Annotated in this window: 68 protein-coding genes and 1 other RNA gene (2 of these 69 cut by a window edge); 59 read left to right on the plus strand and 10 right to left on the minus strand. The window is 65.4% G+C overall.

Annotated elements, in window-relative coordinates; translation table 11 throughout:
• The 5 genes from atpD to AC4PTB_RS14390 all read right to left on the minus strand — a co-directional run.
• Positions 1 to 996 carry the 5' portion of a F0F1 ATP synthase subunit beta gene (gene atpD / locus AC4PTB_RS14370; RefSeq protein WP_492190558.1) on the minus strand. The gene continues 423 nt to the left of window position 1, outside the view, so only the first 996 of its 1,419 coding nucleotides appear in the window; its start codon is at positions 994 to 996; its stop codon lies beyond the left edge, outside the window.
• A gap of 21 nt (positions 997 to 1,017) precedes the next feature.
• Positions 1,018 to 1,890 (minus strand): F0F1 ATP synthase subunit gamma, encoded by an 873-nt coding sequence (locus AC4PTB_RS14375; RefSeq protein ID WP_492190559.1) that lies wholly within the window; start codon positions 1,888 to 1,890, stop codon positions 1,018 to 1,020.
• A gap of 20 nt (positions 1,891 to 1,910) precedes the next feature.
• Positions 1,911 to 3,440, minus strand: a complete 1,530-nt coding sequence (atpA, locus tag AC4PTB_RS14380; RefSeq protein ID WP_492190560.1) for a F0F1 ATP synthase subunit alpha — start codon at positions 3,438 to 3,440, stop codon at positions 1,911 to 1,913.
• Positions 3,441 to 4,001 carry a F0F1 ATP synthase subunit delta gene (locus tag AC4PTB_RS14385; protein WP_492190561.1) on the minus strand — a complete coding sequence of 187 codons (561 nt, stop codon included), beginning with the start codon at positions 3,999 to 4,001 and terminating at the stop codon, positions 3,441 to 3,443.
• Between the two features lie 312 nt (positions 4,002 to 4,313).
• Positions 4,314 to 5,072, minus strand: coding sequence for a methyltransferase domain-containing protein (locus tag AC4PTB_RS14390; RefSeq protein WP_492190562.1), 759 nt, complete (start codon positions 5,070 to 5,072; stop codon positions 4,314 to 4,316).
• A gap of 60 nt (positions 5,073 to 5,132) precedes the next feature.
• On the opposite strand from AC4PTB_RS14390, the gene gloB reads away from it, so the two are divergent.
• From gloB to rpsD, 4 genes are all read left to right on the plus strand, one after another.
• Entirely contained in the window at positions 5,133 to 5,903 is a 771-nt protein-coding gene (gloB, locus tag AC4PTB_RS14395) for a hydroxyacylglutathione hydrolase (RefSeq protein WP_492190563.1), read from the plus strand.
• A gap of 175 nt (positions 5,904 to 6,078) precedes the next feature.
• Positions 6,079 to 8,400 carry an ATP-dependent Clp protease ATP-binding subunit ClpA gene (clpA, locus tag AC4PTB_RS14400; RefSeq protein ID WP_492190564.1) on the plus strand — a complete coding sequence of 774 codons (2,322 nt, stop codon included), beginning with the start codon at positions 6,079 to 6,081 and terminating at the stop codon, positions 8,398 to 8,400.
• 163 nt (positions 8,401 to 8,563) lie between these two features.
• Positions 8,564 to 9,523: a M23 family metallopeptidase gene (locus tag AC4PTB_RS14405; RefSeq protein WP_492190565.1), complete on the plus strand. Its 960-nt coding sequence runs from the start codon at positions 8,564 to 8,566 to the stop codon at positions 9,521 to 9,523.
• Between the two features lie 189 nt (positions 9,524 to 9,712).
• Positions 9,713 to 10,333 (plus strand): 30S ribosomal protein S4, encoded by a 621-nt coding sequence (gene rpsD / locus AC4PTB_RS14410; RefSeq protein WP_492190566.1) that lies wholly within the window; start codon positions 9,713 to 9,715, stop codon positions 10,331 to 10,333.
• A 69-nt stretch (positions 10,334 to 10,402) separates the two neighbouring features.
• Here rpsD and AC4PTB_RS14415 read toward each other — a convergent pair whose 3' ends face one another.
• Complete coding sequence (locus AC4PTB_RS14415; protein ID WP_492190567.1) at positions 10,403 to 10,771, minus strand: hypothetical protein; 369 nt, start codon at positions 10,769 to 10,771, stop codon at positions 10,403 to 10,405.
• A gap of 256 nt (positions 10,772 to 11,027) precedes the next feature.
• Here AC4PTB_RS14415 and hisC point away from each other — a divergent pair, with 256 nt between their 5' ends.
• From hisC to AC4PTB_RS14430, 3 genes are read left to right on the plus strand one after another with little or no spacing between them, the layout of a single operon-like run.
• Positions 11,028 to 12,119, plus strand: coding sequence for a histidinol-phosphate transaminase (gene hisC / locus AC4PTB_RS14420; protein ID WP_492190568.1), 1,092 nt, complete (start codon positions 11,028 to 11,030; stop codon positions 12,117 to 12,119).
• Positions 12,116 to 13,045 (plus strand): prephenate/arogenate dehydrogenase family protein, encoded by a 930-nt coding sequence (locus AC4PTB_RS14425; RefSeq protein ID WP_492190569.1) that lies wholly within the window; start codon positions 12,116 to 12,118, stop codon positions 13,043 to 13,045. The genes hisC and AC4PTB_RS14425 overlap by 4 nt, the downstream gene beginning before the upstream one ends.
• Positions 13,045 to 14,217, plus strand: coding sequence for an extensin-like domain-containing protein (locus AC4PTB_RS14430; protein WP_492190570.1), 1,173 nt, complete (start codon positions 13,045 to 13,047; stop codon positions 14,215 to 14,217). Before AC4PTB_RS14425 ends, AC4PTB_RS14430 begins: the two co-directional genes overlap by 1 nt.
• Here the strand turns inward: AC4PTB_RS14430 and AC4PTB_RS14435 are convergent.
• Entirely contained in the window at positions 14,205 to 15,197 is a 993-nt protein-coding gene (locus tag AC4PTB_RS14435; protein WP_492190571.1) for a DUF2125 domain-containing protein, read from the minus strand. The two genes, AC4PTB_RS14430 and AC4PTB_RS14435, sit on opposite strands and share 13 nt — an antisense overlap.
• Positions 15,198 to 15,257: 60 nt before the next feature.
• On the opposite strand from AC4PTB_RS14435, the gene AC4PTB_RS14440 reads away from it, so the two are divergent.
• From AC4PTB_RS14440 to AC4PTB_RS14450, 3 genes are read left to right on the plus strand one after another with little or no spacing between them, the layout of a single operon-like run.
• Positions 15,258 to 15,791, plus strand: a complete 534-nt coding sequence (locus tag AC4PTB_RS14440; RefSeq protein WP_492190572.1) for a gamma-glutamylcyclotransferase — start codon at positions 15,258 to 15,260, stop codon at positions 15,789 to 15,791.
• Between the two features lie 59 nt (positions 15,792 to 15,850).
• A complete protein-coding gene (locus AC4PTB_RS14445) occupies positions 15,851 to 17,056 on the plus strand; it encodes a biopolymer transporter ExbB (protein ID WP_492190573.1) in 1,206 nt (401 codons plus the stop codon).
• Position 17,057: 1 nt separating this feature from the next.
• Positions 17,058 to 18,326 (plus strand): peptidoglycan -binding protein, encoded by a 1,269-nt coding sequence (locus tag AC4PTB_RS14450; protein ID WP_492190574.1) that lies wholly within the window; start codon positions 17,058 to 17,060, stop codon positions 18,324 to 18,326.
• Positions 18,327 to 18,335: 9 nt separating this feature from the next.
• Here the strand turns inward: AC4PTB_RS14450 and AC4PTB_RS14455 are convergent, their stop codons facing one another.
• The 3 genes from AC4PTB_RS14455 to AC4PTB_RS14465 form a co-directional block, all read right to left on the minus strand.
• A complete protein-coding gene (locus tag AC4PTB_RS14455) occupies positions 18,336 to 19,049 on the minus strand; it encodes a Hint domain-containing protein (protein ID WP_492190575.1) in 714 nt (237 codons plus the stop codon).
• Between the two features lie 484 nt (positions 19,050 to 19,533).
• Entirely contained in the window at positions 19,534 to 19,773 is a 240-nt protein-coding gene (locus AC4PTB_RS14460) for a hypothetical protein (RefSeq protein WP_492190576.1), read from the minus strand.
• An 87-nt stretch (positions 19,774 to 19,860) separates the two neighbouring features.
• Entirely contained in the window at positions 19,861 to 20,781 is a 921-nt protein-coding gene (locus tag AC4PTB_RS14465) for a S24 family peptidase (RefSeq protein WP_492190577.1), read from the minus strand.
• Positions 20,782 to 20,929: 148 nt separating this feature from the next.
• Between AC4PTB_RS14465 and AC4PTB_RS14470 the strand changes: the two genes are divergently transcribed.
• The 49 genes from AC4PTB_RS14470 to gpJ form a co-directional block, all read left to right on the plus strand.
• Positions 20,930 to 21,223: a helix-turn-helix domain-containing protein gene (locus AC4PTB_RS14470; RefSeq protein ID WP_492190578.1), complete on the plus strand. Its 294-nt coding sequence runs from the start codon at positions 20,930 to 20,932 to the stop codon at positions 21,221 to 21,223.
• A complete protein-coding gene (locus tag AC4PTB_RS14475; RefSeq protein ID WP_492190579.1) occupies positions 21,220 to 21,471 on the plus strand; it encodes a hypothetical protein in 252 nt (83 codons plus the stop codon). The genes AC4PTB_RS14470 and AC4PTB_RS14475 overlap by 4 nt, the downstream gene beginning before the upstream one ends.
• Complete coding sequence (locus AC4PTB_RS14480; RefSeq protein WP_492190580.1) at positions 21,461 to 21,595, plus strand: hypothetical protein; 135 nt, start codon at positions 21,461 to 21,463, stop codon at positions 21,593 to 21,595. Before AC4PTB_RS14475 ends, AC4PTB_RS14480 begins: the two co-directional genes overlap by 11 nt.
• Entirely contained in the window at positions 21,595 to 21,720 is a 126-nt protein-coding gene (locus AC4PTB_RS14485) for a hypothetical protein (RefSeq protein WP_492190581.1), read from the plus strand. Before AC4PTB_RS14480 ends, AC4PTB_RS14485 begins: the two co-directional genes overlap by 1 nt.
• Entirely contained in the window at positions 21,717 to 22,007 is a 291-nt protein-coding gene (locus AC4PTB_RS14490; protein ID WP_492190582.1) for a hypothetical protein, read from the plus strand. The genes AC4PTB_RS14485 and AC4PTB_RS14490 overlap by 4 nt, the downstream gene beginning before the upstream one ends.
• Entirely contained in the window at positions 22,007 to 22,129 is a 123-nt protein-coding gene (locus AC4PTB_RS14495) for a hypothetical protein (RefSeq protein WP_492190583.1), read from the plus strand. Before AC4PTB_RS14490 ends, AC4PTB_RS14495 begins: the two co-directional genes overlap by 1 nt.
• Positions 22,130 to 22,150: 21 nt before the next feature.
• Positions 22,151 to 22,990 (plus strand): ParB/RepB/Spo0J family partition protein, encoded by an 840-nt coding sequence (locus tag AC4PTB_RS14500; RefSeq protein ID WP_492190584.1) that lies wholly within the window; start codon positions 22,151 to 22,153, stop codon positions 22,988 to 22,990.
• Position 22,991: 1 nt separating this feature from the next.
• Positions 22,992 to 23,459, plus strand: a complete 468-nt coding sequence (locus AC4PTB_RS14505; RefSeq protein WP_492190585.1) for a hypothetical protein — start codon at positions 22,992 to 22,994, stop codon at positions 23,457 to 23,459.
• Positions 23,456 to 25,768: a Mu transposase C-terminal domain-containing protein gene (locus tag AC4PTB_RS14510; protein WP_492190586.1), complete on the plus strand. Its 2,313-nt coding sequence runs from the start codon at positions 23,456 to 23,458 to the stop codon at positions 25,766 to 25,768. The genes AC4PTB_RS14505 and AC4PTB_RS14510 overlap by 4 nt, the downstream gene beginning before the upstream one ends.
• 32 nt (positions 25,769 to 25,800) lie before the next feature.
• Complete coding sequence (locus AC4PTB_RS14515; RefSeq protein WP_013066743.1) at positions 25,801 to 26,574, plus strand: AAA family ATPase; 774 nt, start codon at positions 25,801 to 25,803, stop codon at positions 26,572 to 26,574.
• 29 nt (positions 26,575 to 26,603) lie between these two features.
• Positions 26,604 to 27,161 carry a hypothetical protein gene (locus AC4PTB_RS14520; RefSeq protein ID WP_492190587.1) on the plus strand — a complete coding sequence of 186 codons (558 nt, stop codon included), beginning with the start codon at positions 26,604 to 26,606 and terminating at the stop codon, positions 27,159 to 27,161.
• Positions 27,152 to 27,517, plus strand: coding sequence for a hypothetical protein (locus AC4PTB_RS14525; RefSeq protein ID WP_492190588.1), 366 nt, complete (start codon positions 27,152 to 27,154; stop codon positions 27,515 to 27,517). Before AC4PTB_RS14520 ends, AC4PTB_RS14525 begins: the two co-directional genes overlap by 10 nt.
• Positions 27,510 to 27,734 carry a hypothetical protein gene (locus tag AC4PTB_RS14530; protein ID WP_492190589.1) on the plus strand — a complete coding sequence of 75 codons (225 nt, stop codon included), beginning with the start codon at positions 27,510 to 27,512 and terminating at the stop codon, positions 27,732 to 27,734. Before AC4PTB_RS14525 ends, AC4PTB_RS14530 begins: the two co-directional genes overlap by 8 nt.
• The gene (locus AC4PTB_RS14535) at positions 27,727 to 27,915 is read left to right on the plus strand and encodes a hypothetical protein (RefSeq protein WP_492190590.1); all 189 of its coding nucleotides are present in this window, start codon (positions 27,727 to 27,729) and stop codon (positions 27,913 to 27,915) included. Before AC4PTB_RS14530 ends, AC4PTB_RS14535 begins: the two co-directional genes overlap by 8 nt.
• A complete protein-coding gene (locus AC4PTB_RS14540) occupies positions 27,908 to 28,558 on the plus strand; it encodes a DUF3164 family protein (RefSeq protein ID WP_492190591.1) in 651 nt (216 codons plus the stop codon). Before AC4PTB_RS14535 ends, AC4PTB_RS14540 begins: the two co-directional genes overlap by 8 nt.
• 88 nt (positions 28,559 to 28,646) lie before the next feature.
• The gene (locus AC4PTB_RS14545) at positions 28,647 to 28,928 is read left to right on the plus strand and encodes an HU family DNA-binding protein (RefSeq protein ID WP_492190592.1); all 282 of its coding nucleotides are present in this window, start codon (positions 28,647 to 28,649) and stop codon (positions 28,926 to 28,928) included.
• Positions 28,928 to 28,997, plus strand: an RNA gene (locus tag AC4PTB_RS14550) — hammerhead ribozyme type II. Before AC4PTB_RS14545 ends, AC4PTB_RS14550 begins: the two co-directional genes overlap by 1 nt.
• A 6-nt stretch (positions 28,998 to 29,003) precedes the next feature.
• Entirely contained in the window at positions 29,004 to 29,399 is a 396-nt protein-coding gene (locus AC4PTB_RS14555) for a hypothetical protein (RefSeq protein WP_492190593.1), read from the plus strand.
• Positions 29,399 to 29,683: a hypothetical protein gene (locus tag AC4PTB_RS14560; RefSeq protein ID WP_492190594.1), complete on the plus strand. Its 285-nt coding sequence runs from the start codon at positions 29,399 to 29,401 to the stop codon at positions 29,681 to 29,683. The genes AC4PTB_RS14555 and AC4PTB_RS14560 overlap by 1 nt, the downstream gene beginning before the upstream one ends.
• Before the next feature lie 8 nt (positions 29,684 to 29,691).
• On the plus strand, positions 29,692 to 29,937 hold the full coding sequence (locus AC4PTB_RS14565) for a hypothetical protein (protein ID WP_492190595.1): 246 nt from the start codon (positions 29,692 to 29,694) through the stop codon (positions 29,935 to 29,937).
• Positions 29,934 to 30,311, plus strand: a complete 378-nt coding sequence (locus AC4PTB_RS14570) for a hypothetical protein (RefSeq protein WP_492190596.1) — start codon at positions 29,934 to 29,936, stop codon at positions 30,309 to 30,311. The genes AC4PTB_RS14565 and AC4PTB_RS14570 overlap by 4 nt, the downstream gene beginning before the upstream one ends.
• Positions 30,308 to 30,754, plus strand: coding sequence for a regulatory protein GemA (locus AC4PTB_RS14575; RefSeq protein WP_492190597.1), 447 nt, complete (start codon positions 30,308 to 30,310; stop codon positions 30,752 to 30,754). The genes AC4PTB_RS14570 and AC4PTB_RS14575 overlap by 4 nt, the downstream gene beginning before the upstream one ends.
• 100 nt (positions 30,755 to 30,854) lie before the next feature.
• Positions 30,855 to 31,070, plus strand: coding sequence for a hypothetical protein (locus AC4PTB_RS14580; protein ID WP_492190598.1), 216 nt, complete (start codon positions 30,855 to 30,857; stop codon positions 31,068 to 31,070).
• Positions 31,071 to 31,203: 133 nt separating this feature from the next.
• The gene (locus AC4PTB_RS14585; protein ID WP_492190599.1) at positions 31,204 to 31,572 is read left to right on the plus strand and encodes a hypothetical protein; all 369 of its coding nucleotides are present in this window, start codon (positions 31,204 to 31,206) and stop codon (positions 31,570 to 31,572) included.
• A 73-nt stretch (positions 31,573 to 31,645) separates the two neighbouring features.
• Positions 31,646 to 32,575, plus strand: coding sequence for a lysozyme (locus AC4PTB_RS14590; protein WP_492190600.1), 930 nt, complete (start codon positions 31,646 to 31,648; stop codon positions 32,573 to 32,575).
• Positions 32,575 to 33,087 carry a 3TM-type holin gene (locus tag AC4PTB_RS14595; protein ID WP_492190601.1) on the plus strand — a complete coding sequence of 171 codons (513 nt, stop codon included), beginning with the start codon at positions 32,575 to 32,577 and terminating at the stop codon, positions 33,085 to 33,087. The genes AC4PTB_RS14590 and AC4PTB_RS14595 overlap by 1 nt, the downstream gene beginning before the upstream one ends.
• A complete protein-coding gene (locus AC4PTB_RS14600) occupies positions 33,084 to 33,350 on the plus strand; it encodes a hemolysin XhlA family protein (RefSeq protein ID WP_444460344.1) in 267 nt (88 codons plus the stop codon). The genes AC4PTB_RS14595 and AC4PTB_RS14600 overlap by 4 nt, the downstream gene beginning before the upstream one ends.
• Positions 33,337 to 33,840 carry a DUF1804 family protein gene (locus AC4PTB_RS14605; RefSeq protein ID WP_136907100.1) on the plus strand — a complete coding sequence of 168 codons (504 nt, stop codon included), beginning with the start codon at positions 33,337 to 33,339 and terminating at the stop codon, positions 33,838 to 33,840. Before AC4PTB_RS14600 ends, AC4PTB_RS14605 begins: the two co-directional genes overlap by 14 nt.
• Entirely contained in the window at positions 33,837 to 35,495 is a 1,659-nt protein-coding gene (terL, locus tag AC4PTB_RS14610) for a phage terminase large subunit (protein ID WP_492190602.1), read from the plus strand. The genes AC4PTB_RS14605 and terL overlap by 4 nt, the downstream gene beginning before the upstream one ends.
• Before the next feature lie 235 nt (positions 35,496 to 35,730).
• The gene (locus tag AC4PTB_RS14615; protein WP_492190603.1) at positions 35,731 to 35,955 is read left to right on the plus strand and encodes a hypothetical protein; all 225 of its coding nucleotides are present in this window, start codon (positions 35,731 to 35,733) and stop codon (positions 35,953 to 35,955) included.
• Positions 35,952 to 37,328, plus strand: a complete 1,377-nt coding sequence (locus AC4PTB_RS14620) for a DUF935 domain-containing protein (RefSeq protein ID WP_492190604.1) — start codon at positions 35,952 to 35,954, stop codon at positions 37,326 to 37,328. The genes AC4PTB_RS14615 and AC4PTB_RS14620 overlap by 4 nt, the downstream gene beginning before the upstream one ends.
• A gap of 95 nt (positions 37,329 to 37,423) precedes the next feature.
• On the plus strand, positions 37,424 to 38,905 hold the full coding sequence (locus tag AC4PTB_RS14625; RefSeq protein ID WP_492190605.1) for a PBECR2 nuclease fold domain-containing protein: 1,482 nt from the start codon (positions 37,424 to 37,426) through the stop codon (positions 38,903 to 38,905).
• A 92-nt stretch (positions 38,906 to 38,997) separates the two neighbouring features.
• Positions 38,998 to 39,552, plus strand: a complete 555-nt coding sequence (locus AC4PTB_RS14630; protein ID WP_492190606.1) for a phage virion morphogenesis protein — start codon at positions 38,998 to 39,000, stop codon at positions 39,550 to 39,552.
• A 267-nt stretch (positions 39,553 to 39,819) separates the two neighbouring features.
• A complete protein-coding gene (locus AC4PTB_RS14635; protein ID WP_492190607.1) occupies positions 39,820 to 40,935 on the plus strand; it encodes a hypothetical protein in 1,116 nt (371 codons plus the stop codon).
• A 12-nt stretch (positions 40,936 to 40,947) separates the two neighbouring features.
• A complete protein-coding gene (locus tag AC4PTB_RS14640) occupies positions 40,948 to 41,292 on the plus strand; it encodes a hypothetical protein (protein ID WP_492190608.1) in 345 nt (114 codons plus the stop codon).
• Positions 41,293 to 41,302: 10 nt separating this feature from the next.
• Positions 41,303 to 42,259 carry a major capsid protein gene (locus AC4PTB_RS14645; protein ID WP_492190609.1) on the plus strand — a complete coding sequence of 319 codons (957 nt, stop codon included), beginning with the start codon at positions 41,303 to 41,305 and terminating at the stop codon, positions 42,257 to 42,259.
• A gap of 64 nt (positions 42,260 to 42,323) precedes the next feature.
• Entirely contained in the window at positions 42,324 to 42,779 is a 456-nt protein-coding gene (locus tag AC4PTB_RS14650) for a hypothetical protein (protein ID WP_492190610.1), read from the plus strand.
• A 69-nt stretch (positions 42,780 to 42,848) separates the two neighbouring features.
• Positions 42,849 to 43,151 carry a Gp49 family protein gene (locus AC4PTB_RS14655; protein ID WP_492190611.1) on the plus strand — a complete coding sequence of 101 codons (303 nt, stop codon included), beginning with the start codon at positions 42,849 to 42,851 and terminating at the stop codon, positions 43,149 to 43,151.
• Entirely contained in the window at positions 43,151 to 43,576 is a 426-nt protein-coding gene (locus AC4PTB_RS14660; RefSeq protein WP_492190612.1) for a gp436 family protein, read from the plus strand. The genes AC4PTB_RS14655 and AC4PTB_RS14660 overlap by 1 nt, the downstream gene beginning before the upstream one ends.
• Complete coding sequence (locus AC4PTB_RS14665; protein WP_492190613.1) at positions 43,576 to 44,007, plus strand: phage tail terminator protein; 432 nt, start codon at positions 43,576 to 43,578, stop codon at positions 44,005 to 44,007. The genes AC4PTB_RS14660 and AC4PTB_RS14665 overlap by 1 nt, the downstream gene beginning before the upstream one ends.
• Before the next feature lie 2 nt (positions 44,008 to 44,009).
• A complete protein-coding gene (locus tag AC4PTB_RS14670) occupies positions 44,010 to 44,210 on the plus strand; it encodes a hypothetical protein (RefSeq protein WP_492190614.1) in 201 nt (66 codons plus the stop codon).
• Positions 44,211 to 44,212: 2 nt separating this feature from the next.
• A complete protein-coding gene (locus AC4PTB_RS14675) occupies positions 44,213 to 45,139 on the plus strand; it encodes a phage tail tube protein (protein ID WP_492190615.1) in 927 nt (308 codons plus the stop codon).
• Between the two features lie 10 nt (positions 45,140 to 45,149).
• Positions 45,150 to 45,527, plus strand: a complete 378-nt coding sequence (locus tag AC4PTB_RS14680; protein WP_492190616.1) for a hypothetical protein — start codon at positions 45,150 to 45,152, stop codon at positions 45,525 to 45,527.
• Positions 45,528 to 45,589: 62 nt separating this feature from the next.
• Positions 45,590 to 45,877, plus strand: a complete 288-nt coding sequence (locus AC4PTB_RS14685) for a DUF1799 domain-containing protein (protein ID WP_492190617.1) — start codon at positions 45,590 to 45,592, stop codon at positions 45,875 to 45,877.
• Between the two features lies 1 nt (position 45,878).
• A complete protein-coding gene (locus tag AC4PTB_RS14690) occupies positions 45,879 to 49,067 on the plus strand; it encodes a phage tail tip lysozyme (RefSeq protein WP_492190618.1) in 3,189 nt (1,062 codons plus the stop codon).
• The gene (locus AC4PTB_RS14695) at positions 49,064 to 49,486 is read left to right on the plus strand and encodes a hypothetical protein (protein ID WP_492190619.1); all 423 of its coding nucleotides are present in this window, start codon (positions 49,064 to 49,066) and stop codon (positions 49,484 to 49,486) included. Before AC4PTB_RS14690 ends, AC4PTB_RS14695 begins: the two co-directional genes overlap by 4 nt.
• Entirely contained in the window at positions 49,483 to 50,010 is a 528-nt protein-coding gene (locus tag AC4PTB_RS14700) for a hypothetical protein (protein WP_492190620.1), read from the plus strand. The genes AC4PTB_RS14695 and AC4PTB_RS14700 overlap by 4 nt, the downstream gene beginning before the upstream one ends.
• A gap of 2 nt (positions 50,011 to 50,012) precedes the next feature.
• On the plus strand, positions 50,013 to 50,453 hold the full coding sequence (locus AC4PTB_RS14705; protein WP_492190621.1) for an NlpC/P60 family protein: 441 nt from the start codon (positions 50,013 to 50,015) through the stop codon (positions 50,451 to 50,453).
• Positions 50,450 to 53,472, plus strand: the 5' portion of a protein-coding gene (gene gpJ, locus AC4PTB_RS14710; protein WP_492190622.1) for a TipJ family phage tail tip protein. The gene runs 319 nt beyond the window's last position; only the first 3,023 of its 3,342 coding nucleotides appear in the window; the start codon lies at positions 50,450 to 50,452; its stop codon lies off the right edge, out of view. The genes AC4PTB_RS14705 and gpJ overlap by 4 nt, the downstream gene beginning before the upstream one ends.

The following is a 53,472-nucleotide window of genomic DNA, read 5'->3' on the forward strand; positions in this document are numbered from 1 at the left end:
ACGCGACAGAACGGTCGTGGCGTCGAGGTGGGCAAACGACGTGGCCGGCGCGGGGTCGGTCAGGTCGTCGGCCGGAACGTAGATCGCCTGCACCGAGGTGATCGAACCGGCTTTGGTCGAGGTGATGCGTTCTTGCAGCGCGCCCATGTCGGTCGCCAGCGTCGGCTGGTAGCCCACGGCCGAGGGGATACGGCCAAGGAGCGCCGACACTTCCGAACCGGCTTGGGTGAAGCGGAAGATGTTGTCGACGAAGAACAGCACGTCGGTGCCCGACTGGTCGCGGAACTGTTCCGCAAGGGTCAGGCCGGTCAGCGCCACGCGGGCACGCGCCCCCGGGGGTTCGTTCATCTGGCCGTAGACCAGCGCCACTTTCGACTCTTCGAGCTTGTCGAGGTTGATAACGCCCGATTCGATCATCTCGTGGTAAAGGTCGTTGCCCTCACGGGTCCGTTCGCCAACGCCCGCGAACACCGAGAAGCCCGAGTGCACTTTCGCGATGTTGTTGATCAGTTCCATGATCAGAACGGTCTTGCCCACACCGGCGCCGCCGAACAGGCCGATCTTGCCGCCCTTGGAATAGGGGGCGAGCAGGTCGATCACCTTGATGCCGGTGACGAGGATCTGGCTTTCGGTCGATTGCGCCGCGAATTCCGGCGCGGGCTGGTGGATCGCCCGGGCTTCGACTTTCGACACTTCGCCGCGCTCGTCCACCGGCTCGCCGATGACGTTCAGGATGCGGCCCAGCGTGGCGTTGCCGACCGGAACGGTGATCGGGCCGCCGGTGTCGGACACCGCCGCGCCGCGCACGAGACCTTCGGTCGCGTCCATCGCGATGGTGCGGACGGTGTTCTCGCCCAGGTGCTGGGCGACTTCCAGAACGAGGCGCTTGCCGTTGTTGGTGGTTTCAAGGGCGTTCAGAATCGCCGGGAGGCCATCTTCGAACTGCACGTCGACGACGGCGCCGATGACCTGGGTCACTTTGCCTTTGCTTGCCATTCTCTTCTATCTCCGGTTCCGTCAGAGCGCCTCGGCGCCCGAGATGATTTCGATGAGCTCTTTGGTGATGGCGGCCTGCCGCGAGCGGTTATACTCGATCGTCAGTCGATCGATCATGTCCCCCGCATTGCGGGTCGCGTTGTCCATGGCCGACATCTGCGCCCCGTTGAAGGACGCGTTGTTTTCCAGCAGCGCGGCAAAGATCGCCGTGGCCACCGCACGCGGCAGCAGCGCGGTCAGGATCTCCTGATCGCCCGGTTCGTAGTCGTAAACCGCCGAGGCCGAAGCCGCATCGGTTTCGAACTGCGCCGGGATCACCTGCTTGGCGGTCGGCACCTGGCTGATCACGCTTTGGAAGACCGAGAAGAAGATCGTCGCCACATCGTATTCGCCCGCTTCGAAGCGGTCGAGGATGTTTTGCGCGATCTTCTGCGCCACCGGGTAGCTCAGCTTCTTCACGTCGCTCAGGTCGATGTGGTCGATGTAATACTGGCCCAGATCACGACGCAGCGCGTCGCGACCTTTCTTGCCGACGGTGAGGATCTTCACCGTCTTGCCCTGGGCGAGCAGTTCCATCGCCTTCACTTTCGCGAGTTTCGCGATATTGGCGTTGAAGCCACCGCAAAGCCCGCGCTCGCCCGTCATGATGACGAGGAGATGGACCTTGTCGGAGCCCGTGCCCGCAAGCAGGCGCGGCGCACCGTCGGTCGAGCCCACCGCAGCGGCAAGGCTCGACATCACGGCGTTCATCCGCTCGGCATAGGGCCGGGCAGCTTCAGCGCTTTCCTGGGCGCGGCGAAGTTTCGCCGCCGCGACCATCTGCATCGCTTTCGTGATCTTGCGAGTGTTCTTGACACTCACGATCCGGTTCTTGAGGTCCTTAAGGCTGGGCATCTCCCTGTCCTTTCAGGCCGTCAAGCGAAGGTCTTGGCGAACTCGGCGATCGCGTCTTTGAGCTTCTTCTCGGCGTCGCCCTTGATCTTGGGGTCTTCCTTGGTGAGCCACTCAAGCACGTCCTTGCGGGTCGAGCGCAGATAGGCCAGCAGGCCTTTCTCGAACCGGCCGACTTCTTTCACCGGAACGGCATCAAGGAAGCCGTTGGTGCCCGCAAAGATCACCGCCACGATTTCGGCGTTGGTCAGCGGCGAATATTGCGGCTGTTTCATCAGCTCGGTCAGACGGGCACCGCGGTTCAGCAGCTTTTGCGTCGCGGCGTCGAGGTCCGAGCCGAACTGCGCAAAGGCGGCCATTTCGCGATACTGCGCAAGCTCCAGTTTCACCGGACCAGCGACCGACTTCATCGAGTTGGTCTGGGCCGAGGAACCGACGCGCGACACCGACAGACCGGTGTTCACGGCCGGGCGGATGCCCTGGTAGAACAGTTCGGTTTCCAGGAAGATCTGACCGTCGGTGATCGAGATCACGTTGGTCGGGATGAAGGCCGACACGTCGCCGCCTTGCGTTTCGATGACCGGCAGCGCGGTCAGCGAGCCCGAGCCGAAGTCCTCGTTCAGCTTGGCCGAACGTTCCAGCAGGCGCGAGTGCAGATAGAACACGTCGCCCGGATAGGCTTCACGCCCCGGCGGACGGCGCAGCAGCAGCGACATCTGACGATAGGCCACGGCTTGCTTCGACAGGTCATCATAGATGATCAGCGCGTGCATGCCGTTGTCGCGGAAATATTCCGCCATCGCGGTCGCCGAATAGGGCGCAAGGAACTGCATCGGCGCCGGGTCCGAAGCGGTCGCGGCGACGACGGTAGTGTATTCCATCGCGCCGGATTCTTCGAGCTTCTTCACCAGCTGCGCCACGGTCGAGCGCTTTTGCCCGATGGCGACGTAGAAGCAGTGCAGCTTGTTGTTCGGGTTGGCGTCGTTGTACGACTTCTGGTTCAGGATCGTGTCGAGCGCGATCGCGGTCTTGCCGGTCTGACGGTCGCCGATGATCAGCTCGCGCTGGCCGCGGCCGATCGGGATCATCGCGTCCACCGACTTGAGGCCGGTCGCCATCGGCTCATGCACCGATTTCCGCGGAATGATGCCGGGGGCTTTCACGTCGGCGATGCGACGCTCTTTCGCCACGATCGGGCCCTTGCCGTCGATCGGGTTGCCAAGGCCGTCCACGACGCGGCCCAGCAGGCCTTCGCCCGCCGGAACGTCCACGATGGCGTTGGTGCGCTTGACGGTGTCGCCTTCCTTGATGTCGCGGTCCGACCCGAAGATCACGATACCGACGTTGTCGACTTCAAGGTTCAGCGCCATCCCGCGGACGCCGCCGGGGAATTCGACCATCTCGCCCGCCTGGACGTTGTCGAGCCCGTGAACGCGCGCGATACCGTCACCGACCGAGAGCACGCGGCCCACTTCGGCGACCTGGGCATCCTGCCCGAAGTTCTTGATCTGCTCCTTGAGGATCGCAGAAATCTCAGCTGCTTGGATGCCCATTTATCCGACCTCTTTCATGGCGTTCTGAAGGGAAGCGAGTTTGGCTTTGACCGTGGTGTCGATCATGCGCGAACCCAGCTTGACGATCATGCCACCGATGAGGCTCTCATCGACGGCGACGTTCAGTTTGACGGTCTTGCCCGTCTGTTTCGCCAGCGTCGCCGCCAGCTTCTCGGCCTGCGCCGTGCTCAGCGCGGTGGCCGAGGTGACATCCGCAGTCATCTCGCCCTTGGCATCGGCGATCGCGGCGGCAAGGCCCTTGAGCAGCTGCGGCAGCGCGAACAGACGGCGCTTCGTCGCCATCAGTTTCAGACCATTGGCCAGCGGCGCCGACAGGCCCATCTTCGCGGCCACCGCGGCAATCGCGGCCCCCTGTTCGTCGCGGGTGTAGACCGGCGAGGAAATCAGGTCACGCAGCTCGGCCGAACCGGCCAGAGCGGCGCTCAGCGCATCCACGTCGGCCGAGAGCGCGTCGATGCCCTTGGCCTCCTGCGCGAGGTCAAAGATGGCCGTGGCATAGCGCCCGGCAATGGCTGCGGAAATCGAAGCTGGTTCGGACACGTCCACCCTTCCGATGCTTTTGCCTCCGCACGCGGACGACAGGAACAAAATATCCCGTCACCGATTCAGAGGCCCCCCTCGGCGCCCAAAGTGATCTCGCGCGCCGCATTCGGGGTTGCGTCTAGCAGAGCATCAAGACCCTCGCAACCATATTGGCGGCAGGAATCCGCATCAGGCTGGCACATTTTCTGCACCGGCACGGAGTGTTAGCGCAAAGGGTCGAAACCCGCCCCGCTGCGTCCCCCCACCGCAGGGCGAAGTGCCGCGGAAACCGGTTTTTCCGGCCGGGCGATTCTTGCGGCGGCGGCGGTCTCAGATCCGCCCGACCACCGGCTTTGGCGCCCCTTCGAGGATCGAAAGCGGCTTGCGCACCGCCGCGCCAAGCCCGGTGCGGCGCACCGAATGCACCTGCTTGATCACCTCAAGCATCACCACCCCCGCCGCCAGATAGCCCGCCGCCCGTGTGCCCAGCCGCTCCCACATCTCGGACGAGCGCAGCCAGAACCGCCGCTGCGAGGGCGGAATGTACAGCGCCGCCGCCTGACGCTCGGGGGCGAACCCCACCCGTCGTGCCTGCGCCTCAAGCTGGCCCATCGTATAGGGGCGACCAAAGCCGAAGGGCGTGGTTTCGCGCGGCGCCCAAAGCCCGACCCGGTTCGGCACGATGAAGAGCGCCCGCCCGCCCGGACCAAGCGTGCGCCAGCATTCCCCCATCAGCGCATCGGGGTCGTCGGACACCTCGAGCCCGTGCAGCACGACGAGCCGGTCGATCATCCCGGTCTCCAGCGGCCAGCTGGTTTCGGCACAAAGCACCGAGACATTGGGCTCTCCGGCGGGCCAGGGCATCACGCCCTGCTGCGCGGGCATCAGCCCGATCACCCGGCGCGCCCGGCCCAGATAGGGGCGCAGAAGCGGCACCGCGAAGCCATAGCCCGCCACCGTCAGCCCGGCCATGCCGGACTGGGTGTCCGGCCAGAGTTCGACCACCTTGTCGCGGATCGCCTTTTGCGCCGTGCGCCCCAGCTGGGTGCGGTAGTAGAAATCACGCAGGTCGAGCACGTCGAGATGCATTGCAGGTTGGCCTTCCTTGGGCGAAGCTGGGTCAGGATAGCGAAAGATGCGCAAAAGGCCATGACCCTCGAACTGACCCCGATCCCCTGCCTGACCGACAATTACGCCTGGCTCTGGCACGACACCGCCACCGATACCGTGGTGGTCGTCGATGTCCCCGAGGCGGCGCCGGTGCTGAAGGTGCTGTCCGACCGGCGCTGGCAGCTGCACCACATCCTGATCACCCATCACCACGCCGATCACATCGGAGGCGTCGAGGCGCTGGCGCTGGCGACCGGGGCGAAGGTGGCGGGGGCCGCAGCCGATGCGCACCGGCTGCCGCCGCTCGATCATCCTGTGGCGCCGGGCGACATGCTGCCTCTGGGGATGGAGACGGCGCAGGTTCTGGCGGCGGATGGCCATACGCTGGGCCATATCGCCTGGTATCTGCCCGGGGCGGGGCTGCTCTTTTCCGGCGACAGCCTGATGAGCTGGGGCTGCGGGCGGCTGTTCGAGGGCACGCCCGCGCAGATGTTCGACACGCTGACCCGTCTGGCCGCGCTGCCGCCCGAAACGCGGGTCTGTTCGGGGCATGAATACACCGAGGCAAACGGCCGGTTCGCACTCAGCCTGGAGCCGGGGAACGCGCGGCTGCAGGCCCGGATGGACCGGGTGACGGCGCTGCGGCAGGCCGGGGCCCCCAGTTTGCCGGTGACCTTGGCCGAGGAACGGGCGACGAATCCCTTTTTGCGCACCGATGACGCTGCGTTGCGCGCCGCGCTCGGCCTGCCCGGGGATGCCGCGCCGCTCGCCGTCTTCACCGCGGCGCGGGCGCACAAGGACCGGTTCTGAAAGCACTTTCGCGCGCCGCCTGCGGATCGGGCGCCCGCCGCCCGCGCTGGTCAGTTTTGCAACACAGCCGGACGCGGTGGAAAAAACACGCGCCCGGGCCTTGAAGCGCGGCGAAATCCACCGAAACTTAACTCCATGACGCCAGTATCGGGAGACCCGAGGAAAGGAGCGCCGCATGCCTTCGTTTTCGACCACGCTCGAGCAAGCAATCCACGCCGCACTGGCGCTGGCCAACACGCGCAAGCATGAACTGGCGACGCTCGAACATCTTCTGCTCGCGCTGATCGACGAGCCCGATGCCAGCCGCGTGATGCGCGCCTGCGGCGTCGATCTTGGCGAGCTGCGCACGACGCTGACCGAGTTCATCGACGATGATCTTTCGACCCTGATCACCGAGGTCGAAGGCTCGGAAGCCGTGCCCACCGCCGCCTTCCAGCGGGTGATTCAGCGCGCCGCGATCCATGTGCAAAGCTCGGGCCGGACCGAGGTGACGGGGGCGAATGTCCTTGTCGCGATCTTTGCGGAACGGGAATCGAACGCCGCCTTCTTCCTGCAGGAACAGGACATGACCCGTTACGACGCGGTCAATTTCATCGCCCATGGCGTGGCCAAGGACCCGGCCTTCGGCGAAAGCCGTCCGGTCGTCGGCGCCGAGGAAGAGACCACCAAGGCCGAGGCCGCGCAACCGGGCGAGGCGAAGGAATCCGCGCTGGGCAAATATTGCGTGAACCTGAACCAGAAGTCGCAAAAGGGCGACATCGACCCGCTGATCGGCCGCGCCGAAGAGGTCGAGCGCTGCATTCAGGTGCTCTGCCGCCGCCGCAAGAACAACCCGCTGCTGGTGGGCGATCCGGGTGTCGGCAAGACCGCCATCGCCGAGGGGCTGGCGCTGAAGATCACCCGCGGCGAAACGCCCGACATTCTGGCGCGCTCGACGATCTATTCGCTCGACATGGGGGCGCTTCTGGCCGGCACCCGCTATCGCGGCGATTTCGAGGAACGGCTGAAAGCGGTGATGAAGGAGCTCGAGGACCATCCCGATGCGATCCTCTTCATCGACGAGATCCATACGGTGATCGGGGCGGGCGCGACCTCGGGCGGGGCGATGGATGCCTCGAACCTGCTCAAGCCCGCGCTGCAGGGCGGCAAGCTGCGCTGCATGGGCTCGACCACCTACAAGGAATTCCGCCAGCACTTCGAAAAGGACCGCGCGCTGAGCCGCCGGTTCCAGAAGATCGACGTGAACGAACCCTCGGTCGGCGACAGCATCAAGATCCTGATGGGGCTGAAACCCTATTTCGAGGAACATCACGACGTGCGCTACACCAATGACGCGATCAAGTCGGCGGTGGAACTGGCGGCGCGTTACATCCATGACCGCAAGCTGCCCGACAAGGCGATCGACGTGATCGACGAGGCGGGGGCGGCGCAGCACCTGCTGCCCGACAGCAAGAAGCGCAAGACTTTGGGCGCCAAGGAGATCGAGGCCGTGGTGGCGAAGATCGCCCGCATTCCGCCGAAAAGCGTGTCGAAGGACGATGCCGCGATCCTGCGCGATCTGGAAAAGACACTCAAGCGCGTGGTCTTCGGTCAGGACAAGGCGATCGAGACGCTGGCCTCGGCGATCAAGCTGGCCCGGGCCGGTCTGCGCGAACCGGAAAAGCCGATCGGCAACTATCTGTTTGCGGGTCCGACCGGCGTCGGCAAGACCGAGGTGGCGAAACAGCTGGCCAATACGCTGGGGGTGGAGCTGCTGCGCTTCGACATGTCGGAATATATGGAGAAACACGCGGTCTCGCGGCTCATCGGCGCCCCTCCGGGCTATGTCGGCTTCGATCAGGGCGGGCTTCTGACCGATGGCGTCGACCAGCATCCGCATTGCGTGCTGCTGCTCGATGAAATCGAAAAGGCGCATTCGGACGTGTTCAACATCCTGCTGCAGGTGATGGACCACGGCAAGCTGACCGATCACAACGGCCGTCAGGTCGATTTCCGCAACGTGATCCTGATCATGACCTCGAACGCGGGGGCGGCGGAGCAGGCGAAATCGGCGATCGGCTTTGGCCGCGAACGCCGCGAGGGCGAGGATACGGCGGCGATCGAACGCACCTTCACGCCGGAATTCCGCAACCGTCTGGATGCGGTGGTCAGCTTCGCACCCTTGCCGCGCGAGACGATCCTGCAGGTGGTGGACAAGTTCGTGCTGCAACTGGAAGCGCAGCTGATCGACCGCAACGTCCATATCGAGCTGACGCCCGAAGCCGCCGAATGGCTGGCGGTCAAGGGCTATGACGACAAGATGGGCGCGCGGCCGCTGGGCCGGGTCATTCAGGAGCATATCAAGAAGCCTCTGGCCGAGGAGCTTCTGTTCGGTCGGCTGATGAAAGGCGGCGTGGTCCGGGTGACGGTGCGCGACGATGCGATCGCGCTCGATGTCGAGGAACCGGGCAAGCCGCGTCTGGCGGGGGCGAAACCGCGCCTGCTGCCCGCAGGCTGACCGGCGGCGGGGCCGCCTCCGATCCGGCACCCGGATCATGCGTGACCCCGACGATATCGCTGTGCTAGGCTTTTCAGGCGCTCCCTCGGGGGCGCCTGATCTTTTGGGGGATGTGTCGATGCCTCTGTTTCGCCCCCGGCGGAGCGACCTCCGTGCTGTCCTGTTGGCGCTGGCGCTCGGTATTGCCGCCCTGCCCGGCGCCGTCCGGGCGCAGGATATCCTGCTGAAACTGCCGATCGCCTGCACCCTGGGCGAGAGCTGCTACATCCAGCATTATCTCGACCACGCCGCGGGGCCGGAGGTGCGCGATTTCGGCTGCGGAACCGCGAGCTATCAGGGCCACGACGGCACCGATTTCGCCCTGCCGACGCTGGCCGCGATGGCGGCGGGCGTCGATGTTCTGGCGGCGGCGCCGGGCCGTGTCCGGGCGGTCCGCGATGGCGAGGCCGATGGCGCCTTTGCTGCCGGGGCCGATGTCGACGGGAAAGAATGCGGCAATGGCGTCGTGATCGACCATGGCGGCGGCTGGCAGACGCAATATTGCCACCTGAAGAATGGCTCGGTCGCGGTAAAACCCGGCACCAAGGTTGGTGCGGGCACAAAGCTTGGCCAGGTCGGCCTGTCGGGCAAGGCGGAGTTCCCGCATCTGCATCTGGCCCTGCGCCATGACGGCGTCGATATCGATCCGTTCCAGCCCGATCCCGCCGCCGCCTGCACGCCCGCGCCCGCCCGCACGCTCTGGCAGGACCCGCCCGCCTATGTCGGCGGCGGCCTGTTGCAAGCGGCGCTGAGCGATGCCCCGCCCGATTTCGAGGCGGTCAAAGCGGGCCTGCCCGCACAGGATACGCTTCCGACCAATGCCCCGGCGCTTGTGCTCTGGGCTTACGGCTACGACAGCCGCAAGGGCGACGGGATCAAGGTGACGATCACCGGCCCCGGCGGCTTTGCCTTTGCGCAGGATGTGGTGCTCGACAAACCGCAGGCGCTGTTCCTGCGTTATGCGGGCAAGCGCGCCCCGTCCGGGGGCTTCGCCCCGGGCCGCTACGAGGCGACGGTCACCCAAAGCCGCGACGGCACCGAAATCAGCCGCAAACAGGCCGTCGTCACCCTTGCGGCCCCCTGAACGGCGCCCGCCCGCCTTTGGCCGTTGACTCTGCCCGCGGCCTCTGTATAAGCCCCCCCATCCCGGCAGCGGCGACGCTTGCCGGGGCTTTCATTGGTGTTGGTGGACCCCGCAAGGGGAAGCCTGTCGCCCAAGGCCCAAAGCCGCGGGAAAGGACAACGCCCTTCACAATCAGGAAGGAGATCAGCGATGACCAAACGGACCGCTGCCAAGTACAAAATCGACCGCCGCATGGGCGAAAACATCTGGGGCCGCGCCAAGTCGCCGCTGAACAAGCGTGACTACGGTCCGGGCCAGCACGGCCAGCGCCGCAAGAACAAGCTGTCGGACTTCGGCACCCAGCTGCGCGCCAAGCAGAAGCTCAAGGGCTACTACGGCGATCTGACCGAAAAGCAATTCCGCAAGATCTACGGCGAAGCCGAACGGGTCAAGGGCGACACCGGTGAAAACCTGATCGGCCTGCTCGAGCGCCGTCTGGACGCCATCGTCTACCGCGCCAAATTCGTGCCGACGATCTTCGCCGCGCGTCAATTCGTGAACCACGGCCACGTCACCGTGAACGGCGCCCGCGTCAACATCGCGTCGTACCGCGTCAAGGAAGGCGATGTGATCGCCGTCCGTGACCGTTCGAAGCAACTCGCCATCGTCCTCGAAGCCGTCCAGTCGGGCGAGCGCGACGTGCCGGATTACCTCGAAGTCGACCATTCGAAAATGACCGCGACCTTCGTGCGCACCCCGGGCCTCAGCGACGTGCCCTATCCGGTGCAAATGGAACCGAACCTGGTCGTCGAATTCTACGCGAAGAACTGATCCGGTTCTTTGCGCTCCAAACGAAAGGCCGCCCTTTTGGGGCGGCCTTTTGCGTTGCGGGCGTCGGGGTCAGCCGCCCAGCTCGATCCGGCGCCAAAGCGCACCACCGCCCGAAAAATCGCCGCGGCGCAGATAGGCGCTGTAAGATCCCTCGGCCAGCGCCTCGAGATAGCTTTTCATCGCCGGGGTGCTGCTCAGTTTCGGCCGGATGCGCGAGCCGGAATTCAGCGCAATCGTATCGACCGAGCGCAGCACGGCGCGTTCGGTCGCGGCACTCCAGTCGCCATCGGGATCGGCAAGATAGAGATCGACCGCGGCAAGTTCGGCCTGCACCGCAACGCGGGTATCGACCGGCAGGGCATGAAAGGCGGCGCCAAGATCGCCGGCAAGCGCGGCGGTTCCGAACGGCACGCCCGGCAGGCACAGGGCAGCAAGCAACAGGGCAGGGAGAGAGGGGTGTTTCATCTGGACCTTCCAATGTTTACCGACTGGCATCCTTTTGGCCCGAATTGTGGCACGGGTCGGCGAATGAGACGGCAATATGGGGCTGATAGTCTAAAAATTTGCTAAAATTTGATCGGGGACCTGAGGTCTGGCAGCATCACTGCCGCTTTCGAGCGTCCTTGCGGTTGAAACAGCGCTTCCCATGCGGCCTTGCCCCGGCTATTGAGGCATCCAGGACAAGGACCTCATCATGACAGACCCGATCCGCCCCCAGCCCGGCATCCTCGACATCGCCCTTTACGAGGGCGGCGCTTCGCATGTGGCCGGCATCAGCGATGCGATCAAGCTCAGCTCGAACGAGAACCCGCATGGTGCCTCGGACCGCGCCAAGGAGGCGTTCTCGCGCACGGTGCACAAGCTGCACCGCTACCCTTCCACCGACCATGCCGCGCTGCGTCAGGCGATTGGCGACGTGCACGGGCTTGACCCCGCGCGGATCATCTGCGGCGTCGGCTCGGATGAAATCATCCGCATGATCGTCAACGCCTATGCCGGGCCGAAGGACGAGGTGGTGCACAGCGAACACGGCTTCCTGATGTATCGCATCGCCGCGCTGGGCGCGGGGGCGACGCCGGTTTCGGTGCCCGAACGCGAACGCACGCTGGATGTGGACGCGATCCTGAAGGCCTGCGGGAAAAAGACGAAGCTCGTTTTCATCGCCAATCCGAACAACCCGACCGGCACGATGGTCGGTCTGGCGGAACTGGAACGGCTCGCCATGGGCATCCCGAAACAGGCGATGCTGGTGATCGACAGCGCCTATGCGGAATATGTCGAAGGCTATGACGGCGGCGCCGAGCTTGCCTCGCGGCTGCCCAACGTGATGATGACGCGCACTTTTTCCAAGATCTACGGTCTTGGCGGGCTGCGCATCGGCTGGGGCTATGGCCCCAAGGACATCATCGACGTGCTCAACCGCATCCGCGATCCGTTCAACCTCTCGACCTCGCAGCTGGAAACCGCCGAGGCCGCGGTGCGCGATCAGGACTGGGTGGCGCAATCGCGGTCGGAAAACGCCCGGCTGCGGCACTGGCTGTCCGAGGCCCTGGCCGAGCGTGGCGTGCCCAATGACACCTCGATGGCGAATTTCGTGCTGGCGCGGTTCGGCTCGGAAGCCGAAGCGGAGGCCTGCGACGAGTTCCTGAAAAAGGACGGGCTGATCGTGCGGCGCGTCGCCAGCTACGGGCTGCCGCACTGCCTGCGCATCACCGTGGGCGACGAGCCCTCGTGCCGGCGCGTGGCGCATATGATCGGGCTGTTCAAGGCGGGCGCCTCGGCATGACACACTACAAGCGCGTCGCCCTGATCGGGCTGGGGCTGATTGCCTCCTCGATGGCGCATGCGATGCGCGAAAAGGGTCTGGCGAGCGAGATCATCGGCCATGCGAAATCCGCCGAGACCCGGGCGACGGCGCTGGAAATCGGTCTGTGCGACCGGGTTTTCGACACCGCCGCCGAAGCGGTCGAAGGCGCCGATCTGGTGGTGCTGTGCGTGCCGGTGGGGGCGATGGCGGCGATTGCCGCGGAAATCGCGCCGCATCTGGCGGCGGGCGCCACCGTCACCGATGTCGGATCGGTGAAACATGCGGTGATCGAGGCCGTGGCGCCGCATATGCCCGGCCATGTGCAGTTCATCCCCGGCCACCCGCTGGCCGGGACCGAACATTCCGGGCCGCGCTCGGGCTTTGCGACGCTTTTCGTCAACCGCTGGTGGCTGCTGACGCCGCTTGAGGGCAACGACCCGGCGGCGGTGGCGCGACTGAAAGCGTTTCTGACCGCGCTGGGCGCCAATGTCGACGAGATGGAGGTGGCCCGGCACGATCTGGTGCTGGCGCTCGTCTCGCATACGCCGCATCTCATCGCCTATACGATGGTGGGCGTGGCCGACCACCTGCGCCGGGTGACGCAGGAAGAGGTGATCAAATATTCCGCCTCGGGCTTTCGCGATTTCACCCGGATCGCGGCCTCGGACCCGACGATGTGGCGCGACGTGTTCCTGACCAACAAGGACGCGACGCTCGACATTCTGGGCCGCTTCACCGAGGAACTGTTCATGCTGCAACGCGCCATCCGCATGGGCGACGGGCAGATGCTGTTCGACTATTTCACCGAGACCCGTGCGATCCGCCGCGGCATCATCGAGGCCGGTCAGGACACCGCCGCCCCCGATTTCGGCCGCGTGCCGCCGCCGAAGGCGGAGACGCGCTGATGTCCGGCCTTCGCAGCCTTGCGCTGGCGCTGATCGCGGCGCTGGCGTTTGCTCCTGTCGCTGCCGAAAGCCTGAAAACCTCGCCGCTGCCGCCCCCCCGTCCGTCCGCCATCGCGCCCCTGTCTGCGGCGCCAAAAGCCACCCCGGGCGGGGTGGCGCTGCCCGCAAGCGCCGGGCAATCGCCGATCGGCAAGCCGCGCCCCGCCGCGGCGGAGGGTGCCGCCGATCCTGCGGTTTCGGGCCGTCGCCCGCTGCCACGGCCCGCCGCGATCACCACCACCGCCCCGGCAGAGAGCCTGCTGCCCCCGGCCGATCCGCGCCTTGCCGGGGCGCATCCGAAACCGCGCCCCGCGGGGCTGGTGACGGACCCGCCCGCAGAAACCGACGCCGCTCCGGCACCGAAAGCCGATCCGCGGCTGGCGGGGTATCGCCCGAAACCGCGCCCCGCCTCCCTTGCCTCCCTGCCCCCCGCCTCGCTGCCCTCCGCCGCCGCGCCGCAGGAAACCGCCGCGATCGCCCCCCCGGCCCAGCCCGCGGCGCAGAAGCCGCCGCCGGGCGGTGTGCTGTCGCGGCTCTTCGGCGGGCCGCGCAAGCGCAACGCGCCCCCCCCCGAGGCCCCGGCCCCCGCAGTCGCCGCGCCCGGCCTGCGCGGCTCGGTCTGCGGCGTGCCCGGGCTGATCGGACAGGAGGTGGCGCCGATCGGCAATGGCGGGCGCGGCTCGGGCTGCGGCATCGCCGCGCCGGTGCAGATCACCGCCGTCTCGGGGATCCGGCTGACGCAGCCGATGACCGTCGATTGCACCACCGCCACCGCCTTCAAGCGCTGGGTCGACCGCGGCATCGTTCCGGCGGTGGGCCGCAAGGGCGGCGGCGTCGCGAAACTGGATGTCGGCCCCGGCTATGTCTGCCGTCCGCGCAACAACCAGCGCGGCGCGAAAATGTCGGAACATGGCCGCGGCAAGGCGATCGACCTGATGGGGCTGGTGCTGAAGAACGGCCAGAGCCTGGATGTCGAGCGGGGCTGGAAAAGCCAGCCGCGGATCTTCAAAGCGATCCATGCCTCGGCCTGCGGGGTCTTCGGCACGGTGCTGGGGCCGAAAGCCGACCGCTTCCACCTCAACCACATCCATGTGGACACGATCCACTACCGCTCGGGCACCTACTGCCGCTGAACCAGCCGCGGCGCCGGACCCAGCGGGATTGCCGCAAGGCTCATCCGGCCGTTCGCAAAGGACAGCGGCAGAAGCACCGAGCCGTCCGGGCTTTGCCGCGCCAGATAATCGCCCATCGCCGCCAGCATCGGCTTGCGCTCGGGCGGCACCAACCCCGCGGCAAGGCCCAGATCGAGCCAGACCGGAAAATCGCTGAGCGCGATCATCAGCGTGCCCTCGGGCGTGCCGTCGGGACGGAGGGTCAGAGGGCCGGAAACGCTGATCCGATGCCCGCCCCAGACCAGCTCGGCCCGGCGCAGATCGAGGGCGGTCAGCACGGCGGGCGCCGGGGACAGCAGCGCCAGAGGCTGCGCCAGCACCACCCCCGCATCAAGCGACAGCTGCTCAAGCCGATCCGGCACCGGCCGGGCCAGCCCGGCCTGACGGCTGAGGTGCGCGGCAAGACCGGGCGGCAGGGCGGCCCCGACGATCTCGCCCGCCAGACTGTAACTGCGCGGCTCCCCGGTCGGTCGCAGCGCCAGATCGACGCTTTCGGCGGCCAGCGAGGGGGCCTTTGCCGCCGCAAGCCGCAGCGCCGGGCGGTCGATGTCAAGCGCGATCCCGGCCAGCGGCAGATCAAGGCCGGGGGCCAGATCAAGCTGCAGCGCCGCCCGCGTTCCCGTCGCCTCAAAGGGCAGGCCCTGCAGGGTGATCCGTTGCGGCAGGGGCAAATCAAGCCGCCAGGAGAGCGGGTTCCAGACCGGCGCGGTGATCCCGGCCCGCTCCAGCGCCAGAACCGTCCGGCCCGCCTCGGTCAGATGCGGCGCCTGCAGCTGCACGCCGATCCGGGTTGGAAAGCCGGTCGCCGTGACCTGCGCCGCTCCGGCCGCCCCGGACCCGTCCAGCGCCCCGCGCAGCCAGGCCGCCAGCCCCTGCCCCGCGCCCCAATCCGCCAGCACCAGCCCGCCCGCCAGAACCACGCCCCAGACCCAGACCCGCATCGCACCCTCTTTCCAAACCCCGGCCTTCCTTTTATCCCCCGGACCGAGGGAGGGCCAGACATGCCCGAAGCGCTTTGGATATTCGGCTACGGATCGCTGATCTGGGACCCCGGCTTCACCCCGGCCGAAGCCTGCCCGGCGCGGCTTGACGGCTGGCATCGCAGCTTTTGCATGCATTCGATCCATTTCCGCGGCACACCCGCGGCGCCGGGTCTGGTGCTGGCGCTCGATGCCGCCGAGGGCGCGCAGTGCCGCGGCCTGGCGCTGCGCGCCCCCGCGGCCGAGGCCGCCCGCATCCTGGCCGAGATCCGCGCCCGCGAGCTGGTCACCGACGCCTATCTGGAACGCGCGCTGCCGGTGACGCTTTCGGACGGGCGGCAGGTGACGGCGATCACCTATGTCATCGACCGCGCCGGGCCGCAGTATTGCGCGCTCGATTTCGAGACCCAGGCGCAAACCATCGCCCATGCCGTCGGCACCCGGGGGCCGAACCGGGACTACCTGTTCAACACCGCCGCGCATCTGGCCAGCCTCGGCCTTGCCGATCCCGATCTCGAGGCGCTGGCCGCAAGGGTGCGTGAGCTTCTGGCTTGAGGCTTGGCAGGGGGGGCCGCGCGGCATATCCTTCCCGCAACGAGCACAAGAGGCAGAGCATGCGCGCACCGGTCCGGGTCCAACCCCCGCAGTTTTCGCAACCCGTCCGACAGATCGTCTCGATGCTGGCGGTGCTGGGGTTGGTCGGCCTGGGCGGGTTCTTCGCCTATGCCCGCATCTATCCGATCTTCCAGACCAATCCGCTGCTCAACGGGCTGATCGGCGGGGTCTTCGTGCTGGGCGTGCTGGGCTGTTTCTGGCAGGTGGTGCAGCTGGTGAAAGCGGTCAGCTGGATCGAGAGCTTCGCCGCCGACCGCCCCGGCCGGCCGATGTATCGCCCGCCGCAGATGCTGGTGCCCTTGGCCGCCCTTCTCGGCCGCGGCGGGGCAAGCCGCACCATCGCCACCACCGCTGCCCGCTCGATCCTCGATTCGGTGGCGGCGCGGATCGACGAGGCCCGCGACATCACCCGCTATCTTTCGAACCTGTTGATTTTCCTTGGCCTTCTGGGCACGTTCTACGGTCTGGCCACCACCGTTCCGGGCGTTGTCGACACGATCCGCGCGCTGGCGCCGCAACAGGGCGAGCCCGCCACTGCGGTCTTTGGCCGGCTGATGACCGGGCTTGAAGGCCAGTTGGGCGGCATGGGCACGGCCTTTTCCTCCTCGCTGCTGGGCCTGGCCGGATCGCTTGTCGTGGGTCTGCTCGAACTTTTCGCCACGCATGGGCAGAACCGCTTTTACGGCGAGCTGGAGGACTGGATTTCCTCGATCACCCGGCTGAGCTTCGCCTCGGCCGAGACCGAGGGCGCGGGCGAGGCCTCGGCGGTGGCGGGGGTGCTCGACCACATGGCCGAGCAGATGGACGCGCTGCAGACGCTGTTCATCCGCGCCGAACAGGCGCGCAGCCAGACCGAGACGCGGCTGGCGCAGCTGACGCAGGGCTTTGGCGATCTGGCGCAGAAACTGGGGGCCGAGGTCGAGAGCCGCGCCGGGCAGGCCGAGGCTTTGGCGCGGATGGCCGAGGGGCAGGAGCGGCTGATCGCGGCGCTGGACCGGCTGGCAGAGCAGGCGGCGGCGGACCGCGATGCCGAGATGGATGTGGATGCGGAAATGCGGATGCGGCTGCGCTCGATCGATCTGCAGATGTCGCGGATGCTGGAGGAAATCTCTGCCGGGCGGCAGGAAAGCATGGCAGATATCCGCAATGATTTCGCGGCCTTGACGCGGGCGCTGCTGGTGCGCGCCCGCGGTGGGGAGGGCTGAGATGGCGCTCTCGGGCCGCCGCGGGCAGCGCTTTGCCACCACCAATGTCTGGCCCGGTTTCGTCGATGCGATGGGCGCGCTGCTGATGGTGCTGATCTTCGTTTTGTCGATCTTCATGATCGTGCAATCGATGCTGCGCGACACGATCACCACCAAGGATCACGAGCTGGACGCGCTGTCGGCGCAGGTCGCGGGGCTGGCGCAGGCGCTGTCGCTGGAACAGGCGAAAACCGAGGCGCTGACCGGGCGGCTTGATGCGGCGGGGGCGCGGATCACCGCGTTTGAGGCGCAGGTGGCGGGGCTTCTGGCCGAGAAGACGGCGCAGCAGGCGGTGATTTCGGACCTTCAGGGCGATCTGAAAACCTCGGATGCGGCTTTGGCCACGGCGCGGCTGCAGCTTGATGCGGCGCGCAAACAGGCCGAGGAAACGCTGACGCTGCTCGCCGCGGCGCAGGCGGCACAAAAGGCGCTGCAGGGTCGGCTGGACCTGCAACTGAGCGAGGCCGAGAAACAGGCGGCGCTGCAGGCCGTGGCGGAAAAGACCCTGGCCGAGACGCGGGCGGAAAGCGATCGCAAGGCGGAACAGGTGGCGCTGCTCAATCAGCAGGTGGCGGCTTTGCGCGGGCAGCTGGCGGATCTGCAGGCGGTTCTGGACGAGGCCAAGGCGAGGGATGCCGACGCCAAAGTGCAGGTCGAGGCGCTGGGAAGCCAGCTCAATTCGGCGCTGGCGCAGGTGGCGGCGGAACAGAAACGCCGCGCCGCGCTGGAGGAAGAGGCGCGCAAGAAAGCCGAGGCCGAGGCCAAGGATCTGGCGCGGTATCGGTCGGAATTCTTTGGCCGGATGTCGCAACTGCTGGAGGGCCGCGCGGGCGTGCGGGTGGTGGGTGACCGCTTCGTCTTCTCGTCCGAGGTGCTGTTTCAGCCCGGCTCGGCCGATCTGTCGCCCGAGGGAAAGGCGCAGATTTCGCGCGTGGCCGAGACCTTCCGCGAATTGGCCTCCGAGATCCCGCCCGAGATCGACTGGCTGCTGGAGGTGGACGGCTTCACCGATGACACGCCGCTCTCGGGTCAGGGCGCGTTCAAGGACAACTGGGAGCTGTCGCAGGCGCGCGCGCTGTCGGTGGTGAAATATCTGATCGAGGCGCAGGGCTTTGCGCCGAAACGGCTGGCAGCGGCGGGCTTTGGCGAATTCCGCCCGGTGGCGGCGGGCAAAAGCCCCGAGGCCCGGGCGCAGAACCGCCGCATCGAGCTGAAGCTGACGGAACGGTGACCGCGCGGATCAGGCCGCCAGATCGTGGCGCAGGATCGCCGCTTCCGAGGCGCTCAGCACGCGGCGCGCGAAAGGCCCGTAGGTCATCGGATCGGCCGCGATCCCGGGGCACAGCCGCAACAACGCCTGTCGTTGATCCTCGGCGAGGCTCTCGACCTCGGTCGCGGCGGGGTGGAAGCTTTCGGTCTCGACCCCGTTCGCCCGGATCACCTGATGGCGCGCGAACAGCAGATGCAGATAGGTGACCTCGGGCAGCCGGGTCGCAACCCGCACCGCGGCGTCATCGACCAGATCGCAGGCCTGCACCAGCACCTCGGGCTCGTTGAACAGCGCCCGCGCCGCGGCACCGCGCACCAGCAGCCGATGCTGCGGCGAGACCAGAAGATCGGCCGCGGGGCGCAGCAGGCCGAAAGCCCCCGCCCGCAGCCGCACCGCCCCAAGTCGCACCGGGCGCAGATGCGGCAGCGCGTAAAGCCGGGCCCCGCTCATCCGCCGCGATCCGATCCAGAGCAGCTCCTGCGCGCCGTCATCGCGGGTCAGCACCCGGTCGCCGGGCCGCAAGGCCTCGACCGGGCGCGGTCCCGCGGGGGTGTCGATCAACGTGCCCGGCGTGAAACAGATCACCCCCGGTTCGGGCAGGCGCAGCCCCGCCGGGCGCGGATCGACGCGGCTTTCGACCAGCCACAGATCGGTGTCGCGCGGCGGCAGACCGCCCGCGAACATCAGCAGACTGTAGGGGGGGACTACCTTTGGCAGTAGCAGGGAAAGAACGTCGGGCACACCGTAACACGCGGAAAACGTTGATGCTTGTGACGTTTTAGGGCACGTCGAGGCCGCGCTGCGGAATGCAAGTTGATGTCGAAAGTGGCGGGAAAAATCGACATTGGCACCGCAAATCCTGTCAAATGTCGAGCAGGATGCAGACACCAAAGCGCATGAGATAACACGTTGCAGGATAAGGGAGTTCTTCGCATCGGCCACGCAGCATGGGCTATCAGAAAGCGGCGAGCGTGATTGAGACAAGCGGTCTAGGTCCGAAATCAGTTCGGACCTCTGATGACGTCGCGACGTAATGTTGCAAGTATCTGTTTAGATTGCAAAATACACCAAGAAAGACGGCAATGAAGCGCCGAACGAGGTCCGAACTGAGTTTTGTTCGAAATGCGTCAGGAAAAGCCGGATCTAGCAGTTCCTGACGCTCGCGATCTCACCGAACCCGGATGTTGGTCGTGCTACCTGCGTACTGGTGGCAATCTTCGCCACGCTTCTTCAGTTCGTTGAGGTATTCGTTATAGCGCACATAAGCCGGGGAAAGATCGAACACGGTCTTGCACAGGATCGGCGTCGGCATGGCCGCCGCCTCTTGGGCGCCTCCGGCACAGCCGGACAAAGCAGCTGCTGAACATGTTGCAAGGACGAAGCTAAGAACTACAGGCTTCACCGTCATCTCCTATGTTTGCGGCAAAATCATCATTCGGAAGCAGCCAGTCTGGGTAATAGCCAATAATGGCTGCCAAATCGGTCGGCTGATCGCTCACGGTGTCCTCCCGAAGTACACAACCCTGCCGACGACGCGCAGCTGGTCCACGGAATCGGCGCCAAAAGTCTCGACCGGATAGCCCTCGTCGGCATTGTCTGAGACGAGTTCGAGGCGGCCGTCGAGGCGCCAGCGGGCGCGTTTGACCAAGAGCCGGTCAGAGACGTTGAAGACGTAGATGCAACCGTTCTCTACCTCGCGCTGGCTGTGATCGACGACGAGAAGCGCGCCGTCCGGGATGGTCGGCTTCATCGAGGTTCCGCGCGCCCAGATGACCGAGCAGTGATCCGGCCTGGCGCCCTGGTTCGCAAGGAATTGGCGGGTGAAGGCGACCACGCCGTCGGCCTGTTCTGAGGCGGGCACCATGCCCGGCCCGGCCGAGGCATGCACATCGTTGTAAGCGGGCAATCTGACGAAATCCGGTTGGTTGAAATCCGTGATCGGCTGGACGGTGACGTGCTCTGCGCCGACATTGTTGCCTTTAGACACAGGCTGTTCGTCGCGTAACTTCATTAGTTTTCGATTTGAAGAAAGTAGATCTGTCACAGTTTCAATCTCGCGGCCCAAGTCGAGCGCAGCTGCACTGGACAGATTTGTCCTATCGACACTGCGAAGAGCTTTGAGCTCGCGCTCATAGAATGCTTCTACATAGCGACTATCGCCGTCCGACACAGCCCTTCCTGACGCGAGCCATTCGTAACTGGCGCCGGATATCGCGACTACATCACGAAGCACGCTGAACGGTGGCTCTGCACCGTGGAAGTACCTCTTTAACTGCTTGGTAGATTTGCCAGTTTTCTCGGCGAGAGCTTCAATTCCGACAATGTCAGACACTGCAGCCAGCCGAGCCCCGAGATCAGCTTCGCGGGTCGCCTCTGGCGGCGTGTTGTCATCTGACTGTGGGTTCAAGAAGAACATCCGAAACGCCGGACAAATCTGTCCTTTACAAGGGACAGATTTGTCCTTACTCCTTCCTTATGTCGGCGGCGTGAGCCGCAGACGATTGCAACGAACGAAACCGAAAAAAGCCGATGCGCCAACATCGACGTTCCCCAGGAGGTCCCAGATGAGCAAAATCTGGACGAAAGCCCAGATCAAGTGCGCCCTTGAGGAGAAAGGCATGACCCTGACGGGCCTTGCCATCCTCAACGACTTGAGCCCGAGCCAGATGCGGTCCGTTTGGAGCCGCCCCGTCCGCCCTGCCGAGAAGGTCCTTGCCGACTTCCTCGGCGTGACCCCGGCGGAGCTTTTCCCGACTCGTTATCCTCAGCGGAAATCCTCGCTTCTTTCTGCCGAGAATGAAGCCCGGATCGCAAGGAAAAAAGCGGGTCTCGATCCTGACAAGGGAGTCGCAGCATGAGCCCGATTTCGTCAAAATCCGCGCCCGTTCTTGACGGGTCAGCGGCCGGTTTTCGGCGTGCGGCCGGTGATCTTGGCGAGGCGATCGCCGTTCTGTCGGGTGGTGTGCCGCCCGACCAGTGGACGCGGTCGCGCCTTGCCCAGGCGTTGCGCGAGATCCAATCGTTCCTGGTGGCGTCGCTGATGACGCATCCGGTGAGCGTGGCGATGCCGGTGGCCGTGATGACGGAGGCCGGTCATGGGCGGTGAGGATCGCTTCGGGCTGATCGAGATGATCGAGGACGTGATCGGCGCGGCGTCGATCCTGCTGACGATCTGGGTCGGGTGCTTTCTGGCCGGGGGGCTCGGCGGCATCGCCGGGGTGGCGCCGTGATGTCGCGCCGCCAGCGTCTGGATGATCTCCTGCAGCTGCTGACGGTGCTGATCGTCATCGTGGCCCTGCCGATCGGGACGGCACTTTGGGGGTTGGGCCTCTATGCGATGGTGGTGCGGCAATGACCCAGCATCGCCCGCATATCGTGAGCACCTCGGCTGGGTTTTCTGTCGCCGGTGTCGGCGGCAAGGCCCCGAAGTTTGACAGCCGGAAGAAGGCCGAGGCTTGGCTTGATGGTCACTTCGAGACCATCCCCGAAAAGAAACGGCCGCAAAGCCGTGCCTGCATGTGTTGCGGCAAGGAATTCCTGTCGCTGGGGTTCCACAACCGCCTGTGCGACCGATGCCGCGCGACTGGCGGCGCGCTGAGCGAAGAGGTGCGCCCGCAGCTGCCGAAAGGCCGGGGGCGGTGATGGTGGGGATCGTGACTGCCCCCGTGGCGGCGGCAACACCGGAAACCAAAAACATCGGCCTGCAGCTGAAACTGGCTGCAGGCATGGCACGCACGAAGCGGCGCGCAGCCGCCGTGTGCTGAGAAACTCAGATGGATACAGGCATGACGACCGAAGTTTTCACTGACATCGCGCTGGATGCGATCCGTGTTCCTGAGGATCGGGCGCGGTCGTTCGATCCGCTCGGCGCTGCGGCGCTGGCGGGGCTGATCGAGGCGCAGGGGTTGATGCACCCGATCACCGTGAAGCCGCATTTTGCAAGCACAGAGGACGATCCGGCCTATGTGCTGATCGCTGGTCTGCACCGGCTGCGCGCCTTCGAGCTGCTGGGGCGCGCGGCGATCCCGGCGCGGGTTCTGTCCGAGCGGTCGAGCGACGAGGCGCGGATGGATGAGGTTCTGGAGAACCTCGGCCGTAACGAGCTGACGGCGCTGGACCGGGCGCAACACCTGTACGAGTTGAAGATGGTCTGGGATCGGATGCACCCTGACTTCGCAAATGGCGGTGGGAAAACTTTTCCCACCGGTGATGAGAAGGTGCAGATCTTCGGTTTTGCGACGGAAGTGGCCGAAAAAATCGGCATGTCGAAGCGCTCGATCAACATCGCCGTCAAGATCTGGACCGGTCTGACGCCCGACAGCCGCCGTCGTCTGGTGGGCACCAAGACCGCCTCGAACCAGTCGGAAATCAAGGCTCTGTCTGAGCAAAGCCCGGCCCGACAAGAGCGGATCATGGACATGCTGCTGAGCGATCCGCCGGTCGCGACCAGCGTGGCCGATGCGCTGGTGCTGATCGAGCGCGGGGTGCGGCTCAACGATGTCGAGAAGCTCTATCAAGCCGCCGATCGGATGATCGGATCGCTGGATGATTTCACGCTCGGTCGGGTGCTTCTGGCCCATGAGGAGCGCGTGATCGCCCTGCTGCGTCAGCAGGGAAAGATCTGACATGCCCCCCCGTCACCGCGATCCTCTGACGAAAGACCTGTTCGAATGGAAGCCGGAGAAGGTTGCCATCGGTTACAGTGCCGACGTCATCGGACGCGGGCGGCTCGACAGCAAGATCGCTCGGATCATCACCCATGCGCTGCGTGATGCACGCGATAGTGGTCAGTCGAGGGCGCAAATCGCGCGCGACATGGCCGAGTTTCTTGGCCGCCCGGTGTCGGAGGCGATCCTGAACAAATGGTGCTCCGAGGGATCTGAGGAGCACCGCATCCCGCTCGACGCCTTCATCGCACTCGTCAAGGTCACTGGGGCGCGGGACCTGCTTGGTTTCGTGCCGGGCGAGTTCGGTCTGACGGTGATCGAGGATGAGTATGCCGCGCTTATCGAAGAGCGGCTGCTCGAAGAGCACATCGAAGAAATGCAGGCACGTCGGTCGGCTCTGGCCGCTCGTCGGAGGGTGAACCGTTGAAAGACCTCGTAACGACTTCCACAACCCAGACCTTCTTCACGGCGCGCGAGCTGGCGGAGATCGCCAAGAAGAAGGGGCTGACGTGCTTTCCGCAAACTGAGCGTGGCGTTCAGGTCTTGATCGGGCGTAACGGCTGGAACGGCCTTGGTCAAAATCTGGCCCGAAAGCGCCGCGGAACGGTCGGCGGTGGCGGGATGGAATACCACATCAGCCTGATGCCGGAGCCGCTGCGGCTGGCCTATGAGGGTAGCCTGAAAACAACTGGTCTTGTCGCCCGTCTGGAGGCCGAGCACTCGGCGGATGATCGTCGCATCGCAGCCCTGAAGGCCAGCACGCTGCCCGCCCGCGCCCGCAAGGTGATGGAGGCCCGTGCCGAGATCCTGAAGGCGATCGAGGGCTATGCGATTTCGCAGGGGATGAGCCGCGCCTGGGGCGTGGCACAGTTTCTGGAGGCGCAGGCCGCGATGGTTGCGCGTCAGGAAATCGAGGCGCGGCGGGATTGCGGGGAAATCCTGACGGATCGCGAGATCGCCAGCCTGGCGCGTCCGCTGGTGTTGAAAACCGGGTTCATGATCGACCCGGAGCGGATCGCGGCAGCGAACGACCGCCGCGGCAAAGCTGGCGAGATCGCAACGACCTCCGAGCGGACCCTGTGGCGTTGGTTCAAGACCCGCGACGAAAAGGGCGTCGTGGCGCTGGCCCCCGCGGCGACGAAAGAGGAAATGCCGATCCCGCCCGCTTTCGCTGACTTCCTGCGGCACTATGCGAAGCCCAGCAAGCCGTCGATCGCCGATGCCTATGGCGAATATCTCAAGGAAGCTGCGGCGAAAGACGGTGTGCAGCTGATGACGCTGACGCAGTCGCAGGTCGAATACATTCTGCGGGTGCGGATGAACAACATCGAGAAGCACGTCGGTCGCGAAGGCATGCTGACGCTGCGCTCGCGGCTTCCCTATGTCACCCGCACCACCGACGACATGTGGCCGACCACGGTTTACACCGCCGACGGCAAGACTTTCGACGCCGAGATCGAGGACCCGGTCAGCCATAACGCGATCCGGCCGGAAATCACCACCGTCATGGATCTCGTGACGCGCAAGGTTGTCGGCATCTCGCTTGGCAGGTCGGAAAACCAGAAGTCTGTGGCCGAGGCGCTGCGGCGGTCCTGCGTCTCGCACGGGATCTGCGCCATCTTCTATGTGGACCGCGGCCCGGGCTATCGCAACGAGGCGATGGATGCCGATGTGTCCGGCCTTATGGGGCGGCTTGGCATCACGAAGGCCCATGCCGCCCCCTATGGGTCGCAGGCCAAGGGGCGCATCGAGCGCATCCAGCACACGATCTGGGACCGGCTTGCCAAGCGCCTGCCGACCTACATCGGCACCGACATGGACAAGGAGGCGGGTGACAAGATCCACAAGCTGACCCGTCGCGAGATCCGCGAATACGGCCGGTCGCGCAACCTGCCGACCTGGGCGGAGTTCGTGAAGCTGTGCGAGGACATGGTCGCCGAATACAACGCCAAAGAGCATACCAGCCTGCCGCAGATCCGTGATCCGAAGACGGGCAAGCTGCGTCACATGTCGCCCAACGAATGCTGGGAGGCCCATGTGGTGCGCGGCTTCGAGCCGGTGACGGTCGATCCGGCCGAGGCGGATGATCTGTTCCGCCCCTACGAGATCCGCACCACCCGGCGCGGCGAGGTGCTCTGGAACACCAACAAGTATTTCGACCACGCGCTTGCCCCCTATCACGAGACGAAGGTGATGGTCGGTTACGACTATCACCAGGCGGATCGGGTCTGGGTGCGAGAGTTCGACAAGGAAACCGCGCAGCCCGGCAAACTGATCTGCGTTGCCCGCTTCATGGCGAACGCCGAGCGCTATTTCCCGGTCAGCTATGAGCAGCAGGCTATCGAAAACCGCGCCAAGGGTCAGCTGAGGCGGCTGGAGCGCAAGATCGAGGCCGTCGAGGCGGAGCGCGCGGGGCAGCAGCTGGTCGATCTGCGGGCGCAGAATATCCCGGCCGGGATGTTCGATGCGCCTGCAGCCGAGATGGTGACGATCACCGCGCCGGGCACCGTCAGCATTGCGCCGATCGAAGGGGCGTCGGCACCTGCCGCGAAGAGACGGACCTTCGCCTCTGATGAGGAGCTCGCCGCCTGGGCGCTGGAGCATCCGACCGAACTGAAACCAAACCAGATCGCCGTTTTGCGGGGCTGCCTGAACAGCTCGACCGCGCGGGAGCTGTTTCGAATGTCAGGCATCGACCTGGAGGCGCTGCGAAACCTCCTGCGCGCCGTTGCCTGACGAACTTCACTGGGAAGATGAGGGAGCATAACATGAGAAACGTCTTTGTCGAGACGAGCAACGTCCGCGAATTCTACGCCTCGCTGAAGAAGCTCAACGAACGCGGTGCCGAAGAGGCCTGCATGGTTGTCGTGGATGGCAAGCCGGGCCTGGGAAAGACCACCACGCTCAATCGCTGGGTCACCCAGACGGGCAGCGTCTATCTGCGGGCGCAGAAGGGCTGGGATTACGGCTGGTTCATCCAGGAGCTTCTGGCGGAACTGTCGGTTGACCCGAAGAGCATCCGCGGCAAGCGTGATCGGTTCGCGCGGGTTCTTAGCGAGCTGCAAGATCGGGCCGATCGGGCTGCGCTGCGCGACCGGACCTTCGGCATCGTGATCGACGAATGCGACCTCGTGTCGTCGCGCGGCGAGATCATGGAGGCGATCCGCGGAATTTCCGATCTGAAGTTCCTGCCGACGATCCTGGTTGGCATGGGCACCTTGCGCGACAACCTGCGCCGCTTTCCCCAGATCGAGAGCCGGGCGCCGAACAAAGTCGCCTTCACCCCCGCCACGATCGACGACGCGCGGGCGATCATTCGCGAGCGCTGCGAGGTGCCGGTGGCCGAGGAGCTGATCCAGTACGTTTGGCGGGCCTCGAAGGGCTTCAACCGCGAAATTCTCGATGCCATCGCGCATATTGAGCGGTTCGGCCTGCGCGCCGAGATCGACGATGACGGTGTGACGCTGGCCGACATGGCCGGTCAGCCGATCATGACCGACCGCACGAACGGCAAGGAAATCATCGTGACGGTGGCGGCGTGATGGCAAGTTTCGGCCCCGGAGAACTGCAGATGGCCGTGCTGCAGCACATCGCGGTGCCGCTGACGGCATCGACGATCCAGATCGCCCTCGCGCTTGAGATGTCCCAGAGGCAGGTGTCGAAAGCGGCGTCGTCGCTGGTGGATCGCGGCTATATCTCCCGCAAGCGGCCCGGGATCTACGAGATCACGTTGTGCGGGTTGCAGGCCATCGCCGATGGCAAGATCATCACCAGCGGACCGATCGATGCCTCTGGCAATGTGCTGGCGCGCCCCGAAACGAACGGGTTTTGCGACCGTGTCTGGCGCTCGATGCGACTGCGCGGGACCTTCACGATCTCGGATGTGGTCTGCGATGCCGTAGACGGCGAGCGAGACGCGATGAGCTGCGCGCGGCGCTACATTCGCGTCTTGAAATCCGCCGGGTATGTGGCCGAGTTGCCTGGGCGTCGGAAGGGCACGAAGCCCGGGTCGAATGGGCTGAAGCGGTTTCGCCTGGATCGCAACACCGGACCCCGGGCGCCGCTGCATCGTGAAAAACTGGGTATCGTGCACGATTTCAACACCGGGGAGGATTTCCCGTGTCGCTGATCGACCTGCCGAACCCGGAATGGATCGAGCTGCTGAAGGCAGAAGCGGCCAAGGGCAAGCCGATTGCGCAGATCGCGCGCGAGGTGGGCATGGCGCGGCCCTCCGTCTCGATGCTGATCAACGGCACCTATCCGGCGAAGAGCCTCGATCTGGTGACGCGCAAGCATTGCCAGGCCGTGATGCAGCGCTACCGCGACCAGATGATGTGCCCGCACCTGCGCCGCGGCATCTCGGCCGAGGACTGCCGGGCTTTTGCCACCGCGCCGATGTCCACCTCGAACCCGGAAAAGCTGAAGCACTGGGGCGCCTGCCGGGCCTGCTCCATCAACCCGTTGAGAGGAGACGCAGATGCCTGACCGTCTGACCCCGGAAGAGATGGTGAGCCGGGCCGCGACGGCGCTCGGAAAGATCGATCTCTACGGCGCGCGCGGCGTCACGATGGTCAGCTTCGAAGAGATCGAGGCGATGGCCTGCCTGCTCGCCGATCAGGGCCTTGCTCCGGCCTATCCGGGGGTTCCGGCGCCGAAAATCACCTTCACCACATGCAACATTCAGGAGCCGGATCATGGCTAAGGAACTCACCATCTCGATCGACGGAGGAACCCTCATCCTCGTTGCTCAGATCCTGCAAGACGAGCGCGGCATCGACGACATCAATCTCGAAGATGCAGCGGCTGCGATCACCAAAGCCGCTCAGCGCCTCACGAAACGTAACCGCAAAACCACCACCGACAAGGAACCCAAGAATGTCTGACTTCACCCCCGCAGCCGTGCCCACGGGCATTATCGACGTCAACGGCAAGGCGTACATGGAAGACGCGAAAGGCGCGCTTATGCCGGTCGAACTGATCAAGGCGCAGCATGTCCTTGAGGATGAGACCGTGCGCAAGATCATGGGTTTCGCGCTTGCGCTTTCGGCGCAGGTAACCCGGTTCAAGGAGCACACCTATGAGGATCTCGGGGCGTTCGACGCGATCCTTGAGCAGGAATACGGCCTGACCAGGGGCGGTCCGAAAGGCAACCGGACCTATCAGACCTTCGACGGGCTGATGAAAATCGAGGTCCGCGTGAACGATCTTCTCGACATCGGACCCGAGCTGCAGATCGGCAAGGGGATCCTGGATGAGTGCCTCACCGAATGGGCCGAGGATAGCCGTCCCGAGGTCCGCGCGCTGATCACCAAGACCTTCGCCACCGACAAGGAAGGTCAGGTGAACCGGTCGCTTCTGTTCACGCTGCTCAGCCTCGATGTCAAAGATGAGCGCTGGAACCGCGCCATGGAAGCGATCCGCGCGGCGATCAGGGTTGTTGGCTCGAAAACCTACTACCGCATCCAGATGCGCGACGCGCCTGATGCACCGTGGAACTCGGTGACGATCGACCTCGCCAAGGCCTGACGCCTTTACCGGCCGCCCACCCGGCCGGTCCTACCCCGCCACTCGCGGACCAACCCAGAAGACCAATCGAAACGAACAGGAGACCCATATGGGCAAGACACCGACTTTCTCGAAATCCGACCTGATCGACCAGGTCGCTGCCAAGACCGGCTTTGCCAAGACCAACGTCAAGGACATGATCGACGCCACGCTCGCGGAAATCACCGCCCAGACCGAAGCCGGGTCGAAGGTGACCCTGATGGGCTTCGGCTCCTTCGAACAGCGTCAGAAAAAGGCGCGCATGGGCCGCAACCCGGCCACCGGCGAGACGGTCGAGATCCCGGCCAGCGCGCATCTCGCGTTCAAACCCGCGAAGCCGAAGAAATCCTGACGCGAAACGACCCCGGGCAACCGGGGCGTCGTTCCGGCGTGGTGGCCGGGGCCTGATGAGCAGCCGGAGGATGGCATGGGATACGTTCACTTCGACTTCGCCGAAATCGAAAGGCAGATGCGGCACATGCGCGACGAGGGTCATGCAAGGGTGATGGCCTCGGCCACTAGCGACCTCCAGCGGCAGGGCTACGAGGCGCAGAACCGGTTCTTCGAGTCGATGCTCTCGGCACAGATCGAAATGCTCCGACTGGTTGCAGACGGCCGCGCGCCAGCGTTTATCGGCCGGGTTATCGGCGCGCATGTCGGCAACATCATGATCAACGCGATCTCGGCCTCGACCGATCCGCGCGCCTTGGGCGATGCGATGTACGACGCCATGGGAAAGGCGATCCGGTCGCTTGCGGGCGAGGTCGAAGGGTTTCACTCGACCATGATCGAGGTCACCGGTGAAGCCGGAGGGCGGGCGTGATGCTTATCATCACTCCCAAGGACGAGGGCACGCGCCTGAAGTCCTATTCCGCCACCACCAAGGGCACGGTCTCGATCGTCAAGATCGAGGTCGAATGCACCGACCTCTGGGAGTTCAACCATCTGTTGCACTCCCTCAGGGAGCTCGACACCGAGACGAAGGCGGTGCGCGCGGCCAAGGCGGCGGCTGCCAAGCAGAAATCGCGCAAAGCCGAAGCCCAGGCACGTTTGGCACTGCCCGCCCCCGTCAGGGGGCTGCCGCCCCCGAAAGGCGGTGCGGTATGAACGCGCCAGTGCTCCGCAAAACCATTTTGCACCATTTGGCCGGATATGACCGTTTTTTGGCCCATACCACCTATGTCGCCGATGCAGTGCGCCGCGCCCATGGGGAGATCAGCACGCACCGTGTGAACGCGGCCCTCAAATCAGCCGAGAGCGATGGGCTGGTGACGCGGTCTTGTGTCCCGAATGGTTTTTACGGCTACCGCTGGACCTTGACGCCAGCCGGGGCCGAAGCAGCGAAAGGCGGTGAGGTGTGAACGTCATCGTCCGCAAGGCCTGTGCGCCGCTTCGCAGCGAGCCGACGATCGGCGCCGAGCGTCAGTATTGGGAAAGTTACGAGGGCTGGCTGCGTCGGCGTGACGATCGAGCGGCAGACCCAGCTGCTGCAGGTTCTGCGCGCCCGGGCCGGTCTCCTGTGATGATCTCGACCGACTTCGGGGTGCATATCAACCCGCAGTTCGTCGCGGCGATGGAGTGGGTCTGCGGACCCACTTCCCAGTCCAGCGGCTTTCGGGCGCTGAAGGTGACGATGTGCACGGGCGCCGTGTTTCACATCGAGGCGGCTCCGATGAACTTCGGGGCCGAAGAGATCGAGCTGACGATCCTTAAAGCGCATGCGGGGCTGTCATGAATCTGAATGCCGTGATCAATATCGCCAAGGGCAAGCTGGACATGGCCGAGGACGATTACCGGGCCATGCTGGAGCGCGTGACAGGTCAGGCCTCGCTGAAGCTGATGACAGACCGTCAGAAAACCGCCGTTCTTGACGAGCTGAAGCGCATGGGTTTCCAGAAGACCGGCGGCAAGCGCGCCCCCGCCGCCCGCCGCGATGTCCGGTACTGCCATGTCCTTTGGGGCCTGTTGCACAAGGCAGGCGTGGCCAAGGTGGCGGGCGCGAAGGGGCTGAACGCCTTCATCCGGTCGCGCTACGGCGCCGCCTGGGGCGCGGTGCCGATCGACATAGACCGGATGACCGACGCCAAGCAGATCAGCAACGTGATCGAGGCCCTGCAGGCCTGGTGCAAGCGCCACAACATCCCCACCGAATTGCCCAGAGAGGGAGATCAGAAATGAAGACCTTCGTGCTCGACTATCTGCGCGATCATTACTGGCTCACCGTCGCCGCGCCAGGCGCGATGATCGTGGTCACCGCCGTTGCGTTCTGGGGGCTGAAATGACCGCGAAGATTGATGTTCCGCTGGTTGGAGACGCCGACATCGAAAATATGAGCTGCGCCGAGCATGCTGACGAAGCGATAAAGCTTCTCACTGTGGCGCTGATCTACGTCGAAGATGGTGCCCCGTCCACTGCGCTGGTGAGAACGGAAAAAGCCGTCGAGCACTTGAAAAAGATGGTTGCCATCCGCGCGGCTTCATTGGGGAAGCTCTGATGTGGCCGGGGAGAACGTCGAGCTTTCGCGCGGTGTCTCCGGAGCGAAAAATTGCCTCTCACTCTCTGTCAGGGAACCGGACTAAAATAGTCCTGCCCCTGACGCTTCCCCCTCACGCGCCCCGGAGATTGCCATGACCATCGCCCCTGACGTGCCAGAGTCGCTTGTCGATGTCGCCGAAACCTTTGGGCTTGGCGTTGCCCTCAGTCTCATGCAACATTTCGGGGGGCAGGAAGTTGAGTTTCCGCGCCGCAAGCCCTCGGCCGAGCTGGTGAAGGTCCTGGGCGAGGGTGTCGCGGCGAAGCTGTGCCATTTCCTGTCCGGGCAACGGCTCTATGTGCCTCACGGCCGCAGCCGCATGCGCCGTCTTGATGTGCAGCGGCTGGCGGATACCGGGCGCGGGCGACGCGAGATCGCCGCCACGCTGGGCATCTCGCAGCGCCATGTCAGGCGGCTGGCGAACAGGCCACCTGATCAGCTGCCCCTTTTCCCCGACGATTGACCGCCCCCGGACCTGTGTCCGGGGGTTTTGCTTTCGCGCGCGTGGCAAGGCTGGGAAAACGCGCGAGGCAGCCATGAAAACCAGCGAAAAAGGCATCGAGACGCTTGAGCTCGAGGAAGGTAATGTCCTGCAGGCCTATCGGTGCCCCGCGGGGAAATGGAGCATCGGCCCCGGCCTGACTGCCGCCTCGGGCGTCGTAAATCCGAAAGCTGGCATGGTGATCACGGCCCAGCAATCGCGCGATCTGACCCGCAAGGCCCTCACTGCCAAATACGAGCCCCGTGTCGCCCTGGTGATGACCGGGGCCAGGCAGCACGAATTCGATGCGGGCGTGCTGTTTGACTGGAATACCGGCGCCATTGGCCGGGCGACCTGGGTGCCGCTCTGGGCGCGCAAGGCCGCGCGGTCGGCGATCGAGACGAAATACAGGCTCTGGAACAAGGGCGGCGGCAAGGTCTTGCCGGGCCTCGTTGCGCGCCGCGAGCGCGAATTGCGCATCCTGATCGACGGCATGTACCCGGTGCTGAGCGAGCCCTCGCGGCCCTCGGTCAGTGTCGCGCGCTGGGTGCTGCAGCTGGATTTCGCCGAGAAGATCGCGGCGATGACGGCCTTCAACAAGCTCGGCTATCCGGTCGGGCTCGATTCCGCCGCCATTCCCGCGGCCGAGATCCGTCGCTTCCAGAACGACCACGGGTTGACCGCGGACGGCAAAATCGGTCGCGCCACCCTGTCCACGCTGCAGCGGCGCATCGATGCCGCCGAGAAGGCCAAACCTGTCGCCGTGGCGAGTGTCAGCACCACGGCCACCGGCATCAGCGCCACGGCCCCGGCGGGCATGTCGGACATCACCGACTGGATCGCGGCGCAGCCCTGGGCGATCGGCGCCGCCGCCGGGGCGGTCGGGCTGTGGGGCCTGTGGCTCGCCTGGCAATACCGCGACGTGATCGCCGCGAAAATCCACCGCCGCGCGCCGCGCCTGGCCGCTGCCCTGAGGAGCATCTGATGTCCGCCCTTGTTGCCCTGGCCGGATCGGCCGGTCTGAAAGTCGTCGAGAAGATCGTCGCCCGTAAATTCGGCGACGGCGCCGGTCAGCTTGCTGGCGAAATCCTCGGCGCGGTCGCCGATCAGGTCGGCGTGCCGGTCGATCAGCTTGATCAGGCGGCCGAGGATCAGCCCGCGGCCGTCACGCAGGCGCTGCGCACGGTCGAGGAGCGCAGCCCGGAGCTGATTGCGCTTTACGCCTCCGGGCTGGAGCTGCAGCGCGCGCAGCTGGCGGCCGAGGCCTCGGAACCGCTCTGGATGCGCGCCTGGCGCCCTGCGGGCATGTATCTGCTGGCCGCGCTCTGGCTTTGGTCGGTGATCGTGCTGCATGTCGTCAATGCCGCTTTCGGCACGGCCATGCCGCAGATGCCCGTTGACCAGCTGCTGACGCTCTCGGGGATCTACATGGGTCTTTACATGGGCGGGCACACGGCCAAGGACATGGTCGCGAAATGGGCGGGGGCGCAGAAATGACCGCGCTGCCCAGCCATCCCGCCGTGCCGACGCATCTGTCCGAGTCGGTCGAACGTGCCCACAAGCGCATCGACGCGCATGAGGAGCGGATCCGCAAGATCGAGATCGATGGTGCGACAATGACCGAATGGCGCCAAAGCACCACCGAAACGCTCAAGTCGATCAGGTCTGGCATCAGCTGGCTCATCACCCTGATCCTGGGCGGCCTTTTGGCCGCCGTCATCAAGTTCGTCATCTCGGGAGGCCTCAATGGCGCGCAATAACGAGGATGTGCGCCGCAAGGCCCGTTCCGACTATGTCTTTCGGCGCTTCACCGCCGCCACCATCGCCGCCGCCTATGGCATTTCGGAAGCGACCGTCGGGCGCTGGAAAAAGGCCGCCAAAGAACAGGGCGACGACTGGGAGAAGGCCCGCACCGCCCATGTGATCGCCGGCGAAGGCGTCGAGGCCGTGGTTTCGACCGTGGTCGAAGACTTCATGATGCAGGCGCAGGAGATCCTGGAAGAGATCAAGTCCGGCGAGCACTCGACCAAGGAAAAGGTCGCAATGCTCGTCTCGCTTTCGGACGCGATGACGAAGATGGCCGCCAGCGCCAAGAAGTTTGCGCCGAAGATCTCGGAGCTGGGCGTGGCGCAGCATGTCATGCGCGAGATGCTGGATTTCGTGCGCGAGAACTTCCCGCAGCACTCGGCCGCGATCCTTGAGATCATCGAGCCCTTCAGCGAGCGGCTGGCCGAGATCTATACGTCATGACCCGGCGGCCGAAGCTGAAGGCCGCCGTCAGCTCGAAGGACTTCCGCGAGAAGATCGCGGAAATGGCGAGCGAATTTGCCCGCCATATCGAACTGAGCGTCGAGGCCTTCGCGCCCGATCCGGCCGCCAGGAAAGAGCGTCTGCGTCGGGTGGCCGAGGCTGACGGCTTCCAGTTCTTCATGGAAACCTACTTGCCCCACTATGTGAAGGGCGAGCACAGCCTGTTTCACCAGCACATCTTCGCCCGGGTGCCGGAGATCCTCGCGTCGGAAAAGGGCGTGCGGGATCTCTTCGTCGCGCCGCGCGGGGCCTCGAAATCGACGCACCTGTCGCTGGGTTTTGCCCTCTACTGCATCATGCGCGGGCTCAAGCGCTACATCATCGAGGTCTGCGACGTCTATGAACAGGCGGCGCTGCTGATCGAGGCGATCAAGGCCGAACTTGAGAACAACGTGCGACTGCAGAACGACTTTCCTGACGCCTGCGGCCAAGGGCGGTTGTGGCGAGAGGGCGAGATCGTCACGCGCAACAACATCCGCGTCGAAGGTCTGGGCGCGGCGAAAAAGATCAGGGGCCGACGTCATGGCCCGTATCGGCCCGATCTGCTGTTTCTCGACGACATCGAAAACGACGAACAGGTGCGCAGCCCCGAGCAGCGCACCAAGCTTTGGAACTGGATCTATCGCGCCGCGCTGAAGGTCGGCCCGCCCGATGGCAGCATGGATGTGATCTGGGTCGGCACGGTGCTGCACTTCGACGCCGTGATCGTGCGCGCCGCGAAGGCGCCCGGCTGGCGCGTGACCGAGTTCCAGGCGGTGGTGAAGTTCCCAGATCGCATGGACCTCTGGGACCAGTTCGAAGAGGTCTATCACAACGACGGCGCGGACGCGGCCAAGGCGTTCTATGAGGCGCGCAAGGCCGATATGGATCAGGGCGCGGTGGTCAACTGGCCGTCGGTGCAGTCGCTGCTGTTCCTGATGCTGGAGCGCGCGGCCGACAAAGCCGCCTTCCAGACCGAATATCAGAACCAGCCGATCAGCGAGGGCAACCCGTTTGGCGATCTGACCTATTGGGTGCAGCCGCTGCGGGAGTGGATCTTCTTCGGGTCGATCGACCCGAGCCTGGGCAAGGCGGGCAAAGGCCGCGACCCGTCAGCAATTCTGATCGGCGGCTTCGATCGCCTGGCCGGGAAGCTCGACGTGGTCGAGGCCTCGATCCGCAAGCGCCTCCCCGATCTGATCATCGCCGACACGATCGCGTTGCAACGGGAATATCGCGCGCTGATGTGGTTCGTCGAAACGGTGCAGTTTCAGGAATTCCTGCGCACCGAGCTGATGACGCGGGCCGCCCGGGAGGGTGTTGGCATTTCGGCAGTGCCGATCACGCCATCGGCCGACAAGGATTTGCGCATCGAGCGCCTGCAGCCCCCGGTGGCCGCGGGCCTGATCCGGTTCAGCACGGCGCATCGCACGCTGATCGACCAGCTGCAGCAATGGCCGAACGGCGATCATGACGACGGTCCGGACGCGCTCGACATGCTTTGGCAGAACACCCTGTTCTACGCCGCCAAGGGCGGCGGCGGTGGGGAAATGCTGACGTCCGGGGCGTCCTCGAGCGGCGGGATGCTGGGCGGCTATCGGTTGAGGAGAGGGTGATGGGAAGTCACCTGGTCGAATGTTGCATCGATGGATGCTCGCGATCCAGCCGCCGCCCAGACCAGGGCGAGTGGATTTGTGGGCGGCACTGGCATCGCATCCCTTTGGAAACGCGACGTGCGATCCAAACGGCGAGCGCCAAAGACAAGCCTCAAGCCGCAATCGACCGTCTGTGGTCGCGGTGCAAGCGCCTAGCGAGCATCCCGGCAGAGCTCGATATCCTCTGGAGGCAGAGATGATCCGCATTGACCGGGACCGACATATCAACCCCGCCTTTGTCGCGTCGATGGAGTGGGATCACCGGCACTACATGAACGGGAGCGAGAGCGTCCCGATCATCACCATGTGGGATGGCACGGTTCACAGGGTGAAGCACCAGCCTTGGTATTTAGACTGCCCCGACGCCACGAAGATCGAGCGCGAGATCCTTGCCGCCATGAAAAAAGGGGAAGCCCCATGAGCCGCCGTCACCGCAAGATCCGCATGGCCGACTTCGCCGAACAGCCCCGCAAGAACCTGCCCGCCGCGGCCACGGCGCTGATCGCCAATGCCCGGAACGACATCACCATCCCGTTTTTCAGCGGGGTGCTGCAGAATTCCGACGACACGCTGCTGAGCCAGGGCGGCGGCAAGGGGCTGAAGATCTATGACGAGATCGAGCGCGACACCCATGCCGGGGCCATGCTCGAAAAGCGCAAGGGGGCGCTGATCTCGCGCGAGTGGAAGGTCGAGGCCGGGGGCGACCGCCCGATCGACAAGGCCGCGGCCGAGCTGGCCCGCGAAATGATCGGGGCGCTGCCCTTTGACCAGGTCTGCAAGGGCCTGCTCGACGCAACTCTGAAGGGCTATGCGGTCAGCGAAGTGGTCTGGGGCCGCGACGGCAACCGGATTAAACCGGTCAAGATCAAGTCGATTGACCAGCGCCGCTTTGTCTTCGACACCGAGTGGCGGCCGCGGCTGCTGACCTGGACGGCGATGTCGGAAGGGATCGAGCTGCCCGAGCGCAAGTTCATCGTGCACCGGGTCGGCGTGAAGGGCGAAAACCCCTATGGGTTGGGGCTGGGCAGCCGACTGTTCTGGCCGGTGCTGTTCAAGCGCGAGGGCATCACCTTCTGGCTGCACTTCCTGGAGAAGTTCGCCGGGCCGACGATCGTGGGCAAAAGCCCGATCGGATCGCTGCCCGAGGAGCAGCGCAAGCTGCTGACCACGCTGCAGGGCGCCGTCACCTCTTCGGCGATTGTCGTGCCGATGGGCACGGATGCAGAGTTCCTGGAGGCGAGCCGGTCGGGCAGCGTGACCTATGAGCAGTTCCTGAACTACTGGGACCGGCAGATCTCGATCGCCACCACCGGCGAGACGCTGACGACGCAGGTCGGCGAGTCCGGCGGCAACCGCGCGCTGGGCGAAGTGCATATGGAAATGCTGGATATGCTGGCCGACGGCGATGGCGATCTGCTTTCGGGCACGCTGACCGAGCAGCTCCTGCAGTGGATCGTCGATTACAACCTGCCCGGGGCGGCCGTGCCGAAGATCTGGCGCGAACGGCCGAAGAACGCCCAAGCCGCCGCCGCGACGAAGAAAAGCCAGGCGGACGCGGCCGAGGCCACAGCCAAGGCGATCCGCACCGTCGTTTCCGAGGCGGCGCGGTTCGAAGATGACGAGGTGGCCCGGGAATACATCCTGTCGTTCGACGTCACCCAAGGCCTGAGCGACAAGACGATCGATGCGCTGGTCGAGGCGCGGCGCGCCTTCGGAACCGCGCCCGCCGCGCCCGATCCGTTCGTCACAGACGATCCGACCTTCGCCGCAGCCTGGCTCAAAAAAAAAGCCTGACGCATCGGCACGTCTGCTTCGCTGAGCCGGGCGGGCCGGTCGAGCGGATCACCGATCAGGCCATCGCTGCTGCCGAGCGCCATTTCACCAAGCGCGTGACCGCCGTGCGCAAGGCGATCGAGACGGCCGAGGATTTCGACGCAGCCGCCAGGGCCGTGCTGGAGATCGGCGCGACCTGGACGCCCGATGCGCTGACCGCGCTCTTTTCCCAGGCGATGCAGCTGGCCGCGTTGGAGGGGCGCGAGGCGGTCTTCGCGGATTGGGAGGACGTCAGCTTTGCCGAGGTCGATCTGACCCGTCAGGAGTTCCGCGAACAGATCGATTTCCTGACGCAAAAGCGGGGCAAGCCGACCGCCGCCTGGACGGATGCGATGCACGGCGATCACGACCGCGCCTTTGTCGTGGCCGGGGTCACCGACATGGCGATGCTGGAAGAGTTCCAGCAGGCGATCATCGAGGGCGCGCGCACTTACGACATCAAGGCCTTCGCGGCCGAGTTCGACCGTCTCGTCGAGAAATACGGCTGGTCCTACAACGGCGGGCGCGAATGGCGTATCCGCACCATTTTCGAGACGAACATCCGCACGAGCTACATGGCCGGTCGGCTTCGGCAGATGCGAGATCCGGATGTGGTCAAGGTGCGGCCCTATTGGCAATACCGCCACGGCGAAACCCGGGTGCCGCTGAACCCGCGGCCGGAGCACACCTCCTGGCACGACCTGGTGCTGTTCTGGAACGATCCGTGGTGGGATACGCATTTCCCTCCGAACGATTGGGTCTGCAGCTGCGGGGTGCGGACGCTCTCGCGCGGCGATTTGCGGCGCATGGGCAAGGACGGCCCGGACAAGGCACCTGAGACTTCGATGGTCAAGCACATCGACAGGGCCACTGGTGCGGTGATCGAGCTTCCCGAGGGGATCGGCTACGGCTGGGATTACATGCCGGGCGATCTGTGGGAGCGCGGCCTTGTGCCGTCGGCGCTCCTCAATGACGGGGGTGCGATCTTGACCGGCGATTTGAAAGGGCATCATGTCGTGTCGATCGACAGAGCGGAGCCGATGGCGGATCTGATTGCGGCATCGGTACCATTCACGGCAGAGCGCATGCCTGAAGGTCTTCCCGAGCCGGATTATCTGAGGGCATTCCTTGAGCCATTTGGTGCCGACATCGGGAAAGCTGCGCTTTGGGAAGACCAATCAGGAGCGAAGATCGTCATTTCCGAGCAGGTCTTCCTTGAACACTCTGGAGCGTCGAAGCTGATGAAACGCGGCCGCGGTGAATATGCGGCGCTCTTGGCCGAAGCGATCATGAACCCGGATGAAATCTGGATGGGCGTGCGCGCGGTGCCAGTTGACGCGGTCTCCGGGTACTTCCCAGCTTATGAGGAGCTGATGGTCACGCGGCGCTACATCAAAGTCGATCAGAAGACTTCGCTGCAAGTGCTGTTTGAGGTCGGGCGCAAGGCGTGGGGAGCAGTCACCGGTTACGCATCCTTCAACCGTGCCAAGCCGGACTACAGCCACATCGACAAGCAAAGGGTCGGAAAGCTGCTCTGGAAACGAAAACGGCCCGGGTGATCGGGCCGCAGCACCGAAGCGGCTAGAAGGGCAGTCACCGCCGCACCGCTTCGACCCCTGAAGTATAGCCGAAACCAAGGGAGATTTCAACGATGACGGGCATCAGCATCTCGGTTGAGCTGCAGGAGGCCACCGCGCGCCAGGCGCTGCGGGATCTGCTGGCGCGGATGGAAAACCCCCGCGGGTTCTACAAGGGCGTGGGCGAACTCCTGCTGGCCTCGACCAGCCGACGGTTTGAGGCCGAAACAGGTCCTGATGGCAAGCCGTGGGCGCCCCTCAAGCCCTCTACAATTCGGGCTCGGACCAAGAACAAGCAGCTGCCGCTCAAGATCCTGCGCTCCAATTCGAAGGGTAAGGCGGGATCATCTCTCGCCGGGTCGATCAACTACATCGCGACGGATGATGAGGCGCGCGTCGGATCCCCGGTGATCTACGCCGCAATCCACCAGCTGGGCGGCACGATCAAGAAGCAGGCGGGCAGCCGCTACATGTTCGGGCGGCGCTTTGCCAAGCGCGACAAGGAGGGTGGCGCGGACGTGGCGATCAAGGCGCACACGATCACCATTCCGGCCCGGCCTTATATCGGGATCTCGGCGGCGGATCAGGAGGGGATCCTGGAGCAGGCGCAGGACTGGCTTGAGGGCTGAGGTGGCCGCGACGCGGATTGCGCCGCTGATGGCTCAGGTCGTTGCGCGGCCCCGGATGCCCGTCAGAAGCCATCCCCCCCCGTTAGCCCCCCGTTAGGATTGCTCTGCGCGCCAATCCGAAGCGACCCGGGCGAAGACCATTGCGTGAGCGGCACCGCCGCGCCTATGATCGGATCGAAACGCCGCCAAGCGCCACCCCCGGACTTGTGTCCGGGGGTTTTGCATTTGGGCCTGTGCGAAGGGTTGTCCGTCACCAAGGACGGACCCATGACCGAGACCAGCACCGCCCCCCTCACCGCGCGCATCGAGGTTTTTCGCCCCGGCACCTTCACGCCGATGCAGGGCGAGCCGATCACCTATTCCGCGGGCGATCTGCGGGCGATCGCCGACGCCTATGACCCCGAAACCGCCCCCGCGCCGATTGTCGTCGGGCATCCGGACACCGACGCCCCGGCCTATGGCTGGATCAAGTCGTTCCATTACGACGCCGGGACCGAGCGCCTGATGGCGGATCTGGACCAGATCGAGCCGCAGTTTGCGGATCTCGTGAAGGGCGGGCGGTTCCGCAAAGTTTCGATGGCGTTCTTTTCGCCCGGTCAGCCGCACAACCCGGTGCCCGGCACCTGGTACCCCAAGCATGTCGGTTTCCTCGGCGCCGCGGCCCCGGCGGTTCCCGGGCTGCGCAATGCGAGCTTTGCCGGTGCCGCCGATACGGTCTTCACCGCAGCCTTCGGCGAGCGGGGCTTCGAAGAAACCGCCTCGATCCTGCGCACCGTTCGCGACTTCCTCATCGAGAAGTTCGGTCTCGAAGACGCTGACAAGGCGCTGCCCGCCTATCGGATCGAATGGCTGAGCGAGATGGAAATCCACCCCAAGCCCGAACCGATGTTCTCGGGCGATCAACCCAACCCCAAGAAGGAGCCCGCTGTGACCCAGCCCGACCCGGCCTTCGCCGCGCGCGAAGCCGACATCGCCGCGCGCGAGGCGGCGCTTGCCGCCCGCGAAGCCGCCGCCCGTCACGATGAAAACGTCGCCTTTGCCGAGGGGCTGATCACCGATGGCCGGCTCTTGCCCGCGGTCAAGGATCAGACCGTCGCCGTCCTCGATGCGCTGCCCCTGGGCGCGACCGTCGCCTTTGCCGAGGGCGGCGCGAAGGTCGATCTGGCCAAGGCGCTGCGCGACATCCTGTCGGCCCAGCCGAAGGTGGTTACCTTCGGCGAGACCGATCTGGGCAAAGACCCCGCCACCACCGTGCCCGTCCAGTTCGCGGCCGATGGCAAGGCCGTCGATGCCGAAGGGCTCGCCCGCCATGAAAAAGCGCTGGCCTATATGCGCGCCCACCCCGGCACGGAATACCTGGCCGCTGTTTCCGCCGTGTCCTGACAGGAGGTCAACATGATCCGCTCCTACCACAGCATCCTGACGCTCACCGCCTCGGTGACGGCCCTCTGTTCCGCCGGTGATCTGATCGGTTACGACGATGCGCCGATCACCGTTGCCAACACGCCGGTCAAAGGCGTTGCGCAATATCCGGCCACCGAAATTGGCATGCCGATTGGCGTGACGTCCCTCGGCGTTGAAACCGTCTTGGCGAAAGCGACCATCGCGAAGGGCGATCCGCTCTGTTCCGCGGCCGGTGGTGGTGTCCGCAAGGCTGTCGTCGGCACCGACACCGCCATCTTCGCCAACGCTCTGACGGCTGCGGCCGCGGGCGAGCTTGTCCAAATCATGATCCGCTGAGGAGATTACCATGGCCCCGCCCGTCAACGTTCGTACTGCCGCAGTCGTCGATCCGATCCTTTCGACCTATGCGCGCGGCTATCGCAATTCCGAGTTCATCTCGCACCTGCTGTTTCCCAGGGTGACGATCCCCAACCGTTCGATGCGCGTCCTGAAGTTCGGCAAGGAAGCCTTCCGGATGCTGAACACCCGCCGGGCCCCGGGCGCCGACAAGAAGCGCGTGCAATACGGCTATGCCTCGGATCCGGTCGCGCTGGTGCAGGACGCGCTCGAAGGCGTGGTGCCGGTCGAACATCAGCAGGAAGCCGAAGCCATCCCGGGTGTCGATCTGGGCTCTGGCGCCGTCAACATGGTGCTCAACGTCATCGATCTGGGTCACGAATACGCCGCCGCTCAGCTGGCGCGCACCGCGGCCAATTACGACGCGAACCACAAGCTGGCACTGACCGGCACCGCGCGCTGGACGTCGGATCTGTCGAATCCGAAAGCGGATATCGATGCCGCGAAGGAAGCGATTCGGCGCTCGATCGGGCGCTATCCGAACACGATCACCCTGGGCCCGACGGCGGCAAACGCGGCGAAGAAGCATCCCAAGGTCAAGGAACAGTTCAAGTACACCTCCAAGGACAGCGTCACCCTGGACATGCTGGCGAGCTATTTCGAAGTGAAGCGCGTCCTGCTCGGCGCGGCGGTCTGGCTGCCCGAGAATGCGACCGACGACACGATGGCCAGCGATGTCTGGGGCGATGACGCGATCCTCGCCTATGTCCCGGAGACCGGCGACAACTTCCAGGTGCCCGCCTACGGCTACACCTACGAGCTGATGGGCTACCCGCAGGTCAAGCGGCCCTACTACGAAGAGAGTTGCGAGAGCTGGATCTATCCGACCACGGTCGAACGGCGGCCCTATCTGGTCGGTGCCGAAGGCGGTTTCCTGCTGCAGAACGCTGGCGCGCCCGCGGCCTGATCGGCGGTCGGTTTCAGGAGCGGGCGGTGCGCCGCCCGCTTTCTCGAACCGACAGGAGCCGTTGATGAAAGACGAAGTCGAAGTGGTGCTGGCCGGCCCCGCGAAGATCCGCGATGCGGTGAAGCGTCCCGGTGACAAGGTCCGCGTGACCGATGCCGAGCGCGAGCAACTGCGCGCGGCCGGTGTGCTGGCAGAGGATAAAGCCGCGCTGATCGAAAATGCTGACGTTGCGGCAGACCTGAATGCCTTGGTCGTCGATTGGCAGGCGCGTGCGCTCTCGGCCGAGGCGCAGCTGAAGGTGCTCGAAGCGCGGGTGATCGAGCTTCAGGGCGGGCCGCTGCCGGTGGCTGAAGACCAGAATGACCCCCCGCTGAGCGGCACCGAAGACAGCCTCGATCCCGTCCAAGCGGGCGACCAGGCCGAGGTGCAACACGCCGATGATGGCGCGGTGCCGGTCGAAGAAGATCCCGAAGCCGCCAAGAGCACGCCGAAAGCGGGCCGCAGCAAGGCGAAGGGCTGAGGGGCCCTCGCCCGCGCCGGGGGCGGTCACGCATCGCCCCCGGCAACTCAAGTGCGTCAGGAGTAAGTCATGGACGAAGACGTTCTCGAAAAAAAGCTGCAGCAAAAAGGCTGCGACGCCCCGCGGCTGTCGCCGTCCGACATCGATGCTGCCATCGACCAGGTGGACTACCATCAGTTCCCGGGAACCACTCTCACCGTTGCCTGCATTCAGCTGCGCAATGGGTATTGCGTGACCGGAGAAAGCGCTGCGGCGGCGCCCGAGAACTTCGACGCTGAGATCGGCCGCCAGATTGCCTTTCACAATGCCCGCGAGAAAATCTGGGCTCTGGAAGGCTATCGGCTCAAGCAGCAGATGTTTGAGGCGCGCTGATGTCCTACGCCACGCTCGATGACCTGATCGACCGCGCGGGCGAGGCCGAGCTGCGCCAGATCGCCGATCGCGACCGCGACGGTGTGATCGACGCCGATATCGTCGCGTCCGCGCTGGCCACCGCCGATGCCGCGATCGACGGCTATGTCGGTGCGAAATACGCCCTGCCGCTGCCCTCGGTGCCGTCGATCGTGCGCGGCTGGGCCGTCAGCATCGCCCGCTACACGCTGCATCGCAATGGTGCCCCCGATCATGTTGGCCAAGACTACAAGGATGCGATCCTCGCCCTGAAGGATGTCTCGCGCGGGCTGATCACCCTGCCGGTCGCTACGGGCGAGACCCCGGCCACCGTGTCGGGCGGCACCGTCATGGCGGCGCATCCCGAAAAGGTCTTCACGCCCTCCCGTCTGGCAGGGTGGCGCTGATGCTTTCCGACATCCTGAGCCATCTAACCGCCCAACTCAGCGATCCCCGCTGGGCCGGTGTCGATGTCGCCGAGGATATCGATGCGCTGGCCGACCGTGCCGGTCAGGTCGAAAGCGGCACTGCGATCATCATGCCGTGGACTGAGACCGCGCGCCCGCAGGCCCTGATGGGGGGCGGCTTCCGGCAAAAGGTCGATGTGCAATTCGTCGTCGGCACGGTGGTCCGCCTTTACGACGACATGATGGGCGCCGAGCGCGCGATGGCCTTCGACGCCTATCGCTCCGACATCGAAGCCGCACTGGCGGGCGTCGTGATCCCCGGCTTCTTCGAGCCTTGCGAGCTGGTCGGCGGCGAGACGAGCCCGATCAGCACGGGCGTCAGCATTTACGCACAGACCTGGGCCACCGCCCGTTTCCTGACAGGAGCATGACCATGATGCAGCCCACCGCAGGCGGCAGCTATCTGCGCGACCCCGAGACCGGCGCGCTGAGCCGCAATACGGATACCGAGGCCCTTGAGGCCGACGCGACGCCCCCGTCGGCGGCGGAAGAGGTGCCGGGCGACCTCTCGACTGAAACCGTCGCCGACACGAACACCGCCGCCACCGCGGCCCCGACCCGGAAAGGACGCTGATCATGGCATCCCGCCGTTGGCCGACGCTGGCCATGCTTCACAAGATCGAAACGAACCAGGGCGTCGATGCGACCCCCGCGGCCGCGAATGCGCTGATCGCGACGAACATCACCTTCACGCCGCTGGAGGCGACCGAGGTTTCGCGCGATCTGATGCTGCCTTACATGGGCAATCAGGGTGCGATCCTGACGGCGATGTATGGCAAGCTCGACTTCGAGATCGAGATCGCCGGGGCCGGTGCTGCGGGCACCGTGCCGAAATACGGCTCGATCCTGCGGGTCTGCGGGCTGGCCGAGGCAATCACCGCCGCCACCAAGGTCGAGTACACCATCGTTGAAGCCGCCCAGGAGAGCGGGACGCTCTATTTCAACAGCGATGGTGTCCAGCACATTTTCGTCGGCGGCCGCGCCAACGTCTCGATGAACTTCGTCCCGAAACAAATCCCGAAGTTCAAGTTCAGCTTTATGGGCATGCTTGGGGCCGTCGCCGATGTCGCCCTTCCTGCCGTGACCATGACCGGCTGGACGACGCCGGTGCCGGTCTCGAAGGCGAACGACACCTTCTCGCTGCATGGCTACACCGGCGGTGCCGAGAGCCTGTCGCTTGACCTGGGCAACACCGTCACGCCCAGGTTCCTGATCGGCGAGGAGGAGATGAAGATCACTGATCGCAAGGCGACCGGTACCGCAGTTGTTGTGGCCGATACGATCGCGACCAAGGACTGGTTCAGCATCGCGAAGACCTCGACCCGCGCCGCGATGTCGATCGTCCACGGCAAGACCGCTGGCAACATCGTCGAGATCACCGCGCCCGGCGTCGAAATCGGCAAGCCCTCGCAGGGCCAGACCGACAATGTCGCGAACTACAGCCTGCCGCTGCGTCTGTGCCCGGTCTTGGGCCGCGACGAAATGAAGATCATCGTGCGCTGAGGAGGCCGCCATGCCGAAATTCGTGATGACCGACAAGCACCTCTACTGGTGGCCGGTGACCGTGCGCGTGCCTGATCCGGACAATGCGGGCACGTTCGTCGAGCAGAGCTTCGAGATGCAGTTCGAGGCGCAACCGCGCGAAGTCCTGCTGGCGTGTCAGGAACGGCATGCCGCCGCGACGACGGATCGCGAGCGCATCGAGGCCGACAAGGACCAGATGCGGATGTGCTGCCGCTCCTGGCGGGGCATCGTCGATGAGCGCGGCGCCGATGTGCCGTTCTCGACCGAGCGTCTCGACGCGCTGGTCGGGCTGTCGTGGGGGCGTGCGGCGATCATGACCGCGCTGGCCGAGGCGAACTTCGGCCAGGAGGCGAAACGGGGAAACTGACGGCCGTCGCGCGCGCCTGGATCTGCGCGCGGCTGGGCCGGGTCGATCCGAGTCGTCCTGTCGTGGCGACCCCCGACCTTGCGGCGCAGTTTGCTGCGATGGGGGCCAAGATCGAGGCCCCCGTCACCGAGGATGTGATCGAGATCTGGCAGTGCCACGCGCGGACGGTCGCGGCCTTTTTCGACATCCAGACCCAGTGGCAGGTGACCGAGGTGCATGGCGCGCTGTGGTTGGGCCTCGACTACGCCGGTGTCGATGTCGCGCTGCGGCGGGGTGGATACGACGACGTGGATTTTGCGGATCTGCAGCTGATGGAGCGGGCTGCGATCGACGCTTTCGTGGGAAGATGAGATGAGCGGGCCTTTCGTCTATGAGCTGATCTTTCGCGGCAACGCGACGAGCGCGACGGCGGCCGCCAAGGAAGTGCTGGCCGCGACCGATGCGCTGGCCGCCGAGACGCAAGGTGCGGCCGCCGTGACGGGGCAGGATACGGCCGCGACAGCGCAAAACGCGACTGCCAAGCGTGAGGCCGCGCGGGCGTCGCGCGAGGCCGCCGCCGCGGCCGAGGCGGAGGCCCGGGCGCGCGAAGCCCTGCGCAAGGCGACCACGTCGATCGGCGGCTTCTCCGCCACGTTGCCCACGCCGGTTCCGACCCCGGCCCCGGTGCCTGCGCCCCCGATCATGCCGCCGGTCGTTCCGCCCGTTCCGAGCCAGGTTCCGGCGGCTGGATCAGGTGCAGCCGCGGCTTATTCGGCGAACCTGATGGCCCAGTGGAACGACATCGCGATGATGGCGATGGCCGGCCAGAACCCGATGATGCTGATGATGCAGCAGGGCACGCAGGTCACGCAAACCTTCACCGGGTTGCGCGCCTCCGGCCTGAGCGTCGGGACAGCGCTGCGGGCCTCCTTCATGGGGATGCTGAACCCGATGAACCTGGCCACTTTGGCCGTTATCGGCTTCGGCACGGCAGCCGTGCAATGGTTCATGCAGTCTGGCGAGCAAGCCAAATCGCTCGATGAGGCGCTCGGCGATCTGGAGAAATCGACTTCTGCCGTCGATCGCGCGCTGAAAGAGGCGCGAAAGGGAACCTCCGAGCTCAGCGGTGATTTCGGAAGCGAGGCGAAGGCGGCCCGGGAGCTGAACCTGGCATTGCTGGGGCTTGCGCAGATGCAAGCCGCCCAGGACGTCAAGAAGTCGATCATGGCGGTTTCCGAAGCGCTAGCGGGGATGCAATCGTGGCTTAACTTCGGGGTCATCGACAGCCGCACGCTGGAAAAGCAGTTCAACCTGACTGCGATGAGCGCTGCGGAGGTTGGCGCAGCAATCCAGAAATACCAGTTCGCAGAGACGAACGAGGACCGTATCGCCGCGGCGCAAGGTATCGCGGAAGCGCTGGAGCGTGCCCAATATGGCTCTGAAGGGGCGACCGATGCCGCTATCCTGTTCGGGCAGGAGGTCGGCAAGACCGCATTGCTCGCGCAAATCCTCAAAGGCCAGACGGAAGAGCGGGCGGCTCTGGAAAAAGAGCTGGCGAAGACTGACATTGGGGCGCCGTACAAGAGCGGTGTTGAAAGGGGCAAAGAACTCCTGGGCATCCTGACCGATCTTCGGAACGTGATGAAGGAGACGCGCGGTCCCTACGATCTGGCCGAAGATCTCGAAATGACGCAGAGGATCGCCAAGGCCACTGCGGAATATGGTGCCGACAGCCTAGAGGTGAAGCGCCTGCAGATCGAGGCGGAGCGTCAGGATTTCGAACGGCAACTTCGGGATATGACGCAGTTGACCGAGGCCCACAAGCAAGAGCTGCGCGATCTGTGGGAAACGAGCAAGGGATTGTCCAGCGCCGATCCCTTCGGCCTCGTGGCGGCGGGTCGTGATCTCTATCGCTCCCAAGCGCAGACGGTGGGTCAGCTGCAGCTTGAGCTGAGTCTTGTCGGGCAAAGCGAGGCCGTGCGGCGCCGGGTCCTTGCGATTTATCAGGCCGAGATGGACATCCGCACCGCGGGGATCGATCGCGAGAGCGACCGCGCACGGCAGATCATGCAGCAAGCCGAACTGTCGGCCGATCTGCAGGCGCAGCTCGATCGCGTCAGCGATGCCTGGGACACGGTGCAGAAGGCTGGCGAAAACGCGATCGACGGGATCTTCGATGCGCTGAAGGAAGGTGACCTCGGCGGGGCTTTCGAGAACCTGGCGTCCGAAATCGGCGCGATGTTCGAAGAACTGGCGATCACTAACCCGATCAAGAATGCCATCTTTGGCAGCGACTATGCCACCATGCTCGATGTCGGCGGTCTGTCAGGCATCTGGGACCGGATGACCGGCAAGGCGGGGCCTATCGACGGTTCGAAGCTGGCCGCTACGGCTGCGGCGCAGACCGTCGCCAGCATGAACGTGACCGCAGCCACGGTGATCCTCGGCGGGGCTGGCGCTGCGCACCTGGCGGCGATGTCCAGCTCCAATTTTGCTGGCGCGGGCGGGCTGCAGGGCTCGGACGATGTGCAAAAGCAGGTCTGGAGCTTCTTCGCCGGTAAGGGTCTCCAGCCGCATCAGGTGGCGGCGATCATGGGCAATATCGCGGGCGAAAGTGGTTTTGACCCGCGTGCCCCCGGAGACGTCAAGAATGGCGTGGCGACCAGCTACGGGCTGTTCCAGCACCATGGCCCGCGCGCAGATGGTCTGATGGCATCCCTTGGCGGGCGTCAGAACCTGGGCAATATTCAGGGGCAGCTTGATTACGTCTGGAAGGAACTGAACACCACCCATTCCGGTGCGCTGGCCGCCTTGAAGGCGGCGCCGGATGTGTCGAGCGCGACCGATGCTTTTATGCGTCAGTTCGAGCGCCCCTCCGATGGGGCGATGCAAAAGAGCTGGGCCACCCGGCTGGGCGCCGCCGAACAGGCAATGGCGAAATTCGGCACCACGACGACACTTGCGACCGGCCAGCTGGGGACCATGGGCGGAGGGTTCGACAAGTTCGGCCAGGCGCTTGGTAGCGCCGTGCAGGGCGGCGGGGGCGGCGGTTTCTGGGGCACGCTGTTTTCTGGGATCATGAGCGGTCTCGGAATTCCAGGTTTTGCGGGGGGCGGCCCAACCGGAGGAAGCAACCCGACGAAAGTTGCTGGTGTCGTGCATGAAGCCGAGTACGTGTTTGACGCGGCCTCGGTGCGGCGCATCGGAATGGACAACCTGGAGGCAATCCGCAGCGGGCGCATGCCTGGCTATGCCGGGGGCGGATATGTCACCGGGCCGAGCACGATCGTTCCTGCCGACCTGACGCGGCGCATCCTCGGTGCCGGGGCACCGGCCAATCATGCTGTGGCGCCGATCATCCAGATGCAGCCGGTGCTGGTCAACAACAGTTCCACGGCCCTTCAAATGGAGGTGCAGGAGGTGACCGACAGTCGCGGTCAGCGGCAGCAGAAATATGTGCTCTCCGACGCCGTGGCGGCGGGCATCGCGGCGCCGGGGGGCAAGGCGCGGCGCACCATGCGCCAGGTCTACGGGGTCACTGAGGCGGGGCGGCTGCGATGAGCTATCCCGTCTGGCCCACGACGCTGCCCCGGCCCGAACGATCAGGCTATCAGCTGCAACCGCAGGATGCCCGGCGCAAGCGCGGCTTTGAGAGCGGTCCGCCCGGCTATCGGCGGCGGTTTTCAGCGGTGGCGAAGATGGTCTCGCTGTCGGTGGTCCTGAATTCGTATCAGCGCGAGATCTTCGACACGTTTTACGAGGTCAGCTGCGCCGAGGGCGCGGTGCTGTTCTGGCTACCCGATCCGACCCGGGACGGCTGGCCTGTGCTGGGCGCCACCGGGGCGCCATTGCTTGGCGCGGGCGGTGTGCCGCTCGTGGCCTCGGCGCGCTGGCTCTGCGCATGGGGCGATGCGCCGCCGATCGAGACCCTGCAGGGCATCGAGTTCCGCAAGCAGTTTCAAGTGGTGGTGATGCCATGAGCCGTCGTGTTTCCCTCAATGCCCGTCAGGCGCAGATCGATCCGGTTTCGGCCGAGATCGAGGTGGTGCTGATCGAGATCACCCACCCGGATCTCGACGCACCGATCCGGCTGTCGACCGACAACACCGAGCGGCTGAGCGAGGAACCGCTGCTCTACGGCACCCGCTCCACCTGGCGCGGGGCTGACCCCGCCACCGATCCCTATCTCTGGATCGTCGCCTCGGCGGTGCTGCCCGACGATGCCGAGGACGCCCCGGCGCAGGCGCAGATCGTGCTGGATAATCTCGACGCGCGGATGGTGGAGCTGCTGCGCTCGTTCGTGGGCCAACCGGTGGTGGCGTTGGCGGTGGTGGAGGCCTCCACGCCGGATGTCGTGGAGGCCGAGTGGCAGGATCTGCGGCTGACCAATGCCGACGGCACCTCGGCCGAGATCACGCTGTCGCTCTCGCGTGATGAGATCGAGCAGGAACCGTTCCCGAGCGGACGGATGACGAGGCAGCGTTTCCCTGGGCTGTGGAGGTGAGGATGAGCTGGTCGAACCGCTACGTAGGCATTCCGAACCTCGATCATGGCCGCTCGGCCGATGGCGCGGACTGCTGGGGGCTGGCCTGCGTGATCTACCGCGAGGAGCTGGGCATCACGCTGCCCGACTATCTGGGCTATGGCTCGATCGAGGAGCATGGCGAGATTGCCGCGCTGATCGAGGGCGCCAAAACGTCGCCGCTCTGGGTGCCGGTGACCGGCCCGGCGCTCGCCTTTGATCTGGCGGTCTTCCGGCGCGGCCGCCTGTCCACCCACCTTGGCATCGTGATCCGCCACGGGCTGATGATCCACATAGGCCAGACCCATGCCGTGCTGGAGGACTATCGCCGCGGCCCCTGGGCGCACCGTTTCACCGGTCATTGGCGGCATCATTCAAGGGTCGTTGAAATTCCCGTGCAGATCATTTCGGAGGCCGCGCGATGAGTGATCTGCGCCCGATCAACGCACCCATCCATGTGCTGGCTGCCCCGCAGTTCGACCCAGGCCGCGGGCGGATCACGCTCGATGTGCCGCATGGCCTGACCGTGGCCGAGATCGTCGCCCGGGCGCTGCCCGCGGCCACAGAGGCCGATCTGGGGCGCACCCGCGTTGCGCTGGTGACCGATGCTGGCAGCCAGATCGTGCCGCGCGATCTATGGCATCTGGCCCGGCCGCGCCCCGGGGTGCGCGTGGTGATCCGGATCACGCCCGGCAAGGGGGCGCTGCGCTCGATCCTGTCGATCGTCGTCTCGATCGCGGCCGTGGCGCTGGCGCCTGCCGTGGCGGGATGGCTTGGGATTACATCGAAGCTTGGCATTGGACTGATCGCCGCCGGGCTGACAATCATTGGGCAGTTGGCCGTCAACGCGCTCATTCCGCCGGTCAAACCTGACACCGAGCGCAAGAACGTCTATGCGATCAACGGCTGGAAGAACCGCTACGAGCCGGGCGGCGCGGTGCCGGTGGTGCTGGGCACGATGCGCTATGCCGCGCCGATGGCCGTCACCCCCCACACAGAAATCGTCGGCGATGCGCAGTATGTGCGTGCCGCATTTCTCATCGGCGAAGGCGAGGTAGCGATCGACGACATACGGCTGGGCGAAACCTCGCTCTCCGAATATGACGAGGTCGAGACCGAGATCCGCTACGGGGTGGCGGGCGAATTGCCGCTGAGCATCACGCCCCGCCAGGTGGTCGAGGAATCGATTGGCGTCGAGCTGACCCGCCCGCTGCCGCGCAACGACGCGGGCGAGGTGATCAGCGGTCAGGCGTCGATCGAGACGCCAGTGGTGCGCACCACCGGACCAGACGCCGCCAGCGCCGCGATCATCCTGGCCTGGGAGGGCGGGCTCTATCGGCTCGATGACAACGGGCGCCGACAATCGACCACCATCTCGGTGCGCATCGAACAGCGTCTGGTCGAGGCCGAGACATGGCAGACGGTCGAGACGCTGACCATCACGGCGGCCAAGGCCGAGACTTTTTTTCGCCAGCATGGCTGGAGCTTCCCGACGCGCGGCCGCTGGCAGGTGCGGCTGACAATGCTGAGCGACGAGAGCACCGACACCCGGGTCATACAGCGCACGTCGTGGGCCGCGCTGCAGACAATCCGACCCGAATATCCGCTGGCCTACCCCCGGCCGCTGGCGCTGGTGGCTCTGCGAATCAAGGCCACGCATCAGCTCAATGGCACGGTGGACAATTTCAACTGCCTGGTGAGCCGGATCAGCCGCGACTGGGATGCTGCCACGGGCACCTGGGTACGTCGCAGCTCGGAAAGCCCGGCCGCGGCGCTCATCGAGGTGCTGTCGCATCCGTCCAATCCGAAAGCCGTCGCGGATGCGGGTCTCGATCTCGACCTGCTGGCCGACTGGGCCGCGTGGTGCTCGGCCGAGGGACTGACCTATAATGCCGTACTGGAGGAGACGGGAACCACGCTGCGCGACGTGCTGACCGAGATCGCGGCCGCGGGCCGGGCGACGCCGCGCCATGACGGGGTGCGCTGGGGCGTCGTCATTGACCGGCCGCTGGTCAACACGCTGATCGTCGATCACATCAACCCGCGCAATTCGTGGGGGTTCAAGTGGTCGCGCGCCTACATCGATCCGCCCCACGCCTTCACGGTGAAATTCCGCGACGCGGGCAACGATTACAAGGAGACCGAGCGCGTCGTCCGCTGGCCCGGCTACGAGGGCGAGATCACCCTGACCGAGCAGCTGAGCCTGCCGGGCAAGGTCCATGCTGCCGAGGTCTGGCGCGAGGCGCGGCGTCGCCAGTTGGAGACGATCCACCGCCCCGACACTTACGAGGTCACCCAGGACGGCGCCGTGCGCACCACCACCCGCGGCGATGCCGTCGCGCTCAGCCATGATGTGCTGAGCCGCGTGCAGGTCGCGGCCCGGGTCAAGGCGGTCAAGGGCGTGCTGATCGAGATAGATGACGTGGTCGAGATGGTGGCGGGCGAGACCTATGCGGTGCGATTTCGGGTGTTCGAAAGGGCCAACGATACGATTGGCGTCTCTGTCGTGCGCAGCGTCAGGAATGCGGGGGGCGGAACGCAGATCCTGACGCTGACCGGGGTCGGGCCGATTCCGCTGGTGGGCGATCTGGTGCATTTCGGACCCGCGGCGGTCGAGAGCTACACCCAGATCGTGACTCGGATCGAGGCGACCGAGGACATGTGCGCGATCGTGCGCACCGTCGATGCGGCACCGCAGATCGATACCATCCTGGCCGCCACCGAGATCCCGGCCTGGTCGCCACGGGTCGGTGCCGAGATCGACGAAAACCTCTTGCAGCCCTCGGCGCCGCGGTTCGCGGGTCTGACATCTGGCACCGCCGCCACCGGTCTTGCCAATCGGATCTCCGTCGCGCTGGAGCCGGGGTCTGGCCTGGTGACCACGGCGGCCTATGTGCTCGACCATCGTCTCGCCTCGGGCACCGCCTGGACCTCACAGACCATCCCGGCCGCCAATGCGGGGGGCACGATCGACAGTTATTCCGTCGGTCAGGTGGTGCAGCTGCGCGCCAGGAGCCGCAGTGCGACCGGGGTGCTGGGCCCCTATTCGGCGACGGTGACGATCACCGTGGGCATGGCCAATGCCGGGCTGCCGCAGGCACTGCCTGCGGCGGGCATCTCGGTGACCCCGCTCTTGGGTGGCGCGCTGGTCCAGTTCGCCACCGGCGCCGACGCCAACACGACGCGGGTGCAGGTCTATCGCTCGACCTCGGCCACGCTTGACCGCGAGACCGATGCCGTGGGCGCCCCGATCCCGGTCAGCACCGGGCAAAGCTATTCGACGACACTGGGCGACGCCACGCGCACCAACCTGATCGCAGGCGGGGCGATGGATGGCGGAGCCTGGACCTTGGGCACCGGCTGGACGATCACCGGCGGCAAGGCCCATCACGCTGCCGGGGGAGCCGGGGCGCTCTCGCAGCCGCTGGCGACGACGGCGGGCAA

It is taken from the genome of Rhodobacter sp. 4.3.4, from assembly GCF_058724655.1.

Bases quoted from the DNA above. Each gene is read 5' to 3' on its own strand.
- AC4PTB_RS14460 (WP_492190576.1), bottom strand. From the start codon at position 19,773: ATGACGGTGAAGCCTGTAGTTCTTAGCTTCGTCCTTGCAACATGTTCA.
- AC4PTB_RS14490 (WP_492190582.1), top strand. From the start codon at position 21,717: ATGACCCAGCATCGCCCGCATATCGTGAGCACCTCGGCTGGGTTTTCT.
- AC4PTB_RS14545 (WP_492190592.1), top strand. From the start codon at position 28,647: ATGGGCAAGACACCGACTTTCTCGAAATCCGACCTGATCGACCAGGTC.
- AC4PTB_RS14660 (WP_492190612.1), top strand. From the start codon at position 43,151: ATGTCCTACGCCACGCTCGATGACCTGATCGACCGCGCGGGCGAGGCC.
- rpsD (WP_492190566.1), top strand. From the start codon at position 9,713: ATGACCAAACGGACCGCTGCCAAGTACAAAATCGACCGCCGCATGGGC.
- AC4PTB_RS14575 (WP_492190597.1), top strand. From the start codon at position 30,308: ATGAATCTGAATGCCGTGATCAATATCGCCAAGGGCAAGCTGGACATG.
- AC4PTB_RS14640 (WP_492190608.1), top strand. From the start codon at position 40,948: ATGATCCGCTCCTACCACAGCATCCTGACGCTCACCGCCTCGGTGACG.
- AC4PTB_RS14430 (WP_492190570.1), top strand. From the start codon at position 13,045: ATGTCCGGCCTTCGCAGCCTTGCGCTGGCGCTGATCGCGGCGCTGGCG.
- AC4PTB_RS14695 (WP_492190619.1), top strand. From the start codon at position 49,064: ATGAGCTATCCCGTCTGGCCCACGACGCTGCCCCGGCCCGAACGATCA.
- AC4PTB_RS14445 (WP_492190573.1), top strand. From the start codon at position 15,851: ATGCGCGCACCGGTCCGGGTCCAACCCCCGCAGTTTTCGCAACCCGTC.
- AC4PTB_RS14690 (WP_492190618.1), top strand. From the start codon at position 45,879: ATGAGCGGGCCTTTCGTCTATGAGCTGATCTTTCGCGGCAACGCGACG.
- AC4PTB_RS14560 (WP_492190594.1), top strand. From the start codon at position 29,399: ATGCTTATCATCACTCCCAAGGACGAGGGCACGCGCCTGAAGTCCTAT.
- AC4PTB_RS14655 (WP_492190611.1), top strand. From the start codon at position 42,849: ATGGACGAAGACGTTCTCGAAAAAAAGCTGCAGCAAAAAGGCTGCGAC.
- gloB (WP_492190563.1), top strand. From the start codon at position 5,133: ATGACCCTCGAACTGACCCCGATCCCCTGCCTGACCGACAATTACGCC.
- AC4PTB_RS14440 (WP_492190572.1), top strand. From the start codon at position 15,258: ATGCCCGAAGCGCTTTGGATATTCGGCTACGGATCGCTGATCTGGGAC.
- AC4PTB_RS14520 (WP_492190587.1), top strand. From the start codon at position 26,604: ATGGCCGTGCTGCAGCACATCGCGGTGCCGCTGACGGCATCGACGATC.
- AC4PTB_RS14705 (WP_492190621.1), top strand. From the start codon at position 50,013: ATGAGCTGGTCGAACCGCTACGTAGGCATTCCGAACCTCGATCATGGC.
- AC4PTB_RS14595 (WP_492190601.1), top strand. From the start codon at position 32,575: ATGTCCGCCCTTGTTGCCCTGGCCGGATCGGCCGGTCTGAAAGTCGTC.
- hisC (WP_492190568.1), top strand. From the start codon at position 11,028: ATGACAGACCCGATCCGCCCCCAGCCCGGCATCCTCGACATCGCCCTT.
- AC4PTB_RS14650 (WP_492190610.1), top strand. From the start codon at position 42,324: ATGAAAGACGAAGTCGAAGTGGTGCTGGCCGGCCCCGCGAAGATCCGC.
- AC4PTB_RS14645 (WP_492190609.1), top strand. From the start codon at position 41,303: ATGGCCCCGCCCGTCAACGTTCGTACTGCCGCAGTCGTCGATCCGATC.
- AC4PTB_RS14675 (WP_492190615.1), top strand. From the start codon at position 44,213: ATGGCATCCCGCCGTTGGCCGACGCTGGCCATGCTTCACAAGATCGAA.
- terL (WP_492190602.1), top strand. From the start codon at position 33,837: ATGACCCGGCGGCCGAAGCTGAAGGCCGCCGTCAGCTCGAAGGACTTC.
- AC4PTB_RS14390 (WP_492190562.1), bottom strand. From the start codon at position 5,072: ATGCATCTCGACGTGCTCGACCTGCGTGATTTCTACTACCGCACCCAG.
- AC4PTB_RS14590 (WP_492190600.1), top strand. From the start codon at position 31,646: ATGAAAACCAGCGAAAAAGGCATCGAGACGCTTGAGCTCGAGGAAGGT.
- AC4PTB_RS14600 (WP_444460344.1), top strand. From the start codon at position 33,084: ATGACCGCGCTGCCCAGCCATCCCGCCGTGCCGACGCATCTGTCCGAG.
- AC4PTB_RS14530 (WP_492190589.1), top strand. From the start codon at position 27,510: ATGCCTGACCGTCTGACCCCGGAAGAGATGGTGAGCCGGGCCGCGACG.
- AC4PTB_RS14435 (WP_492190571.1), bottom strand. From the start codon at position 15,197: ATGCGGGTCTGGGTCTGGGGCGTGGTTCTGGCGGGCGGGCTGGTGCTG.
- AC4PTB_RS14535 (WP_492190590.1), top strand. From the start codon at position 27,727: ATGGCTAAGGAACTCACCATCTCGATCGACGGAGGAACCCTCATCCTC.
- atpA (WP_492190560.1), bottom strand. From the start codon at position 3,440: ATGGGCATCCAAGCAGCTGAGATTTCTGCGATCCTCAAGGAGCAGATC.
- AC4PTB_RS14475 (WP_492190579.1), top strand. From the start codon at position 21,220: ATGAGCCCGATTTCGTCAAAATCCGCGCCCGTTCTTGACGGGTCAGCG.
- AC4PTB_RS14605 (WP_136907100.1), top strand. From the start codon at position 33,337: ATGGCGCGCAATAACGAGGATGTGCGCCGCAAGGCCCGTTCCGACTAT.
- AC4PTB_RS14615 (WP_492190603.1), top strand. From the start codon at position 35,731: ATGATCCGCATTGACCGGGACCGACATATCAACCCCGCCTTTGTCGCG.
- AC4PTB_RS14585 (WP_492190599.1), top strand. From the start codon at position 31,204: ATGACCATCGCCCCTGACGTGCCAGAGTCGCTTGTCGATGTCGCCGAA.
- AC4PTB_RS14540 (WP_492190591.1), top strand. From the start codon at position 27,908: ATGTCTGACTTCACCCCCGCAGCCGTGCCCACGGGCATTATCGACGTC.
- AC4PTB_RS14665 (WP_492190613.1), top strand. From the start codon at position 43,576: ATGCTTTCCGACATCCTGAGCCATCTAACCGCCCAACTCAGCGATCCC.
- AC4PTB_RS14465 (WP_492190577.1), bottom strand. From the start codon at position 20,781: ATGTTCTTCTTGAACCCACAGTCAGATGACAACACGCCGCCAGAGGCG.
- AC4PTB_RS14555 (WP_492190593.1), top strand. From the start codon at position 29,004: ATGGGATACGTTCACTTCGACTTCGCCGAAATCGAAAGGCAGATGCGG.
- AC4PTB_RS14620 (WP_492190604.1), top strand. From the start codon at position 35,952: ATGAGCCGCCGTCACCGCAAGATCCGCATGGCCGACTTCGCCGAACAG.
- AC4PTB_RS14425 (WP_492190569.1), top strand. From the start codon at position 12,116: ATGACACACTACAAGCGCGTCGCCCTGATCGGGCTGGGGCTGATTGCC.
- AC4PTB_RS14630 (WP_492190606.1), top strand. From the start codon at position 38,998: ATGACGGGCATCAGCATCTCGGTTGAGCTGCAGGAGGCCACCGCGCGC.
- AC4PTB_RS14455 (WP_492190575.1), bottom strand. From the start codon at position 19,049: ATGTTCGCGGGCGGTCTGCCGCCGCGCGACACCGATCTGTGGCTGGTC.
- AC4PTB_RS14485 (WP_492190581.1), top strand. From the start codon at position 21,595: ATGTCGCGCCGCCAGCGTCTGGATGATCTCCTGCAGCTGCTGACGGTG.
- AC4PTB_RS14375 (WP_492190559.1), bottom strand. From the start codon at position 1,890: ATGCCCAGCCTTAAGGACCTCAAGAACCGGATCGTGAGTGTCAAGAAC.
- AC4PTB_RS14505 (WP_492190585.1), top strand. From the start codon at position 22,992: ATGCCCCCCCGTCACCGCGATCCTCTGACGAAAGACCTGTTCGAATGG.
- AC4PTB_RS14515 (WP_013066743.1), top strand. From the start codon at position 25,801: ATGAGAAACGTCTTTGTCGAGACGAGCAACGTCCGCGAATTCTACGCC.
- AC4PTB_RS14680 (WP_492190616.1), top strand. From the start codon at position 45,150: ATGCCGAAATTCGTGATGACCGACAAGCACCTCTACTGGTGGCCGGTG.
- AC4PTB_RS14580 (WP_492190598.1), top strand. From the start codon at position 30,855: ATGACCGCGAAGATTGATGTTCCGCTGGTTGGAGACGCCGACATCGAA.
- AC4PTB_RS14450 (WP_492190574.1), top strand. From the start codon at position 17,058: ATGGCGCTCTCGGGCCGCCGCGGGCAGCGCTTTGCCACCACCAATGTC.
- AC4PTB_RS14500 (WP_492190584.1), top strand. From the start codon at position 22,151: ATGACGACCGAAGTTTTCACTGACATCGCGCTGGATGCGATCCGTGTT.
- AC4PTB_RS14470 (WP_492190578.1), top strand. From the start codon at position 20,930: ATGAGCAAAATCTGGACGAAAGCCCAGATCAAGTGCGCCCTTGAGGAG.
- AC4PTB_RS14670 (WP_492190614.1), top strand. From the start codon at position 44,010: ATGATGCAGCCCACCGCAGGCGGCAGCTATCTGCGCGACCCCGAGACC.
- clpA (WP_492190564.1), top strand. From the start codon at position 6,079: ATGCCTTCGTTTTCGACCACGCTCGAGCAAGCAATCCACGCCGCACTG.
- AC4PTB_RS14700 (WP_492190620.1), top strand. From the start codon at position 49,483: ATGAGCCGTCGTGTTTCCCTCAATGCCCGTCAGGCGCAGATCGATCCG.
- AC4PTB_RS14635 (WP_492190607.1), top strand. From the start codon at position 39,820: ATGACCGAGACCAGCACCGCCCCCCTCACCGCGCGCATCGAGGTTTTT.
- AC4PTB_RS14480 (WP_492190580.1), top strand. From the start codon at position 21,461: ATGGGCGGTGAGGATCGCTTCGGGCTGATCGAGATGATCGAGGACGTG.
- AC4PTB_RS14495 (WP_492190583.1), top strand. From the start codon at position 22,007: ATGGTGGGGATCGTGACTGCCCCCGTGGCGGCGGCAACACCGGAAACC.